Annotated in this window: 29 protein-coding genes and 2 pseudogenes; 16 read left to right on the top strand and 15 right to left on the bottom strand. The window is 54.6% G+C overall.

Annotated features, from left to right (window positions below; genetic code table 11):
• The first annotated feature begins 117 nt into the window (after positions 1 to 117).
• From IQK56_RS13990 to IQK56_RS13975, 4 genes are all read left to right on the top strand, one after another.
• Positions 118 to 417, top strand: a complete 300-nt coding sequence (locus IQK56_RS13990; RefSeq protein ID WP_193901736.1) for a chorismate mutase — start codon at positions 118 to 120, stop codon at positions 415 to 417.
• A gap of 214 nt (positions 418 to 631) precedes the next feature.
• Complete coding sequence (locus IQK56_RS13985; protein ID WP_150675927.1) at positions 632 to 1717, top strand: type I restriction endonuclease; 1086 nt, start codon at positions 632 to 634, stop codon at positions 1715 to 1717.
• A gap of 267 nt (positions 1718 to 1984) precedes the next feature.
• Positions 1985 to 2341: a hypothetical protein gene (locus IQK56_RS13980; RefSeq protein ID WP_122307480.1), complete on the top strand. Its 357-nt coding sequence runs from the start codon at positions 1985 to 1987 to the stop codon at positions 2339 to 2341.
• Positions 2342 to 2412: 71 nt separating this feature from the next.
• Complete coding sequence (locus tag IQK56_RS13975) at positions 2413 to 2910, top strand: GreA/GreB family elongation factor (RefSeq protein ID WP_193863826.1); 498 nt, start codon at positions 2413 to 2415, stop codon at positions 2908 to 2910.
• Here IQK56_RS13975 and gdhA read toward each other — a convergent pair.
• Together gdhA and ettA are read right to left on the bottom strand one after the other, a co-directional pair.
• A complete protein-coding gene (gene gdhA, locus IQK56_RS13970; protein ID WP_122307482.1) occupies positions 2907 to 4244 on the bottom strand; it encodes an NADP-specific glutamate dehydrogenase in 1338 nt (445 codons plus the stop codon). The genes IQK56_RS13975 and gdhA overlap by 4 nt on opposite strands.
• A 299-nt stretch (positions 4245 to 4543) precedes the next feature.
• The gene (gene ettA / locus IQK56_RS13965; protein WP_193863825.1) at positions 4544 to 6235 is read right to left on the bottom strand and encodes an energy-dependent translational throttle protein EttA; all 1692 of its coding nucleotides are present in this window, start codon (positions 6233 to 6235) and stop codon (positions 4544 to 4546) included.
• A gap of 144 nt (positions 6236 to 6379) precedes the next feature.
• On the opposite strand from ettA, the gene IQK56_RS13960 reads away from it, so the two are divergent.
• The 4 genes from IQK56_RS13960 to IQK56_RS13945 are packed head-to-tail and all read left to right on the top strand — an operon-like array spanning position 6380 to position 11830.
• Positions 6380 to 7645 carry a tyrosine-type recombinase/integrase gene (locus IQK56_RS13960; RefSeq protein ID WP_193863824.1) on the top strand — a complete coding sequence of 422 codons (1266 nt, stop codon included), beginning with the start codon at positions 6380 to 6382 and terminating at the stop codon, positions 7643 to 7645.
• Positions 7642 to 9228 (top strand): site-specific integrase, encoded by a 1587-nt coding sequence (locus IQK56_RS13955; RefSeq protein ID WP_193863823.1) that lies wholly within the window; start codon positions 7642 to 7644, stop codon positions 9226 to 9228. The genes IQK56_RS13960 and IQK56_RS13955 overlap by 4 nt, the downstream gene beginning before the upstream one ends.
• Positions 9225 to 11435: a hypothetical protein gene (locus IQK56_RS13950; protein WP_193863822.1), complete on the top strand. Its 2211-nt coding sequence runs from the start codon at positions 9225 to 9227 to the stop codon at positions 11433 to 11435. Before IQK56_RS13955 ends, IQK56_RS13950 begins: the two co-directional genes overlap by 4 nt.
• Before the next feature lie 2 nt (positions 11436 to 11437).
• Complete coding sequence (locus IQK56_RS13945) at positions 11438 to 11830, top strand: hypothetical protein (RefSeq protein ID WP_193863821.1); 393 nt, start codon at positions 11438 to 11440, stop codon at positions 11828 to 11830.
• Positions 11831 to 12456: 626 nt separating this feature from the next.
• On the opposite strand, the gene IQK56_RS13940 is transcribed toward IQK56_RS13945, so the two are convergent.
• The 10 genes from IQK56_RS13940 to IQK56_RS13895 form a co-directional block, all read right to left on the bottom strand.
• Positions 12457 to 14217: an acyl-CoA dehydrogenase C-terminal domain-containing protein gene (locus IQK56_RS13940; protein ID WP_193863820.1), complete on the bottom strand. Its 1761-nt coding sequence runs from the start codon at positions 14215 to 14217 to the stop codon at positions 12457 to 12459.
• A gap of 71 nt (positions 14218 to 14288) precedes the next feature.
• Positions 14289 to 16715 (bottom strand): efflux RND transporter permease subunit, encoded by a 2427-nt coding sequence (locus tag IQK56_RS13935; protein ID WP_193901735.1) that lies wholly within the window; start codon positions 16713 to 16715, stop codon positions 14289 to 14291.
• Between the two features lie 36 nt (positions 16716 to 16751).
• The gene (locus IQK56_RS13930) at positions 16752 to 17828 is read right to left on the bottom strand and encodes a WD40/YVTN/BNR-like repeat-containing protein (protein ID WP_193862482.1); all 1077 of its coding nucleotides are present in this window, start codon (positions 17826 to 17828) and stop codon (positions 16752 to 16754) included.
• A 69-nt stretch (positions 17829 to 17897) separates the two neighbouring features.
• The gene (locus IQK56_RS13925) at positions 17898 to 19262 is read right to left on the bottom strand and encodes a DUF1329 domain-containing protein (protein WP_193862481.1); all 1365 of its coding nucleotides are present in this window, start codon (positions 19260 to 19262) and stop codon (positions 17898 to 17900) included.
• 32 nt (positions 19263 to 19294) lie between these two features.
• Positions 19295 to 21121, bottom strand: a complete 1827-nt coding sequence (locus IQK56_RS13920) for a DUF1302 domain-containing protein (protein ID WP_193862480.1) — start codon at positions 21119 to 21121, stop codon at positions 19295 to 19297.
• Positions 21122 to 21294: 173 nt separating this feature from the next.
• On the bottom strand, positions 21295 to 22050 hold the full coding sequence (locus IQK56_RS13915) for a hydroxypyruvate isomerase family protein (RefSeq protein ID WP_193862479.1): 756 nt from the start codon (positions 22048 to 22050) through the stop codon (positions 21295 to 21297).
• A gap of 5 nt (positions 22051 to 22055) precedes the next feature.
• Positions 22056 to 23207 carry a CaiB/BaiF CoA transferase family protein gene (locus IQK56_RS13910; protein WP_193862478.1) on the bottom strand — a complete coding sequence of 384 codons (1152 nt, stop codon included), beginning with the start codon at positions 23205 to 23207 and terminating at the stop codon, positions 22056 to 22058.
• 59 nt (positions 23208 to 23266) lie between these two features.
• Positions 23267 to 24877 carry a bifunctional 3-(3-hydroxy-phenyl)propionate/3-hydroxycinnamic acid hydroxylase gene (locus tag IQK56_RS13905; RefSeq protein ID WP_193862477.1) on the bottom strand — a complete coding sequence of 537 codons (1611 nt, stop codon included), beginning with the start codon at positions 24875 to 24877 and terminating at the stop codon, positions 23267 to 23269.
• Between the two features lie 53 nt (positions 24878 to 24930).
• Positions 24931 to 25737, bottom strand: coding sequence for a citryl-CoA lyase (locus tag IQK56_RS13900; protein ID WP_193862476.1), 807 nt, complete (start codon positions 25735 to 25737; stop codon positions 24931 to 24933).
• 27 nt (positions 25738 to 25764) lie between these two features.
• On the bottom strand, positions 25765 to 26625 hold the full coding sequence (locus tag IQK56_RS13895) for a dioxygenase family protein (protein WP_193862475.1): 861 nt from the start codon (positions 26623 to 26625) through the stop codon (positions 25765 to 25767).
• A 132-nt stretch (positions 26626 to 26757) separates the two neighbouring features.
• On the opposite strand from IQK56_RS13895, the gene IQK56_RS13890 reads away from it, so the two are divergent.
• Positions 26758 to 27663: a LysR substrate-binding domain-containing protein gene (locus IQK56_RS13890; RefSeq protein WP_193901734.1), complete on the top strand. Its 906-nt coding sequence runs from the start codon at positions 26758 to 26760 to the stop codon at positions 27661 to 27663.
• A 115-nt stretch (positions 27664 to 27778) separates the two neighbouring features.
• On the opposite strand, the gene IQK56_RS13885 is transcribed toward IQK56_RS13890, so the two are convergent.
• Complete coding sequence (locus tag IQK56_RS13885; RefSeq protein WP_206691834.1) at positions 27779 to 28900, bottom strand: amidohydrolase family protein; 1122 nt, start codon at positions 28898 to 28900, stop codon at positions 27779 to 27781.
• A 540-nt stretch (positions 28901 to 29440) separates the two neighbouring features.
• Between IQK56_RS13885 and IQK56_RS13880 the strand changes: the two genes are divergently transcribed.
• The 5 genes and pseudogenes from IQK56_RS13880 to IQK56_RS13865 form a co-directional block, all read left to right on the top strand.
• On the top strand, positions 29441 to 32071 hold the full coding sequence (locus IQK56_RS13880) for a flavin-containing monooxygenase (RefSeq protein ID WP_193862474.1): 2631 nt from the start codon (positions 29441 to 29443) through the stop codon (positions 32069 to 32071).
• A 187-nt stretch (positions 32072 to 32258) separates the two neighbouring features.
• Positions 32259 to 33349 (top strand): annotated as a pseudogene (locus IQK56_RS30880) (AMP-binding protein); the annotation flags it as partial.
• Positions 33350 to 33394: 45 nt separating this feature from the next.
• Entirely contained in the window at positions 33395 to 33838 is a 444-nt protein-coding gene (locus tag IQK56_RS31780) for an AMP-binding enzyme (RefSeq protein WP_425274556.1), read from the top strand.
• A 216-nt stretch (positions 33839 to 34054) separates the two neighbouring features.
• On the top strand, positions 34055 to 34762 hold the full coding sequence (locus IQK56_RS13870) for a TetR/AcrR family transcriptional regulator (RefSeq protein WP_193862473.1): 708 nt from the start codon (positions 34055 to 34057) through the stop codon (positions 34760 to 34762).
• 364 nt (positions 34763 to 35126) lie between these two features.
• A pseudogene (locus tag IQK56_RS13865) lies at positions 35127 to 35670 on the top strand (transposase); the annotation flags it as partial.
• A 225-nt stretch (positions 35671 to 35895) separates the two neighbouring features.
• Here the strand turns inward: IQK56_RS13865 and IQK56_RS31775 are convergent.
• A complete protein-coding gene (locus tag IQK56_RS31775; protein WP_425274555.1) occupies positions 35896 to 36036 on the bottom strand; it encodes a hypothetical protein in 141 nt (46 codons plus the stop codon).
• Between the two features lie 560 nt (positions 36037 to 36596).
• Here IQK56_RS31775 and IQK56_RS13860 point away from each other — a divergent pair.
• On the top strand, positions 36597 to 40448 hold the full coding sequence (locus IQK56_RS13860) for a sensor domain-containing protein (protein WP_193862472.1): 3852 nt from the start codon (positions 36597 to 36599) through the stop codon (positions 40446 to 40448).
• A gap of 229 nt (positions 40449 to 40677) precedes the next feature.
• Positions 40678 to 41931, top strand: coding sequence for a serine hydroxymethyltransferase (gene glyA, locus IQK56_RS13855; protein ID WP_053137906.1), 1254 nt, complete (start codon positions 40678 to 40680; stop codon positions 41929 to 41931).
• Between the two features lie 67 nt (positions 41932 to 41998).
• On the opposite strand, the gene yjiA is transcribed toward glyA, so the two are convergent.
• The gene (yjiA, locus tag IQK56_RS13850; protein ID WP_150675931.1) at positions 41999 to 42958 is read right to left on the bottom strand and encodes a GTPase; all 960 of its coding nucleotides are present in this window, start codon (positions 42956 to 42958) and stop codon (positions 41999 to 42001) included.
• Between the last annotated feature and the right edge of the window lie 98 nt (positions 42959 to 43056).

Here is a 43056-nt window from a genome sequence, read left to right as displayed (position 1 = left end):
CCCCGATGGCGGTGCATCAGCCAAATATTCAGTGACTGACACACCGCTATCGGGGGCAAGCCCCTCCCACATTTGCCCGTATTTATTCAGTTTCCATCTCAGGGAGTTCCAATCAACATGGCAGTTAACTGCAACACTCTCGAAGAAGTCCGTGACAACATCGACCGCCTCGACCAACAAATCGTCAGCCTGCTGGCTGAACGTGGCGGCTACGTATCCCAGGCAGCCCGCTTTAAAAAGGATGCAGATGCGGTCAAGGCACCACAACGGGTTGAACAGGTGATCGCCAAGGTGCGGGACTTGTCGCACACGTTGGGCGCCAATCCAGAAGTCACCGAGCAGGTCTATCGCGCATTGATTTCGGCGTTTATTCAGCAAGAGTTGGCTGAGCATGCGGCACGCGGTCGAGTGGGGTAAAAATTGGCAAATTTATTCGCTGATATAGAAATCCTTTAGGCATCTTCAAGCCACTGATTAATAAGGAGGAAACCTCAGCCTATTTTTTAGCTTTTTCTAATTGATACCAACTTGCTTTTACTGCCCTCGCTTTATGAGGATTTGTGGCTAGTCTCGGATAGCAATCAAATTGCCACCAAGTCTATCCACGGATCTGAATAGGTAGAGGCTGACTATGGATTTTTTTGAAAAGCTTACCAGTCTGGCAGCAAAAGTTCGGTTACAGGGCCCTGCCATTCAAACGGAAGAAGCTACAAAAAATGCTTTCGTAATGCCTTTCATAAACACTGTGCTGGGTTATGACGTGTTTGATCCCCAGGAAGTGACGCCTGAGTTCGTCTGCGATGTGGGAACTAAAAAAGGCGAAAAGATCGACTACGCAATCATGAAAAACGGTGAGGTTCAAATACTCATCGAATGCAAAAAAATCGGCGAGTCACTGAGCATTAATCACGCCTCTCAGCTTTTTCGATACTTTCATGTGACAAGCGCAAGAATCTCCATTCTCACAAACGGCCAGGTATACAGATTTTTTACCGACTTGGACGCCCCCAACAAAATGGACGAAAAGCCATTTTTGGAACTCGACTTGCTGGACATTGACGAATATTCCGTGCCGGAACTGATCAAGCTTACTAAGTCGGCTTTCGATGTAGACTCGATCATCAATGCTGCAGGAGAGCTGAAGTACGTCAGCCAACTCAAGAAAATTATCGGCGCTCAGGTCAGTAAACCAGAAGACGAGTTCGTGAAATTCTTCGCATCCCGCGTTTATGACGGCGTCATCACGCAGAAAGTGCGTGAACAGTTTTTTGAACTGACTCGAAAAGCGCTAGCGCAATTTCTGAATGATCAAATCAATGATCGACTCAAGTCAGCCATGAGCGGCGTAATTCAACCGACTATCGCCTCGATGCCAGTGGCAAACAGCGCGATTTCTGATACGCAGGACCGCGATGAATCAGAAGACAAGATCCTGACGACACTTGAAGAGTTAGAGGGTTATCACATCGTCAGGGCAGTTGTGAGATCGGTGGTAGATGCCAAGCGAATTGTTCAGCGAGATACTCAAAGCTATTTTGGAATTTTGCTGGACGACAACAATCGCAAGCCGATTTGTCGCCTTCACTTCAACCGCAGTCAGAAGTACCTCGGGATATTCGACGAGGAAAAAAATGAAACCCGCCATGCGATTTCGTCCATTGATGAGATTTACGAGTATGCGGATCAATTGAAAAAGACAGTGGGTTATTACGACTAGGGGCGGACAATACCCCCTGTGGCGAGGGAGCTTGCTCCCGTTGGGCTGCGCAGCAGCCCTGAAACCAGGTACAGCGCTCTTTCTGGATAATCTCCATTGGCTGTATTGGGGCTGCTGCGCAGCCAACGCGGGCAAGCACGCTCGCCACAAACGCCCACCTGCACAGTCCATAGCGGTCTACAGATTTCTCACACGCGTTTCACATCTCCCCGACGAATCCCCTTCTAGACTTCCCTTATCAGCCGTGAAACGGCCAGGGAGTACGCCATGTGGCGGTATGCGGTAATGCTGTGTGCGGTGGTGTGGCTGGCGGGTTGTCAATCGACTCACCAGGAGTTGTTGGCCAAAGGCTATCCACCGGCTTTTGCCGATGGTTTTGATGACGGCTGCAGCAGCGGTCGCCAGGCGGCTGGGGTGATTACCGGGACGTTTCGCAAGAACGTGCCGCGCTACCTGAAAGACCGGGAGTACGCCGAAGGCTGGGAAGACGGTTTTCGCCAGTGCAAGGCCATGCGTGAAAACGAAGAGCTACGCGACTACAAGGACAATCACTGGGACGACCGTGAACGTGCCTGGCAGCAAGAGAAGGACCGCGATGCCGCCCGGGCCTATCGCTCGCAATAGGTCGCTTTCAGACATCCATCGAAACTAAAGCGCGGCGACCATGGCCCAAGCTCCATTAGAGGGAGAACACCATGAGCCGAGCTTTTGTGAATGAAGACAACGCCGCTGCCCAGGCCGATCAGCCGGTGGAGCGGCAGGTCAGCGAGCAGCCCAATCGCGTAACCGCGCAAGGGTTGGCGCAGTTGCAGGCCAAGGTTGCGCAACTACAGGCCGAATACAGCGCCGAGTCCGCCAAGGGCGAACAGGCCGATAAGCAGCGCCAGGCCGATCTCGAGCGGGATTTGCGCTATTTCAACCAGCGGGTGCACAGCGCCCAAGTGGTGACGTCAGCCACTTCCACCGACAAGGTACAGATCGGCAGCTGGGTCACTTTCGCCAATGAACAGGACGAGCAGCAGCGCATCCAGTTGGTCGGTGAAGACCAGGCCGACGCGACTGCAGGCCTGATCAACTGGGCTTCACCCCTGGGTCGCGCTTTGCTGGGCGCCCAGATCGGCGACGAGGTGCTGTGGCAGCGCCCCGTCGGCGATCAGTTGATCGAGGTGCTGCTTATCGAAGCCGAGACTTAGACGATGCCTTGGGCCAGCATCGCGTCGGCGACTTTCACGAAGCCGGCGATGTTCGCGCCCTTCACGTAGTTGATCCGGCCGTTTTCTTCGCCGTAGTGCACGCACGCGTGGTGGATCGACTGCATGATGTTGTGCAGCTTGCTGTCCACCTCACCGGCGGTCCACAGCAGGCGCATGGCGTTCTGCGACATCTCCAGGCCACTCACCGCCACGCCACCGGCATTCGACGCTTTGCCCGGCGCGAAGAGAATACCCGCCTCGATAAAGATATCCACAGCCTCAAGCGTGGTCGGCATGTTGGCGCCTTCGGCCACGCAGATGCAGCCGTTGCGCAGCAAGGTGCGGGCGGCGGCGGCGTCCAGTTCGTTCTGGGTGGCGCATGGCAGGGCGATATCGCAGGCCAGCTCCCAAGGCGCTTGGTCCTTGCGGAACTCCAGGCCGAAACGCTCGGCCAATTCGCTGATGCGACCGCGCTGAACGTTTTTCAGCTCCAACAGGGCTGACCATTGCTCTTCGGTCAAACCGCTTTCGGCGTACAGGGTGCCCTCGGAGTCGGACAGGGAAATTACCTTGCCGCCCAGGTCCATGACTTTGCGTGCCGCGTATTGCGCCACGTTGCCGGAGCCGGACACCGCCACACGCTTGCCCTCAACCCGCTGGCCGTCGCGCTTGAGCATTTCTTCAGCGAAGTACACACAGCCAAAACCAGTGGCTTCCGGGCGGATCAGGCTGCCACCGTAAGTCATGCCTTTGCCGGTCAACACCGAGGTGAACTGGTTGCTCAGGCGCTTGTACTGGCCAAACAGGAAACCGATTTCGCGGGCGCCTACGCCGATATCGCCAGCCGGCACATCCACATCCGCGCCGATATGGCGGTACAGCTCGCTCATGAACGCCTGGCAGAAGCGCATGACTTCTGCGTCGCTCTTACCTTTTGGATCAAAGTCCGAGCCGCCCTTGCCGCCGCCCATGGGCAACGAGGTAAGGGAATTCTTGAAGGTTTGTTCGAAGGCGAGGAATTTCAGCACACCCAGGTTGACCGACGGGTGGAAGCGCAGGCCGCCTTTGTACGGGCCGATGGCGCTGTTCATCTGGATACGGAAACCGCGATTGACCTGGACCTTGCCGTGATCATCGACCCATGACACCCGGAAGGTAATCGCACGCTCCGGCTCGCAGATGCGTTCCAGGATGCCCGAGTTCAGGTAGTGAGGATTGGCTTCAAGAAACGGCCACAGACTGCGTAGGACTTCTTCTACAGCCTGGTGAAATTCTGGCTGGTCTGGGTCGCGTTTTTTCAGGCGGGCAAGGAAGGATTCGACGGATTCGATCATGAAAAGTCTCGGCAAATTGATTGTTTTTAAGGGAGATTGGGCCGGACTTTATCAATTCATGTCGCACTGCGACAGGGCAAAATGTCGCCTTTGTGAATTTAAATGGTGCATTGGATATAACTGTATCCAGTTTTACCGTGTTTTATGCACTTAAAAGGGGATTTCAAATCACCACATGCACCAACAGATAAATTGCTGTCGAGGGCAAGCCCCCTCCCACATTTGATCGGTGTGAGTCAGGAAAAATGCGCAAAAAAAAACGGAGCCCGAGGGCTCCGCATTTTTTCAAACCCGCCGGATCAGGCGAGTTTTTTGTGGCGCACACGGTGTGGCTGGGCAGCAGCGTCGCCCAAGCGCTTTTTACGGTCCGCTTCGTACTCGGTGTAGTTACCTTCGAAGAACACGGCTTGCGAGTCGTCTTCGTACGCCAGGATGTGGGTCGCGACGCGGTCAAGGAACCACCGATCGTGAGAGATCACAATGGCGGCGCCCGGGAAGTCCAGCAGGGCTTCTTCCAGGGAACGCAGGGTTTCTACGTCGAGGTCGTTGGACGGTTCGTCGAGCAGCAACACGTTGCCGCCCTCTTTCAGGGTCAGGGCCAGGTGCAAGCGGCCACGCTCACCACCGGACAGGTCCTTGACGAACTTCTGCTGGTCGCCGCCCTTGAAGTTGAAACGACCGACATAGGTGCGCGACGGGATTTCATAGTTGCCGATGCGGATCTGGTCGGAGCCGTCGGAGATTTGCTGGAACACCGTCTTGCTGCCATCCAGGTCATCGCGGCTCTGGTCCACACAGGCCAGTTGCACGGTTTCGCCGACTTCAATGGTGCCCGAATCCGGAGTTTCCTTGCCCATCAGCATGCGGAACAGCGTGGATTTACCCGCACCGTTACCACCAATAACGCCGACGATCGCGCCTTTTGGCATGGAGAACGACAGATTGTCGATCAGCACGCGGTCGCCATAGCCTTTGGAAACGTTCTTGAACTCGATAACCTTGTCACCCAGGCGCGGACCGGCGGGGATGTAGATCTCGTTGGTTTCGCTGCGCTTCTGGAATTCCTGCGACTGCATTTCTTCAAAGCGTTGCAGACGAGCCTTGGATTTGGACTGGCGGGCCTTGGCGCCTTTGCGCACCCACTCCAGTTCTTCCTTCATGGCTTTTTCATGGGCCGATTGCTGCTTGGATTCGGCGGCCAGACGGTCGGATTTGGCTTCCAGCCAACCGGAGTAGTTGCCCTCGTAAGGGATACCCGCGCCACGGTCGAGCTCAAGGATCCAGCCGGCTACGTTGTCCAGGAAGTACCGGTCGTGCGTGATCGCAACCACGGTGCCCGGGAAATCGTGAAGGAAGTGTTCCAACCAGGCGACGGAATCGGCGTCCAAGTGGTTGGTGGGTTCGTCGAGCAGCAGCATATCGGGGGCCGACAGTAGCAGGCGGCACAGGGCCACACGACGTTTTTCACCACCTGACAGGAATTCGACCTTGGCGTCCCACGCCGGCAGGCGCAGCGCGTCGGCGGCGACTTCCAGCTGGCGCTCCAGGTTGTGACCGTCGCCGGCCTGCAGGATGGCTTCGAGCTTGGCCTGTTCGGCGGCGAGTTTGTCGAAGTCGGCATCTTCTTCAGCGTAAGCCGCGTAGACCTCGTCCAGGCGCGCCTGGGCGTTCTTGATCACGGCAACGGCTTCTTCGACCACTTCGCGCACGGTTTTGGTCGGGTCGAGGATTGGTTCTTGCGGCAGGTAACCGATGTTCAGTTCCGGCATCGGGCGGGCTTCGCCTTCGAACTCGGTGTCGACGCCAGCCATGATTTTCAGCAACGTGGACTTACCCGAACCGTTGAGGCCGAGCACGCCGATCTTGGCGCCGGGGAAGAAGGACAGCGAAATGTTTTTCAGGATTTCCCGCTTCGGCGGAACAACTTTTCCCAGCCGATGCATGGTGAAGACGTAAGAACCTGTTTGTCCGTGCTTGTCACCTTTTGCCATTTTTATTACACCTATGATTCAGATATGGTGGGGCTTTGCTGTATTTTTTCAGCACGCGATACGGAATAAAAAAAGTCATGTTTCTAATGGAGCCTGATTTTATTCGTTACTATACTTGAAAAAGTTAAGTTTTGGAGGCGAATCGTGAGTCATCAGATTGTAGCGATAAGGATCAATGGTGTTAGAGGAAAGGTGCTGGTGCAAGAGCACATGCCTGCTTACTACCCGAACCTTTATGTGACTTTAGAGCAGTCGGGCCGGGCGTTAAACACGCAGCACAAATATTTGGAGCACATCGGGGTCGTTGAGGACTTTCTGAAGCATGAGTCGATTGACCTGATCGCTCGCCTAGAGGAGCGGCCGACGTCGCGCTACCTGACTGATAGTGAGATCTCACGATTTGTCGCCGACGCGGCATTATACAAGTCCACTTTGGACACAAAGTATACAGGTATACGTTTGGCGCCTGCGGCCTACAAGACAGTGGGTAGAGTCCATGCGCAGCAGCGACTTGAAGCCGTGCGCGACTACCTCAAATTTCTGTACGAAAAGCTGGGTGACGAGACGACGCGAGATGCAGCCCTTGATGAGGTCGAGCGGCGCATCAATCGCAAGATAAAGGCAGCCAAGCCTGCCTGGAAGAAAGTCAGAAATGATGATATGAAAGGTCTGACCAGCCAGGAGCGAGAGCGTCTTCTAGAGATCATGCGTCCTGAGAGTGCTGAGAACCCCTTCGCAAATGAAGCTCTGAAGCTGCGTAATTACATTATTTTGCTCTTGGGCCTTGATCTGGGGCTACGCCGGTCCGAAATGCTTCTGATTAAGCTCGGCGATATTCGGTGGCATAGCCGGGAACTCTCGGTCGTCAATCTTGAGAGTGAGGCAATCGACCCACGCATGCTGGCTCCGCAATTCAAAACCCACGAACGAATGCTGGAAATGGGTGACGACCTTATCTTCGCACTCAAGAAATATATCGACACCTACCGTGTCTTTACGAGGGGGCCGTCGGATGCCAAAAAACACCCTTTTCTGCTGGTGTCTCATCGACGCAATGATGGTAGGCCGCTGAGCGTTAAAGCCCTTGATGGCATCCTACCCCGGGTTGGCAAAGTAGCGCCCGAACTGGCGCATATTCACCCTCATGTGTTGCGTCACGATGCAGTCTACACGCTGCTAGAGAGCATGCGAGAGGAGTTGGAAACACACACCCCAGAAGATCGCACAACAAAAGCTCAAAAAATCCTAACCTATGCTTTTGGATGGAGTCCCCAATCCAATATGCCGAACCTCTATGGGGCGAAATTTTGGAAGGAAGAAGCAAATAAGGCGATGAAAAAACGCTCGGATAAATTCAAGGCTATCAGAGAGAGTGTCGAGGCTGAAGTTCGCAGGAGACACGCAGAGTGAATGTCGCAATTTCAGCACTTGAAGTTCCCACGCAGAACTCTTTTGATGCATGGCTGATTACACCTCGCCTTGCCAAATGCGGCCTGCTGTTCACCCCATCTGAACCGATGTGGTGGCCTGATAGGTCATCCCGTAATGCGATCAATTGGCAAGCTGCAATCCGCTGCGTTCCATTCGATTGGCAACGCTGGTTACACGCCGCTTTGGCCTATCGCATGGCAGAGGTTTCACAGGGAACTATTGGCCTAGCTGCCTCAATTCTGTCGCGCGCTGCGCAGGTGGGACTAGATCCCCTCAATGAGAATCACCTGATTGATTTGCGCGAGCGTTTTAATATGGGGGAGTTTTCCGCGCTGGTCGGCTTCATGGGATTTTGGCAAGCATGCGAATCGCTTGAACAGCGACCTTCGAAAGCCTTGATTGAAGCTTATAACGCGATCCCCAAAAAGAAGCGGCCGCGAAATGATGTCATCTTGCGCCTAGATCCTGAACAGGGGCCGTTCACGCAGATGGAGCAGGACGCCCTGCACCAGTGGACGCATGAACAGTTCTGTCACGGTAATTTAGATCCTGAGCGCTATCTCTATTTGCGCCTGGCGATGATCTACGGACAGCGTGGCTCACAACTACGCATGATGGTCTTTGATGACTTTATCAAAACCGAACAGGGCTATCTTATTCGAATATTTTGGGCGAAGCAGAAAGGCGATGATTCGGGATGGCGAGAAAAATCCGAGACCTTCAACTTAGATGAAGATCTTTACAATACCGTGCAGGCATATAAGGCTCTTATTCAAGCCCAACTTGAGCGGGAGTATCCTGATCGAGCCAATTGGTGTAAGGCGATTGGAAACGTACCACTCTTTCGTCGCAAACGAGACAATGAAAGAAGGGAGATTAAGTCAATTCCCGTGTTAGTTGATCTTCCTGATCAAAAAGTGTTGGAGCAGGGCCCACAGGCGAAGTTTCATATCACCGGTGGAATGATAAGACTTTGGTTGTGGCAAATGGAGAGTATGCTTGGCTTTCCTATCTCGCCGCGTACACATCAGCCTCTGAAAATTTCTAAAGGCCATCGCTTCAGGCATACGCTCGGTACCGATCTCTCGAACGCGGGGTTGGATGAGTGGTCCATCGCTAGTGCACTAATGCATTCCGGCACACGCACCGTCCGTAAATACAGAGCGGTATCAGCTGAGTTAATGAGCCTGATTGACGAAAAGATGAGTGATCATCTGGCACTAGTCGTGGGAGCGTTTACGGGCTTTATTGTGACGGATCGTTCTTCTGCCAAAAATGGAGATCGTGTGGACCGCCTAATCGAGGACCTTGCTGTCTGCGGCGCCGATCAAACCTGCTTTTTGGATGCACCATTTACATGTTATGGCTGCATTAAATTTCAGCCACTCGTTGACGCGGATCATGGCGCCGCACTTGCTCGGCTTGAACGCCGCCGTGCGCAAACTATTACCAACGATAAAACAACGGGAGTGCTATGGGACCGTGCAATTCTAGCATGTCGCAAGGTGATTCTTGATTGCAACGCGCTGCGAAAATCACGCATGGATGGACGTGCAATATGAGCAATATCATCGATTTTAAACCCCTTAGTCACCTTAAAGCCGCCGCACAGCTTGATGCTTTTATCACTTGGGCGCAAGCCACTTTGCCCAAGGGCGTTGCTAATCAACGGGTCCATGCTGGGATTCGATGGGATATGGACTCATGGCATAATTCTGGAATTAGCAGCTGCGCCTTCACTGCACATGGATCACCGAGAAATTCGAATGCGAAAGACAAAAAATATATGCAACCGCCATTCATGGATTTCACCAAAGCGGTAATTGTGTATCACTGCGTATTTCGAAGAAAGAAATCGGCTAAGGACATACTTTCCGGTGCGAGAATTCTTGAGGTTGCGCTGTTCGAGATGACTGGAACAAATGACGTGACGAGAGTTTCGGCTGTTATCTGCAACAGAGCTTGTGAACAACTAGAGACTGAGTATCCTGATGGAAATAGTGCGTACAATAGGAGCAAATTTCTCGAACAGATTATCGTGTTAATGAAGGATAAAGGATTACTCGCAAAGCCATTTCGATGGACGTCGCCGCTGCGATACAAGGACTCGGGTACACTGAAGGAGCAGCAGAAAAATAACGAAAAAAAACTGCCGAGCCGTGAATCGATTCGAGCCTTGGGCGAGCTATTTAATAATGATCTGACCAGTTCGCTAGACATTATAACAGTCTCAGCATGTGCCCTTTTGCTCAGTCAGCCTAGTCGCGTAGGAGAATTAGCCGATGTCGAACGTGACTGCGTTGTATTCAAAGATGATGCCGAGGGTGGTCATCGAATGTTCCTGCGATGGTACGCCGAGAAGGGCTGTGGAGCGACAACGAAGCCCGTTGTGACAGGCATGGGATCTTCAGTGGAACGCTTGATTAAGCTGCTAACACCTATCACCGATGAGGCCCGCACATATGCAGCGTGGCTCGAAGATCACCCCGACGAATTTCCCCCGCATGAGGGTGTACCCACGAAAGGTCAAGATGATCCTCTCTCGTATGATGAGGCATGCGCGGCGCTCAAAACTAAAGTTTATGGAGATGAACTAGCGCGAAAAGTTTTTGAAATTAAATGGCTCGCCCCCCTAGCAAAACGCACAGCATTAACACCCCATACACGGACGATACTGGATGAAATACGGCAAGGATGGGACACCGGCAAGGGAAAGCGTGTTTATGTGAACGGTAGACTTAATCACTATCAGTATAACGATAAAGCGGTCATTACATTACGAAAGCTCAATATCCTTGTGCGCGAAAAATACCTGCCTAGAGACTTCCCGTACACCACACCTGTGGAAGACGGGAAAAAGCGCGTGAAGTATCGGGATGCATTATTTACGGTGCGAACTGGAAGCCTACCCGATGAGACAAAAAACAATTTCGCAATGCAACGTGATTTTGGAGTAGAAATTGCCGTCGGCCATACGCGAATGACAGCGCAATTAGGAGGGGCTTCGCAATCACAAAGTATCTTCCAGCGACACGGGTACGGGGATCTAAAGGTGAACACGCACGCTTTTCGTCACGAACTGAATACGGAAATGCATCGGGCAGGCCTTTCGCAACTGCTGATTGATGCGTTTTCTGGACGCACTACCCAAGGGTCGGTCTATAATCATATAACTGTTGAAGAACAGCGCCAAGCGGTTGCCGCAGTGCACCCTAAGACCAAGCAGACTAATGCAGCAAAGTGCTTAGATAAAATTCATACGAATGAACCTTTGAATCTCAGTGATTTGATTGCTATTAGTGAGGGTAACCAAGATCGAGTCATTCATAAAACTCACCTCGGTCTTTGTATACATTCGTTTGAGAGTGAACCCTGCCCTAAAATGGGGGCGTGTTTGACTTGTGGAAACTTGGCTTGTGTGAAGGGTGATGATGTAAAGCTAGCCAATCTTAAGGAAGAGAGGGCTTACCTAAAGCAGCGCTATGAAAAAGCGGCGACTGCCGAAGCTCAAGCAGACTTCGGCGCCTCTGATTGGCGTAAAAAAACAGGGCTAGACCTATTCAAATGCGATACGTTGATCAAAGTCTTAGAGAGTCCTGAGCTCAAGAACGGGGACATTGTGTGGAATGTTGATAATGGTTGGAACTTGACCAAAAATGCTGCCGCAATGGCGGGACTTATCAACGCAAAAACAATTGAAGTACCAAAACAAGAGGCGCTGTCTTCTTTAGACAAGCTGGCGGACATGCTAGACAGTATTGAGGTATAGATGTGGGGCATTTGACGAAGAAAGACGAAGCGCGCATCGTCAAGTTGATTCAAGATTGGTCTGAACCTAAGCTGACTTGGCCTCTTCTAGTCGAGGCCTGCAAAACCAAGCTGAGCATCAATAGGGCTCGCCAGTCCTTGATGAAACTGTCAGCGGTAGACATGGCAATGAAGGATCGCAAGGCTGCGCTCAAAGCGCCAACTGAAAAGCCAGGGTGGGTTAAAGACATCCAGCTAGCAAATGAGCGCATTGAAAAGTTGACTGAAGCAAATCAGCTGCTTAAGGCTGTTAATCAACAACTTCTTGCGCGCTTCCTCACTTGGCAGGCCAATGCGGATATGCATGGCGTATCTCAAGCGATGCTGGATCGACCGTTGGTTCATTTCAGGAAGTAATCTAAGAGATCCCAGGAATGTATGTACATCGATTATGTTTAATTGCATTGGCTTGACCAACCATTTGCATTGCCGCAGCGACATCAACAACAGGGTAACGGCCTATTGGCCTTTCTTACGCCTCTCGGTGCTTGCGCACCGGGCGCCGCTGAGATTTCCAGTTCCTGTGCAAAAGACAGCCTGACGTGCACTGGTCTCAGACCGGACGGCATCACTGGGTAATTGCACTGACTTGACCACCTATTTGCATTCGACCTACCAGCTGTTTGCATTGGATTTGACCAGGTGCTTCGTCGCCATGATCGGCAGCCCCCAAAAGCTGCCCTTCAGCATCGGAACCACCGGCCAAAAGTGTTCTTTCCAACAGATAACGACGATTCGACTCACCTACGCCAAATTCGCGGATCACAGGTCTGAACTATAAGATTGTTGGTTGATTGCTTGTCGAAATGCTTCCCATGTAGTGATCAACCGGCCCCCATTTTTCTGATGCATATGCCACCGAGAACTCGGTTGACACTCGAAGGCAATTCCAAAATGGTGGCACACCAAGGTAAGCCCATTGGCATTCCCTGGTGTTGATAGTCAACGGGTACCCGCGGGTTTCGGCAAAATGAAACCGGCCTTCAGAAATTCTCGGCGTCCAAACGGAACAGGTCTGTGCTGCCAGCGCGAATCGAAGTGTCCAGGCTCTCGATACGCGGCAACAAACGGCTGAAGAAGAACGCCGCCGTCGCCTGTTTCGCTTGGTGGAACGGGCTGTTGTCAGTCGCCACCCCCGCCATTCGTGCCCACATGTAGGCGTAGGCCACGTAACCGAACAGCTGCAAATACTCCACGCAGGAACTGCCGACCAGGTTGGCGTCCGATTTGGCGTGTTGCATCAGCCAGTCGCTGAGGACTTCCAGGCGTTCGACAGCGCCAGCCAGTTCGACGGCGTGGGGCGCGTTCGGCAGCTGGACGAATTGTTCGATTTCCTTGGTGAATACCCGCAGCGCAGCGCCGCCATTGCCCAGCACTTTTCGTCCCAGCAGATCCAGCGCTTGGATGCCATTTGTGCCTTCGTAGATCTGCGCGATGCGCACGTCGCGAACCAATTGCTCCTGGCCCCATTCGCGAATGTAGCCGTGGCCGCCAAACACTTGCTGGCCGAGTACGCAGCTATCGAGCCCGGTGTCGGTGAAGAACGCTTTGGCCACTGGTGTCAGCAGTGCCACGAGTTGTGCGGCACGCTGCTGTTCGCCGGTGTCATCGGAAAACTTCGCCAGGTCCAGTTGTTGCCCGACATAGCAGGCGAACGCGCGGCCACCTTCGGTCATGGCTTTCATGCTCAACAGCATGCGGCGCACGTCGGGGTGGACGATGATCGGGTCGGCGATCTTGTCGGCTGCTACCGGCCCACCCGGTGCGCGGCTTTGCAGGCGATCAAGGGCATAGGTGCGTGCATTCTGGTACGACGCTTCAGCGCAGCCCAGGCCCTGAATGCCGATGGACAGGCGCTCGTAATTCATCATGGTGAACATGGCGGCCAGGCCTTTGTTTTCCTCGCCGATCAACCAGCCTTGCGCGTCATCGAAGTTCATCATACAGGTGGCCGAGGCCTTGATGCCCATCTTGTGCTCGATGGAGCCGCAGCTGACAGCGTTGGTGTCGCCCAGCGAACCGTCATCGTTGACCAGGCGCTTGGGCACCAGGAACAGCGAAATGCCTTTGGGCCCGGCTGGTGCGTCCGGCAGTTTGGCCAACACCAGGTGGATGATATTTTCTGTCAGGTCTTGCTCGCCACCGGTGATGAAAATCTTGCTGCCGCTGATGCGGTAGCTGCCATCCGCCTGGACCTGCGCCCGGGTGCGAATCAGGCCCAGGTCGGTGCCAGCGTGGGCTTCGGTCAGGCACATGGACCCGGCCCAGCGGCCTTCGTACAGGGGCGGCAAATAGCAATTCTTCAGCTTCGCACTGGCGTGCGCATCGATGGCCAGGCACGCCCCGGAGCTCAAGGCCGAGTACAGCGCAAAGCTGCAGTTGGCGGCGTAGAGCATCTCTTCGAAGCACACCGCGAGCATCTTCGGCATACCCATGCCTCCGAACACCGGGTTGCCGCTCAGGCCGACCCAACCGCCTTCGGCATAGGTCGCATAAGCCTCTTTGAAGCCGGCGGGCGTGCGCACATGCCCTTGATGCCATTGCGCGCCTTCTTCGTCGCCGCTGCGGTTGAGCGGGGCGAGCAGGGCGCCCGTGATCTTTCCGGCTTCGTCGAGAATCGCCTCGGCGGTTTGCCAATCGAGGATGTCTGCCAGTGCCGGCAGGCGCGCCCAGAGCGCGGGTGCGGCAAAAACCTCGTTCAGCACAAAGCGCATGTCGGTTAACGGAGCATTGAATTCAGGCATTGCAGAACCTCAAAAAAAATATCTAAGCCCAGGCGTGCGGGACTTCCGGGTTCACGACGAACTGTCATTGGTCAATATGCACGCCGCAGCAAAAAATGCGACAGCGCAGGAATCAGCACCAGCGCCCCGACCATGTTCCAGATGAACATGAACGTCAGCAGAATGCCCATGTCCGCCTGGAACTTGATCGGTGACCAGGCCCAGGTGACCACGCCCGCCGCCAGCGTGATGCCGACCAGCGCCACCACCTTGCCGGTAAAGCGCACCGAGTTGCGGTAGGCCTCAGTCAATGAAAGACCGGCGCGTTGTTGAGCCAATTGCACGCTGAGCAGGTACAGCGCGTAATCCACGCCAATGCCGACACCCAACGCAATCACCGGCAACGTCGCGACCTTCACGCCCATACCCAGCCAGACCATCAGCGCCTCGCACAGAATCGAAGTCAGCACCAGCGGCACCACCGCCACCACCACCGCGCGCCAACTGCGGAAAGTGATGAAGCACAACACGATCACCGCGGCATACACGTAGAGCAGCATGGTGTGGTTGGCATCGCGCACGACAATGTTGGTCGCCGCCTCGATTCCGGCGCTGCCCGCCGCCAGCATGAACTGACGATCAGGCGTGCTGTGTTCGTTGGCGAAGGCTTGTGACACCTGCACCACCCTGTCGAGGGTTTCGGCCTTGTGGTCAGACAGGTAGGCGATGATCGGCATCATTGAGCAGTCGCTATTGAACAGTTCCGGGTTGTTGACCGAGGCCTGTTGCGCCGCGTAGTTCAGGACGTTTTGATTGCGTGCAAGGGTCAGCCATTTCGGGTTGCCCTCGAACGACCCCGCCGTGATCTGCCGCACCGCGTTGACCAGCGAAACCGTGGTCTGTACCCCCGGTTGCTGCTGCAACAACCAGCCCAGCCGATCCGCCTCCACCAGTGTTTCATACTTCAGGCAGCCCTCCTTCGGGGTCTTGAGCATGATTGCGAACTGGTCACTGGACAGCGAATAGTTGGCGGTGATGTAGGCGTTATCGCGGTTGTAGCGCGAGTCTGAACGCAGCTCCGGCGCCCCGGGATCGAGGTCACCGATTTTCAGGTGCGAGCTGACAATCAGTCCGACGATCGCTAGTAAACCGGCGACGGCGATTGCCCCGCTGGCCCAGCGTCGTTCGGTGAAACGCTCGAGAAAAGTCCAGAATCCCTTGCCTGGCCCGGGTTGATTTTCGGCACGCAGGCTGCGCTCTGCCGCCTTGCGACTGACACCGAAATACGAGAGCAACACCGGCAGCAACACCAAATTGGTGAAGATCAACACCGCGACGCCAATGCTCGCCGTGATCGCCAGGTCCTGGATCACTGGAATGTCCACCAGCATCAGCACCGCGAAGCCCACCGCATCGGCGAGCAACGCCGTCAGCCCGGCGAGAAACAGGCGTCGGAAGGTGTAACGCGCGGCGATCAGTTGGTGGGTGCCGCGCCCCACGTCCTGCATGATGCCGTTCATCTTTTGCGCGCCGTGGGACACGCCGATGGCAAACACCAGAAACGGCACCAGGATCGAGAACGGATCCAGCTCGAAACCGAGCAGCGCCACCAGCCCGAGTTGCCAGACCACGGCAACCACCGAGCAACTGATCACCAACGCGGTGCTGCGGGCGCAGCGGGTGAAGTAATAGATGATCGCGGTGGCGATCAACGCGGCGACGCCGAAGTACAGCATCACCAGCATCAGGCCATCGATCAGGTCACCCACCAGTTTGGCAAAACCGATGACGCGGATCTTGATCGGGCCCTTACCCTCCTCGCCCGAGCCGCGTGAAGCGCCTTGACCGGAATACTCATAGCGATTACGCAGCTTCTCCTCCAGCTGGCGCGAGAAGGCGTGGTAATCAATGGACTTGCCAGTGACCGGGTCTTTCTCCAATAAGGGCACGAAAATCATGCTGGACTTGAAGTTGTTGCCAATCAGGCTGCCGACGATGCCGGACCGAGCGATGTTCATCCGCAGCTGTTGCACCGACTGTTGCGAGCCGTCATAGGAGTCGGGCATCACCGGGCCGCCCTGAAACCCTTCCTCGGTGACCTCGGTCCAGCGCACGGACGGGGTCCAGAGCGATTTCATCCAGGCGCGGTCGACACCGGGCATCAGGAACAGCTCGTCGCTGATCTCCTTCAACGCGTCCAGATAATGCTGGTCAAAGATGTCGCCATCACTGCTTTCAACCACCACCCGCACCGCATTGCCGAGCCCCCGCAGGGCCTGGCGATTGTCCAGGTAGTTTTTGATGAACGGCTGATTATGCGGGATCATCTTCTCGAAACTGGCATTGAGCGTCAGCCGCGATGCGGCGAAAAAGCTCAAGGCAACCGTCACCAGCAGACAGGCCAAAACCACCCACAGGCGGTTGTTGAAAATCAGGCGTTCCAAGCGATTGCCGGAGCGTGCATCGAAGCCCTTGAGCTCGCGAATCACCGGCATCGTATCGAGTTCGTATTTACCCATGAGGCAACGGCTCTCTTTGTTTTAGTGGGAGTGGGCTCATTGGAAGGGCAACTGACGCAAGCCGCGCGCGCCTGCAACTACCAGGGTGCCGGCGCTGGACACCAGGGCGGCGGATACCGGGGCCAGCTGGTTTTCCGGCTCAAGCGTGAAGCTGGCGCCATTGTCGGCGCTGAGCAGCACGTGCCCGGCCTGGCTGAGCAACAGGACGCGTCCATCGGCGGTGACGGTGCCGGCCGTGATGGTCAGCGGCAGACCCAGTTCGACTTTGCTCCAGCTCATGCCTTCATCGACGCTGCGATACACGTTGCCGCGCAAGCCATACACCAGGACGGCGCCCGGTTTGCCGGTGATGCCGAAAAACGAGCCGTTGTAAGGCATCGGCGTAGCCTTGAAACGCCCGGCTAACGGGTCCAGTTTCAAGACCAGGCCTTGTTCGCCCACGATGAACAGCTGATCACCCATCGGGCGCAGCGCATAGAGGTTCAAGGCGCCAGGGTTTTCGGTGCGGTCCAGCCAGGGCGTCCAATGGCGGCCACCGTCTTCGGTGCGAAAAATCAGGTTGAATGCACCGACCACATAGCCGACCTGATCGTCCTGAAACCAGACGTCGAGAAAGGATTGATCAGCGCCTTCGTCGTTGATTCGCTGGGCCTCGGCGACTCGCGCCTGCAACGCTTCATCGTCTGGGCTGGCGATCAGTTGCTGGCGGTAATGACCGAGCAACAACGCACCGATTTGCCGTGCATCCAGTTGGCGTTCCCAGCTCGCGCCGGCATCCGAGCTGTGCAGGATCACACCATCGTGGCCCACTGCCCAGCCTTGGTTCGGTGTCGGAAAATGCACGGCCACCAGGTCCGAACTGACCGGTACTTGCGCTTGCTGCCAATGCCGGCCCGCGTCATCGGAATACAGAATGTGGCCACGCTGACCGACAGCGACCAGACGCTCACCGGCGTGGGCCAGACCGGTGAGCATACCTTTGGCCGCCAGTTCGCTGTGCAGGGACGGAGTGTCCAGTACATCCACGAACCCGGCAGCGGCCGCGGGACCAAAAAACGGTAATGCCAACCCGCCGAGCAATCCGGCGAGGGCTACACACTTAAAGTTATTCATGGTCGTTCTCGAGGGGAAAACCACTGGCGGGATGCGGCCCGCCAGTGGCAGTTACCACTGGGATTGGTGTTAGCGAATGCCGGTGCCGGCCAGCGATTCGGGAACCCACTGCGCCTTGGAAAGCGGCTCGATGTACTTCATGCCGCCATAAGGACCATAGAAACCATTAAGGTTGTACGCCCCGGACACAAAGTCATAAATCGTGTGGTTCAGCGTGTCCGGTGCTTGTACGTCGTAGCTGTAGGTCAGGTGGGTAAAGCCGCCACGGAACAACTGGCCCCTGGCGTCATACTCGTCGGAAGCCAATGCAGCCCAACTGTCCTCATCGAGGTAGAAGGTGCGCTTGCTGTAGATGTGCCGTTTGCCCGGTTTCAGTGTGGCTTCAACCACCCACACGCGGTGCAGTTCCCAACGCATTAGATCCGGGTTAATAAAGTTCGGGGTCGTTACGTCGGTAGCTGCGAGGTGGTAATTCAGCTTGTAGGTGTTGTACGGAACAAGCATTTCCTTTTTACCCGTCAGTTTAAAATCGTAACGGTCCATCGCACCATTGAACAGAAAGGCATCGTCGTAGGTAGAATTGCCGGAGGTGGTCGCGTTAGGCGTGTCGTACGCTAGATCCGGCGCCAATTTCACTCGACGTTGCCCTGGCAAGTATTGCCAGGCTCGACGCGGCTGCGTCAGCGGATTGACTGCGTCCATCAGTAGCACCGCTTCACCGGCACGTCGCGCCGGTCCAGTGTTCTGCAGCTTAATTTTGTAGAACACCTCGTTAGCAGCCATCGGGCCCATCGGGCGACTCGGTGCATACAATGGGTACTCAATGTTGAACACACCGGTGGAGCTCAAAGAGGCGGCGCCTGAAGAATCAACGATCCACGAGTCGTACTTGTTGGTCATGCTAACGCCAAGATAGCGCAGCAGGTGGTTCCACATTGCTTCATTGCCGCTGGTCGGAATCGGGAATGGCACCCCTGGTAACGCGTTATCCAGTGCCAGTCCATCTTCTGCGGTCTTGGCGCCGACGGCATTCACCTTTGAGTTTGCCAACACTTGCTGCGGCAAGCCTACCGTGCGATGGGTTGGGTATACGTCGACCCGGAAATTCGGGTAACGCTTGAGCAGTTCCTGGGTGGAGGCGGTAAGTTTGCCGGTGTATTCGGCGGCGTTTTTACCGGTGATGACAACGCGAGGTTTTTCTCCGTCAAACGGATCCGGACGCATCGAGCTACCTGGCTGGTAGGTGGCCGGAGGCGCCGTCAACCCTCCGGTAAACGCCGGAATTGTGCCCTCGGCGTTGCCGGCCTTTTCGGCGCCGACCCCGGTCAGGGTGGCTCCAAGTTGCGCGGCTTGTTCAGGGGTTACCGCAGCGTTAGCGATGGCGGCGATGGACAGCAGCAATGTGGTGACCAGAAAGGGTTTAACGAAATTCATGAGATATCTCCGGTAAACAGAAAGGCTTCTTTTTAGAAAGTCGTTTTGAAAGTAAGGGTGACCATGCCTCGATCAGTGAGCTGCGCGAGGGGGCCGGCAAAAGCGGTCGGCTGCCCTGGTGTGCAGTTGTACTGACCGTTGGCACCGGGGGTAGCGCCGTCGCCTTGTGCGGTCGCGGAGCCTGGCGACTTGCAGATGTCGTTGGAACCGAAGTTGTCCACGTATTTCAGGTCGAAACGGTACTGATTTCGAACATCTATCCCGACACCCACTGAATAGCTACCGGCGCCTTCGTTGCCCCCTTGTTGAACTGCGGACTCTCCTTTAAGGCCTACGCTGACAGCGAGTGGCAACGACAGATCGACCCCCGGCAATACTTGGTACCAGACCGGGGTGAAGTTGGTGGCAAGGGCGTAGTTGTCCTTGGTGACCTTGTCTACGCCACGGTACCAATCGTCACCTTTGAATAGTTGCTCGTTGTCCGTCACGCTCAACCAGCGACTATAGGAAAGCTCCATCAGCAAGCTCGAAGAGTCCCACATCGGTGCGGCAATGGTGGTGAGGCCGTTGAGCACCGCGTGCACGGTATTGCCCCTAGCCATGCCGTTATCGCCATTAAAACTCGAGATAAACCCAGGTAAACCTGCGGCACCTGCAGCCGGATTGACCGTAGCCCCCACGCTCAACAGCGGCATATTATGGCGGTAGTTGACGTCAAGCCCGACACTGACCCCTTCGATGTCCTTGGACAAACTGATTCCATAGAGATCGATGTCATCGGCGTATACCATGTTGTAGCTACCGATAATTCCCGATGCCAATTGCGCTGGGCCCACAGCCACTGGCTGAAGTACTACGTTTGGCAGGGTGTCAGAGATATTGCGGTAGTAGAAACCAAGGGTGCCGTCCAGCCATTCCGGCCTCCACTTCGCCATCAGGCCATAGTCGCCGGTCTTGCTAGGGGTAAACGTATGGCCGTTGGACAGTCGTAAAAACTGGTTCACTCCCAATGGCCCGGGTGTGCCAAAGAGCGGATTGGGGGCGCCAATCGCCGTCAGGTTGTGGCCGCCGTTCTGGATGGAGTCGTTGAAACCTAAGTATGTGCCGGCCTCGGGCAATCGAGTGGTGTCCCAGTCTAAAAAGTACTGGGCGGCTAAAGTCAGCTCCGGGTTCACCGTCAGACTCGTAGACAGCTGCGAACGCGGGATAAACAATTCCTTCGCTTCGGTGCCTGGACCTGCGAGCGCTTTATAAAGGTCAAGGCCAGACTGGCCGAAACTGTTACCGTGGGCGAGCGAGAGAACACTTTCGCCCCAGTACAGGGTGTGTTTACCCAGCTTGGCGCTCAGTAAGGACTCCTCGCCGATTTCGGTGCTTCCGAACACAAACGCGTCCAGCAGTTCGGCCGACGGACCTTTGTAGTAACGATCAGCGTATCCGCTCAGATGGTCGGAGTCTGGCTTGCCGTCATTTAACTGGTTAGTCGAGCTATTGTTACTGTCAATGTCGCTATACGCGTGGTTGTACCAAGCGTTGGAACTCAGACGAAAGCCGACTTTTTGTTTGTAGACTACGTCCAGCTCGGATAACACATCGACGCGCTCAGACACAGCACTGCCGGCATCGAAGTTGCGGTCGCCATCGTTGTTGTTCCACGATTTTGATATATTAGGGTCCGCACTTTCCACGCGTTGGGCATAATTCAGTTTTACCGTATTGTCGAAGCGTACGGCTAGATCTGGATTACCGGTATCAATTTCGAAAGCCTGTACAGGCGTGATTCCCATCCCCACTAAGATAGCTGAGGCGACCAACCTTTGATTCAGATGTTGATGGCAGATCTTTTTATTGTTTTTCATCTGACTGCGTGCCTATTTTATGGTTTACGAAAAGTCATAAGTTGTATCCATCGCAAAAATAATTTCTCCTCCAGCACACTGAGAAAAAGGGTTTGACACCGCTCGATTTGTTGAATTATTGGCGGGAGACATTCCCGCCATATAGTTCTAGATCTATTTCCGCGAAGGACTAGTCATAATTGGAGCATCCAACCTAGGCCTTCAATCGTCCCATGCGCAGGTATATATTCGCAGCCAACCCAACCTGAATAGTTGTGGTGACTCAATGTGCCAACTATGTCCGACAGTGGGAGCTGCCCTATGTTTGGCTCATTTCTTCCTGGATACCCTGCCAGTTGAACGTGGGCAGCTTGAAGTGCGTATGAGTCAAGGGTTACCAGTGGGTCGTTCCCGTCCATCGACGCATGATAAAGATCTAGTATGAAACCAAGTCCGGGGCACCGTTTTCCCCATTCCATCGCGTCACTCAATGAACGCACGAAGTAATTATTAACTGATACTTGGTTTATGGCTTCAATGACCACAGTGACTCCAACTTCTGTCGCTATCTCGACAGCCCAGAGGGCATTCTCTTTAAAGACTTCGCAGGCGAATTCATAATCGTGATCTTCAACGACTCCGGCGGTCATATGTATCAGCGGAGCCTTGCAAGTAGTTGCAAAGTGCATACCGCGCAGAAAGTCTCTTTTAAACTCAAACTGTGCCCCCTCAATGGCGGCCAAGCCTTTGCTATCACGTCGAAGTGGCATATTCGCGAGTACTTGCCCTAGCTTGTTGTCACTTAGAAGAAGTGCTATTTGATCGGCACTGAAACCTTCAGTAAACAAGAACTCCACTGCTTCAAATCCAGCGTCACCTGCAGCTTTAAAGCGATCAGCAAACGACCACTCCGTAAACATTAAGCTGATATTCGCTGAGAACGGAAGCATATTCGTCATGCCTTTTTGCGATCAGATACGCGGTACTTCTCGCGTATGCCGGAATTGTATTCCCCCAATAACGGTGGGGCTGTCACTTCAAGAGATCTCTCACCGTCAAATGAGACAGGGGAACGCACCGTGCGCCATTGCCCTTTCATAGGGTGTGGTGCACTGATTTCTAATTGCAGATGCTTTGCTTGCGGGTCTTCTAATGCTTCACTCGTGTCGTACATCGGAGAGTGCGGCACGTCCTCCAATTCCAACCGACTGCACCATTCGGCGCGATCGAATCGTATGAATGCTGAACCGAGAAGATCAATCAGCAATTCTTGGTTTTTTATTCGCATTTCCCGATTGCAATAGAGTTGATCTTTAAATAGATTTGGCCGCTCAATCGCATTAGCCAGGCCTTGCCAGAATTTTTCGGGTGACGACATATGCAACGCAATCCATTTGTCGTCGGCACATTTAAGAACATATGATTGCGATACGGCTGGACGGCTGTAGGGGCCCATGACCTCATCTGCTGAAAAGTAGTGCGTAAAAGCATCAAGGTTGAAGTGACACATCGACTCCAACATTGATACTTCAACCGCCCGACCGACACCGGTAATGTTACGTTCATAGAGCGCACCCAAGATGCCATAGGCTGCGTAGAACCCAGTCAGAGAATCAGCCATTGCCGGACCGACTACTCGGGGATTGGCCGGGTTAATGAGAAGGTTAAGAAAGCCGCTCGCCGCTTGCGCTACCGTGTCGTAGGCGGGGCGTTTTGATGCCGGCCCATCTTGGCCAAAACCACTGATCGCACAGTAAATCAATCTAGGGTTGATTTCGCGTAGGCGCTTCTCACCTGCGCTTAAGCGCTCTGCGGTACCTGGTCGAAAATTCTGAATATAGATATCCGCATCGCGGATCATCTGGTCGAAAATCTCCAGATCCTCGTCCCGTTTGGTGTTCAGTGTCACGCTACGTTTGTTGCGATTGTACGTTTGGAAGTGAGGGCTATACAGTCCCCCCTGAAACGCCCGAAACGGGTCACCGCTGCCGGGCTGTTCGATCTTGATGACTTCTGCGCCCAAGTCAGCCAATAGCATGCCAGCGTTTGGCCCGGTGATGAATGTCCCTTGCTCGATGACGCGGATACCCGAGAGAACTTTAGCCATTTTTTAAACTCCTGGTGCTAGCCCAAAAAGGAAGCGGTAATTCACGAATGAATGACGGTTCAAGTCGCGGCGCGAGTGCGGCACTGGAGATTGATGTCTAGGGGCGAGGGGGCACGAACCTTCAGAGCACAATGTAATTGGCTGAGCAATGTAGAAAGCTCAAGTGCGTCCTTAGCTGCACCAAATACATAAAAGTCCGGTCGTACCAATAGGCTCGAGAAGCCTGTGTCAGCAAAAAAGCGTGAGATCTTGCCGGTAAAGTCATGGATGGCGCTGAACGATGAGTCGTGTAAGTCGCTGAGATAAACGCACCGAGCATCGACTAACTTCAACAACGCCAATTCCGCATCAGATAGTCCGGCATACGCATCTACATTCTTAAGCAGCAGGGTAAATCCGGTGCCCAGCAATGTGTCCATACGTCCCCTTTTTCCCCGATTGAGGATCTCGGCATGAGGGGCTAATCGACCCACCCAGTCGCTCTCCACCGAGCCCAATGTGCCTTGCTTGATGTGGGGGAATGCAGCCATTGGTGGGAAGGTACCGTTGAAGAACGCTTGATCACGTTTGGCTGCCAGTTGTGCGTCAGCAACGCAGACGATCTCGCCCAAGTACACTGAGGTATCGATGACTTCAGTTATGTGCGGTTTACGCTCCACCTCGTAATCATTAAGCAGCGCAGTATCGCAAAGCCCTTTTAGCACCAGGTCCAGGCGCCAGCCGAGGTTGAGTACATCACGCATTCCCGAACACATTCCTTGGCCCATGAAAGGAGGCATGGTGTGAGCGGCGTCACCAACCAGATATACACGGCCCTGACTCCAGCTTTCAGCAACCAGAGAGCTGAAGGTATAAACAGCGTGGCGAACTAATTGTGCCTGGTCACGCTTCACCCAGCGCTCCAGCAAGCACCACACATACTCCGTGTTTTCCAGACATTCTCGAGACTCTTGCGGCAGCCGCATGATTTCCCAGCGACGCAGCGGCCGACCATCTTTGATACCGCCTGGCACAAAGGTAGTAGGCCGCTCCGGGTTGCAGTATTGGCCTGCCGATGGGATATCAAGTACAACGCCTTCGTTGAGCAAAACGTCCACCACCAACCAATCAGCTTGAAAGCCGCGATCATTCCAGGCAATCCCGAGCGAGTTGCGCACGATACTATTGGCCCCGTCAGCACCGATCAGGTATTTGCCATGTAACTCAACGATGCAGCCTGTTTCGATGTTGATCGCTTCGACGACGACACCGTTTTCACTGTGTGTAAACGATTTGGCTTCGTGTTGAAGTAGAACATTGACACTACTGAATGCGCGTACTTTTTGGTCCAGCGCTGCCTCAAGTGAGGGCTGGTAGAAGAAGTAGGCTTCCGGACCGCCGGAGATGGAGTCAATAGTCCAGTCAATGTCCAGTAGCGTCTTCCACTCGTAGTTCATCCATTGATAACGTGGTGATGGGGCGCCGAATGTAGCAAAGGAATCTCCACATTCGTGAGCTTGAAGTGCACGGTAAATTTCGTGATCCATACACACTGCCCGAGGCAATGGGTAAGCGCCTGGATGACGTTCAATAACAGTGACGCTATGGCCTTGCTTTCCCAGAATTACTGACAACATCCTACTAACCGGGCCATAGCCGACGATCACCACATCAGATTCAATCTGTTGCATAGCAAGCCTCGTTTTTGTATTTGTAGGCGTTTTTCTGGCGTCTCAATTACTACTTAGTCGAAGTGCATAAACCCGGCAGGTAGCTCTCCAGTGTATTCAAAAGCGAGAGTCGCTTGATAAGAGAGCGCAAATCCGATGGGGGAGCTTTGCTCTTCATAAAGGTGGGCAACTAAACCAGCACTTCGCGCCAGAATGGGCACACCCCGCAGAGCTTTGAGTGGGAATCCTGCACCCAGTAGTACTGATGGAATGGCTGCCGAGACATTAAGTTTTAGCTCACGGCCATAGATTTCCGGAATGACGCTTTCGATAGCTTCTGCGATCTTCACGAAAGTTAGGTCTGATCCAGCCTTTTCTGCGGTGCTGAATAATGCCGCGACCCGTGGATCACGTGCTTTGTGCAACGGATGCCCATAGCCCGGCAAAGGGCGCTTGGCCTCGCGATACTCGGATACAGTCGCATGAGCGGCAGCGGTGATTTCGGAGCCTTTGTCAATACGCTGCTTAACCTCGTCGAGTAAAACTCCCGCGTCCGCTGACGCACCAAGGATTACTGAACCACACCCCAAAAGACCTGCTGCTACTGCACCTTGCATTGCTTCAGGAGATGCAGCGTAAGTCATTCGCGCCGCCTGAACGCTGGGTACGAGGCCGTGCTCTGTAATGGCGACGAGCGTGGCATCCAAAACTATCAAGGTGGAAGCGCTTGGTTTTTCACCAGTGAGCAATGTATAAAAATATTCGCTGAACGAAAATTTACCTATTACTTCATCACAAAGATTCAGACCGCGAACAACGATAGTGTCTTCATTTGCTGTGCTAATAGCGCTGCGCGGTACTGATTCTTTACCAATTTTCATGCGTACATTCCTGAGTGTTTTTTTGGCTTAGGCAGCGGTCAAACGAAAATCAAAAGGCACGCTGTAGTACGGTGTGCTCAAGTGCTTTCCGTCAGGCGCTATACCCGCTGGATGTTTCACATAATCGATGATCAAACTGGGTTTAACGCCGTATACACAATCAGAATTCAGAAAGGGTCCATTGGCGATAAAAAGCTGAGTGTTAACAGAGCGAAAACCCTCGGCACTAAGTTTGAAGTGGATGTGCCCCGGGCGATTTGGATGACGACCAAGTCTGCTCTGCATCAGTCCAGCTGGTCCATCCTGAGGAATAGGGTAGTAGCTAGGTTTGATCGACCAAAAAGAATAACGACCAAAAGCATCAGTTAGGAATTTACCGCGAGCGAACATTTCAGTTTGTCCAGGCAATTGCATATCGTAATTGCCATCTCCGTCACCCGACCAAACATCCAAAAGCGCATTCGCCACCGGACGACCATCGGCGTCGAGTACCTTCCCGTAGTAATAGGCTTTCTCGCCGGTTACGCCGTTCGAGATATCCGCACCCAGCGGTAGTTCGGGTGCTCCTTCCCAGTAGTATGGGCCTTCTACGGTTTCTTCCAGGCAATCGTCCCCTCGGTGTTGATTGATTCCAATGGTTAGGGTCGACATACCCAAAAGGTCAGAAAGCAGAATGAATTCTTGTCGCTTATCTGTACAGATAGCTCCGGTTGCGGTCAGGAATTTTATTGCACTAATCCACTCTTCTGGAGACAGCTTCACCTCTGCAACGAATGTATGCAGGTGCCGGACAATACTTGTCATGATTTCTTTGAAACGGGCATCCTTACAATTATTGAAGCTATCGAGAACTTCTTGAAGGTGCATTGCGGTATCGAATTCGGCCATGGGTATTCCCTTTTGTTATTGGTTTGGCACGTTCTATTTTTGCGTGACTTAGAGGTTAGTGGCTATCAATTAAGTAGAAAAGTGATTAATTTATATCAAATCTATCGATGGCATCACTGATTGAGGGCGCCAATGGAACTCCGACATTTACGATATTTTTCCGCCTTGGCCGAAACCTTGAGCTTTACCCGCGCGGCGGATCGGACCCACGTCAGCCAATCGACTCTTTCTCATCAAATCAAGCAGTTAGAAGGTGAGTTGGGCGTCCGGCTGTTTGATCGAGTCGGTAAACGTGTGATTATCACTGAAGCCGGAGACAACCTTCTGAGTCAGATATCTCCGGCGCTCCGCCAGATTGACGTTGCGGTCAACTCTCTCAGTACCCCCGCTGGATCGATGATGGGTAACATACGGATTGGGGCGACCTACAGCTTCAATACGCGCTTGGTTCCTCAATGCATTGCTAGTTTCCTGGCGCCGAACCCAGCTATAAGGGTCGTTGCGGAGGAGCTCTCCCAAGCAAAAATTGTTGAGCGGTTGGAGTCGGAAGACCTGGATCTGGGTATCGCGTACAGGCCGCAAGGAACACATGATCTTTGGTTTGAACCGCTGTACAACGAGGAAATGGTACTCGTTGTGCGCGACGATCACCCGCTAGCCAAGCGCAAACGGGTTCGTATGGTGGAGCTGCACAACGTGCGTATGGCCCTGCTACCAAAAATTTTCAGTACTCGGCAACAGCTGGATGAATGTTTTAGGGCCTGCGGTGCGGAACCAATAGTTGTCGCAGAAATGAATACCATTGCGCCAATGATTGAGCTGATCAAACGAACAAATCTGGCAGGAATAGTGGGGGAAATGGCAACAGAGACTGTGGAGGGGGTTAGTATTGTCGCGCTCGAAAACCCCACACCCTTTCGTACACCAGGCCTTCTTTGGAAACGGGGAGGCGCGAAGGACGTTGCCATTAAACAGTTTGCGGCTGTTGTACGACGAGCAGCCGAAGCAGGGGTGGTGCGCGTATTATCAAAGCCTTAATTTTCTCCTTCGGAAAAAAACAAAGATTAACTTTCCGTTATGCATGCCCTGACGGTCGCGCCCACCGCAGAGCCTGGGTCTTCCGGAGAGAATAAGCTTCTCTCCAAATACCTTCTTAAGCTTTCGCCAACCGCGGGAACATAGCCAAGGCATTGTTCCGCATGATCGCATTATGCAAGCTTGTACTGATCAATGGAGTTTCATCTAGCTTGGTAACTAGATTTTTAGCTAATGGCTCTGGAGTGAAAGGCCAGTCACTTCCATAAAGTAGGTGCGTAGGATCTGCTATTTTCAGCAATGCATCTAATGCCACGGATTCTGGAAAACCTGCAAGATCATAATAGAGTCGGCGAAGGCTTTCATGTAATGGTTTTTCAGGCTTGTGTTCAAGAACAAATGCCCCGAATGCGGCAACTCGTTCTGCGAGAATTGGCACGGCCGCTCCGGCGTGTGGCACGATCACCTTTATATCAGGGTATCTATCCAGCGTCCCGGATAGTATTAAGTTGAACACCGCTCGGGTGGTTTCAAACATATACTCCATCATGGGGGAGGGGTAGTTAAGCGGCTTTAGGGCTTTGTTGTCCTGACAACATGGACAATGTGGGTCGGTTGGATGAATAAATAAAGTTGTTTTACGCTGATTGAGCAGTGAGAACAGACGCTCCAGCCTTTCATCCCCCAGGTAGAGCCCATGAAAGTTGGTCTCCAGTACAACCCCATCGGCGTGTAACACATCCAATGCATAGTCCAACTCAATTATTGAGCCTTCTACATCAGGCAAAGGTAATACCGCAAAAAGTCCAAAGCGATCAGGGTGAGCGTGTACTGCCTTGGCACCCTCTTCATTACAGTATCTCGCCAATTTCCGAGCGGCCTGATCATCTCCAAAATGAAGGCCCGGGGCAGAAATAGAAAGCATTGAGGTCTGAATGCCGAGGTTGTCCATCATGCTCAGGTGCTGTTCAACGCTCCACGCAGGAATTCCGGGCATACCAGAAGGCTTGCTATGGCCTGCTGCTTCCAGAGCCTGGCGATAATTATCTGGGATGTAGTGCGCATGTACATCAATGCGGCCACTAAGGTTTTTTGGCTCAATCATGGAACCCCCTGCCCTTTCTGCTGATATAGCTGTTCCACTAGTAGACATAATAGCTGCGGTTGCGGCCAGTGTAGTCAAGCTGGCGATAAAGTCACGGCGATTAATGTCATTATTGTTGCCAGTCGATAGGGGCATTATTGTGTCTCTTCTTGTTTAATATCAATTATTGTATTAGTCATGACGAGAGTGGATGACTTTATCAGCAGGGGCGGTAAAAACTAAACTTTTTTCGGTATTGGTGTTGGATTCAGAAATAAAGCCTCGATTTAATTTAAGTCGATATCAATGCGGCGAGCTACCGTAGGGTCAGTGATTTAGTGTGCGAGATGACCATTAGGCTTTGGTGCGATCAATTACTGCATCATAAATAGTATGTGGATCTACGTTTTTTATACAAATTGGCAGTACGAATTGTAGGTCACCAGTCCAACGTAATACGAAAGCACATTAAGTCCTATAAAACTAAATTTACAATGATTATTTTCGATAAAAACGATTGATGATGTCGATGCGCTACTGCTTGCAAACCCGCTCCTGCTGCGCCCTGGCACTCGGTTCACCGGCGCGAGCTGCATTGAGAATCGTTGCAAGACATAAAATGATCGAAAATCATTATTGACACTGAATCAGTATGGATTCAGGATCAGTTCGCGGAAAGGGGCCAAGCGCCATGACTTGAACATCCGCTCACCTACAAAAATAAGGGGTAACCAGATGCCTACGGAATTTGATGTAGTTGTTATTGGTGCCGGTTTTGCCGGTATCTATGCAGTGCACAAGATGCGCGACGACCTTGGTTTGAGCGTGAAGGCCTTCGATGCCGCAGGAGGGCCAGGCGGCGCTTGGTGGTGGAATCGCTACCCTGGCGCTCGGTGTGATATCGAGTCCGTGCACTATTCCTACTCATTTTCCGATGACATTCAGCGTGGATGGGAGTGGACCGAGCGTTTTGCGGCTCAACCCGAGATTCTTGCATATCTGGACTACGCCGCGCGGAAACTCGACGTGCTAAAGGAGTACTCCTTTAGTACTCGCGTAACGTCAACCGTTTGGGACGACGAAAAAAGTCGTTGGACCGTGACAACAAGTGGCGGCGAGACTTGCACTTCGCGGTTCATCATTGCTGCGACAGGCAATCTGTCCCTCCCCAAATCCCCGGAGTTCCCCGGTGTAGAGGATTTCAAGGGGGAGCTCTACATGACCAGCAATTGGCCTCATCACGAACTGGATTTTGCGGGTAAGCGCGTTGGCGTTATCGGCGTTGGGTCCAGCGGTGTACAGGTCATTCAAACAATCGCCTCGCAAGTTGGGCAACTGACGGTATTCCAGCGCACTCCAGGCTTCGCCGTGCCGCTGAACAACCAGCCTGTCGATCAAGAACAGCGGCGCTGGAATGCTGAAAACCACTCATTGGTTCGTGCCGGCTCCCGGCAGCATCCGTTTGGCACGCCTTACGAACTTCCGCGTCCCTCCAGCCATGCCGATAGCGAGCAAGAACGTCTAGCGCGCTACGAGAGAATGTATAACGAAGGTGGTCTGCGCCTGATTTCCAGTGCCTATGCTGACGTTCTCGTCGACGAAAGCGCTAATCACCTGCTTTCGGAATGGGTGCGCAAGCGCATTGGAGAGCGAGTAAAAAACCCTGAAGTTGCAGAAATGCTCAAGCCAACGGATCACCCTTACGGAACGAAGCGTCCACCGTTGGAAATCGAGTACTACGAAGCATTTAACCGCGACAACGTCAAACTGGTGGATGTGAAAAAAAATCCGATCACGCGGATCATTGGGTCCGGAATCGAGACAGCTGAAGGAGTGTTCGAGCTCGATGTAATCATTCTTGCAACGGGATTCGACGCACTGACAGGACCGCTTCTGAAACTTGGGATTATCGGGCGAAATGGTATTTCGCTTTCACAAAAGTGGGCGGACGGGCCACGCAGCTATCTTGGAATCGCGATGCACGGCTTCCCTAACCTGTTCACCATAACCGGGCCTACGAGCGCAGTGGCGCTGTATAACAACCCACTTGCCATTGAGGATCATGTCGAGTTCGCGGCTGATGCTATTAGGTATACCAATAATGCCGGAGCTGACTTCATCGAAGCGACGACTGAGGCACAGGATCATTGGCACGCTATGGTCGACGGCATAATGCAGATGACGCTGTTTCCTAAAGCCAATTCGTGGTACATGGGCGCTAACGTGAAAGGCAAACCCCGCGCAACCTCCATCTTCGTCGCACCAGCACCGCTATATAGAGCATTCACAGGTTCTGCCCAGTTCGGAGAGTTTGGAGGGTTTCAAGTCGGCGGTCACAGGGCCATTCTTCCGCCAATAATGAAGCTGGATCCGATGATGGCGTTGATTGTCGGTGAATCTATCCTTGCAGGAGCCAAGCCTTTTGAAACCTGCTCCATCGATGAAGTGCGAGCTGCGGTCAAAGGGCTTGCGATGCTGCAAGGGTCGATGCGCGACGTGAAGGTTGCAGAGGCAAGCTATCCGGCAGCCGAAGGAAGAAACCTTCCGGTAAGGATTTATAACGCGACCTCAGAAGAGTCGCTGCCTGTGCTTGTCTATTATCACGGCGGAGGTTTTGTGGCCGGCAGTCTGGAGTCAGCCGACAAGATTTGCCGTGCGCTTGCTGAAGATTTCAACATGGTTGTGATCGCACCTGCCTATAGCCTCGCGCCAGAACATCCATTTCCCGCGGCGACCAATGATAGCTACGCGGCGCTTATCTGGGCATCCGAAGTTGCCCACCAGTATGGCGGCGACCCGGACCGATTAATATTGGCTGGCGAAAGCGCGGGTGCCAACCTTGCGGCGGTTGCGACCTTGCGCGCACGAGACGAAGGGGGCCCTAGTGTCCTGGCGCAGATATTGATCACACCAGCAATCGATGCCGAAGCAAACACGGCGTCGCGCCTGGATTTCGCCGATGCCCCCATGATGAGTACTGCAGCGGCAAACTATTTTTGGGCCAATTACCTTGGGGAGATGGCCAACGCAGGCTCATGGCTCGCCTCTCCGAATCGAGCGACAACATTAAAAGGATTACCACCCGCTCTATTGCTAACCGCGGAATGCGATCCTCTACGCGACGAAGCAGAGGATTATGGCCGTGCACTTGTACAAGCAGGGGTTTCGGTGAAGGCACACAGATTGACAGGGCTCATCCACGGCAGCTTCAACATGCTCGGTGTGTTACCGCGCAGCAGTGAATACACAGACGCGATTCGTTCATTCTTAAATCAAGTGTTGACCCGTCAAGCTCCTGCAAAACCGGTCGAGTGCACAGCCATTTAAACGGGAAATCAATCCCCTTGCTGCGGTCGTACTGTCGAACCATCGACAGTAGACCGCAGCAAAAAGAAAAACCCCAGAGCCCCTGCATTGACCGTAACGCACCGCCGGATCGCCGATTGCGGGGCGACTAGTCGACATAAGCAAAATCAGCCCAACCCATATCTGGCAAACGCCGCGGGAAATCGCCATGACGCAGTCTTCTGAAAAAATGTCATTCGAGCCATTAAGCCCTCTATCTTTCCTTGACCGCTCTGCGGCCAGTTTCGGCGCGCGGATAGCAGTAGTCGACGGGAAGCGACGCTGGACCTACACTGAGCTACACAACCGCTGTCAGCGTCTGGCGGGAGCTCTCGCTCCGCTGGCTGAAGGACGGCCAGTCGCTGTGCTCCTTCCCAATAATCATGTGATGCTTGAAGTGCATTTTGGTGTGCCGTGGGCTGGCGTGCCAATAGTCACGATTAACACCCGATTATCGGTGGGGGAAGTGGCCTACATACTCACCCATTGCGAGGCAGCGGTATTAATTTACGATCAGTCGTTTGACGAATTGATCAGTCGCCTCGGACAGGAGATGACCCGGCTTCCGAAACTTGTACGCGCCAGTGAAGAAAAGTGCCAATACGAAGCGATGCTTGACGCAGCAGTGCCTTCAGCCGTCTACCCTTCGGACGAGCGGACGATTATTTCAATCAACTACACCTCCGGCACTACGGGTCGACCTAAAGGCGTGATGTATCACCATCGCGGCGCCTACCTTCAGGCTTTGGCCATGGTTACGCACGCAGGACTGACATCAAGATCGGCCTACTTGTGGACCCTTCCGATGTTTCATTGTAATGGCTGGACATTCCCATGGGCTTGCGTCGCAGCAGCAACCTCGCAAATATGCCTTTCAAAATTCGACGCTGCCCAGGCATGGAGCCTGATTGAGGACGAGTCAGTAACCGCGTTATGTGGCGCGCCGCGGTTCTGTCCATGTTGGTATATTCACCCAGCATTGAACGCCGCAAAGCCTCTTCGCAGACTCTCACCTTCATCACGGGTGGTGCGCCTCCAAGTCCGACCATCTTGGCTGCCGCGGAATCCCGAAACATATCGATAATTCACGCTTATGGTCTGACGGAAACTTACGGGCCCGCACTGCTGTGTGATTGGCATCCGGAATGGGACAATCTCCCCACAGAGCATCGCGCAAGACTCCGAGCGCGCCAAGGTGTATCCAACGTGGTGGGGTTAACGGCACGGGTGGTGGGTACCGACCGGCAAAGCGTCCCGGCAGACGGCGAGTCCATCGGCGAGATCGTACTGCGTGGAAACAATGTGATGCTGGGTTATTTCAAAGACGAAGGAACCACCCTTGAGGCAGCGCCCGGTGGTTGGTTCCACACAGGAGATCTTGGCGTTATTCACCCAGATGGCTATATAGAACTACGTGACCGGAGTAAGGATGTGATCATCTCCGGCGGAGAGAACATCACTTCGATTGAGGTCGAGCTGGCCATAGCGAGCCATCCCGCCGTGCGCGCAGTTGCGGTGGTTGGGTCGCCGGACGATCATTGGGGCGAAGTACCCGTTGCCTTTGTGGCATTGCATGACAGTCGCTGCGCTACAGAGGAGGAAATTATCAGGCACGTCAAGGATAGGTTGGCCAGGTTCAAGGCACCCAAAAGAGTCATTTTTGGCGAGCTTCCTGTTACATCAACCGGCAAGATTCAAAAATTCATACTCAGGGAACGTGAACGCAAATTTCATCCGCAGGGCAATTAGCAACTACGCATCCTGGGGTTCGTGATAGCCACATACATAGAGTCAGGTCTCCTTGGCCTGACTCAATCCCCTGCTTATGGGAGATACTGCAAGGCCCGCGGGCTCATCGAAAAAATAGCGTTTCTTGACCCCTGCAATATTTGATTTATGATCACCGCCCATAACATTATGGGTACATGAAATTCCATTCGATACCATTAAAGGCTAGGTGTTTGCATGGTAGTAAACCAAAATTCGAAGCCCCAAAAGAATCAATCCGAGGGGCGACAGGCAAGAAAACAACAGCAAACTCGTGCGGGTTTGCTGGAAGCGGGCTACTACGTCATGTCCGAAAACGGAATTGATGCAGCAAAAATCAAAGATATAACTAGTCGCGCAGATGTAGGGTTTGGAACCTTTTATAATTACTTTGAAAATAAGGACGAACTTGCCAGTCAAATATTAGATTGCATTATTAATGATTTTGGGAATCGCAGCGTTTTAGCCACGCGTGAACTCGCAGCCATTGACCCGTCCCTTGCAATGCCTGTTTCAATCCGCCTTATCATGCGGGCTGTAATAACCGACCCCCTTTGGCAATGGTGGGCCTTGCGCCCCGAGCTGCTCGCTAACCGAATGAGGGCAGGTTTCGAACCATTTGGGATGCAGGATATCCACAAAGCTATCGCACTTGGTCTTTTTACTCTTGATGAACGAGATATTCCTTCCGCATGGGCGCTGGCGACGTGGATGATGGTTGCTGGAATCCATGATATCGTTATAGGACAGCGTCCCCCAGAAAGTGAAACGTTCATAGTTGACTCCGTCATGAGAGTGTTCGGAGTCGCCCCAGAAGTTGCCAGGCGAATCTCCTCTTCACAACTGCCCGAATACCCGCCGTCAGATATTGATTGGGGGTTTCGCTTAAGCGTTGATTACGTCTGAATTTACGATGGATAATGGCGAGGTATTTAAGCGCCGGCGCATTTCAACCAATTACTATTTGGTATAAATATAATATGTGTTCAATTTCGTAAATAATGCAATGGCGTAAAGATGTCCGCTTCTAAAAGGGAAGTGCGCCGCGGCGTATGCAATGGGCGCCGCTCCAATAGAAAAGTTGATGCCGACTCGATGGGATTTCCGACCAGCTCGGTTTCGCCGGGATGCCGCTGCTGCTTTCGCAAGTAGGTGCTGGTCGAAAAGACGTAGGCTGAGCGTCTGCTAATGGCCGATGATGTTGAAAAAGTAGCCTCCCTGCCTGGCCTGCGGCAAAATCTCTGCATTGGCCAGCAGTGAAGCACGCAGCATGATGGGACAGTTATCGAGTGGACGGGAGCGGCTGTTTTACTCGTTCAACCTTGAAGATCACATTCCAGGCAATCGCCTTCTGCGCAGCATTGATCAGGGTCTCGATCTGAGCGACCTGCGCCATTACCTCGCCGACTTCTACAGCCCGACTGGGCGTCCTTCGATTGATCCTGAGCTGATGATCCGCATGCTGATCGTCTGCTATTGTTATGACATTCGCTCCGAGCGGCGGTTGTGCGAAGAGGCTCATTTGAACCTGGCGTATCGCTGGTTCTGCCGGTTGTGCCTTGAAGATGAAGTCCCCAACCACTCGACCTTTTCCAAAAATCGACACGGCCGTTTTAGGGGCAGTGACCTGTTTCGCTGGTTGTTCAATGAAGTGCTGCGTCACTGCATGGACGCATGTCTGTCAAGGGCGAAGGCTTTGCCGTGGACGCCAGCATCATCAAAGTGGATGCGAGTCGGCAGCACGGCGTACCTGGTGATGAACAGATCAACTGGAGCGACCATCGCTCAGTACGCGTGCCGTAAATGAGTACCTCTAAGCACTCGATGAAGAGGCGCTGTAGACGCTGAAACAGAATTGACCCACGTTCCGACGCTAGACTGCCCCGCCCCAAGTCGGCACAAATCCCGCACAGACAATGGTTCGCGAGGAGTCAGATTGGATCAGTGACATTTCGGCGACTGGTTCAATTCGGCGTCGGCGCCAACACATGTAGGACACCTGTTCCTCCTGCTTGCCTCGTGCCCCGTCGATCTAGATATCACCCGAGGACAATGCACCTTTCAGGTGGTCTCTTCAACACGATCTTGTTCAGTGTGTCGCGGGTCCGCGTCACCTTCGCTTCGGCATCTTTGGCTTCAACGCGTTCGGTATTGTTAAGCACGCCATTCTCCATCTCCACCGAGTATTTCTACTTAAGGTCGGTGAAGTCGAAATTGAGCGACAGGCTGTGAGCGACGCCTGACAAGTTATCACCGGAGTTCATGCAAAAAAGTTAAGTTTTGTACCTAAATTTGATTCGAGGTGGGGAAAAATTAACTAAAAATCCTGCTCTGACAAAGGATCGTAAGAAAAGTGATGCCGGAGAGGCTGGAAAGCCAATGATTAGCTGGCCTCGCCAGCTTGCGCTTAAACGTGACTAAAAACTAATAGCGCAGATAGGTGTATTGAGCCATGGTGAACCTAGCGTCAGTGACTGATGAATTAAGCGGGCGAAGCCCGTGCCAGGCCATGCGCCGCGCGGGCCGTTGACTATCATCAATGCCAGCGAGCGGAAAAAAGCCTGAGTCTCTGGGGCTGGAACGCCCCCGCGTAACCGGCAAAGCTACCTGAATGCGCTTGGTCAGTCCAGCCAAGCAGGGCTGGCACTTTGCCACAAGTCAAGGCATGCTAGCCGCCCTCCGGGCGTCCGGCTTATAGTGCACGTCGCGCGCCAGTCCAGCCAAACCGCAGGATCACAGCTTGTCCAAAGTCACGCCGCCAACGCCTTTACGCGCCGCTCACATAGCGCCGGGAGCACCCCTGCATGGCACCCTTAAAGGCGCATTGGCGACGCTCGTCCTCATGCTGCTCGCGTTATTGTTCTGGCAACTGCTGGATCAACTGCAGCAAAACCAGAAAAACCAGCAGCAATACACCATCGACTACAGCGCCGACCTGGCTGAAGAGTTCAGCCTGAACATGGCCCTGAGCGCAAAAATTGCCCTCAACCTGCTACCGATCGTCGAACCGCCCCGTGACAGCGAACAGCAACAGGCCCTGATGCGCACCTTGCAGCGTTCCCGGCCGGAGCTGCGCAGTTTCGCCCTGCTGGCCCCCAGCGGCGCGATGATCAGCGACAGCGCCAATGACAGCCAGGACAGCGCCTGGCTGGAAGAGTTGGTGCAACGCAGTCACGGCCAGTCCTATTACCTGAGCAACAACAACGACGGCACCATCATCTATCTGCTGCTGCACCAGCCCAGCGGCGGCTCAAGGATGTACTGGGCGCTGCGCCTGGCGCCCGGTTACCTGGCCAACCTCACCCGCCAGGACAGCCAGGGCACGCGCCCGATGTGGGCTATCGAAAACCGCCTGAACCACCGCGTGGTCAGCCGTGACAATGGCTCGCCGGCGCAATGGTCCGGCGCCCTGACCCCGGATGACTTGAATAAAAGCGTACTGGTCACCCCCCTGAGCAAAAGCGACTGGCAGTTGCGTGGCATGTTCGACCGCGCCGCTGTGCTGGAACAACTGCTGCCGGCGTTTATCGGCAAATGCCTGCTGGGCCTGGCGTTCTCGTTGATCCCAGTGATCGTGCTGTTGAATATGCGTCGCCGTCAGCGCCAGGTGCATGAAGGCCGACGGCGTTATCAAGATATTTTCGAAGGCACCGGCGTGGCCTTGTGCGTGCTTGACCTGTCAGGCCTGAATGCGTTTTTTGCCAGGACGCAGGTGCAGACGCGCGAGCAACTGCACGCCTGGCTGCAACACAAACCTGAAGAAAGCAGGCAACTGCTCGCCGAGCTGCGCATCACCGAGATCAACCAGGTAGCGGTGCGCCTGCTGAACGTGGACTCGTGCGAGGAGGCGTGGGAACGGCTGATCGATGATTGCCCGCGCAACACCACGTCCATTGGCCATCAGATACTCGAAGCCGTCCTGACCCAGCAGAGCCAGCTTGAACTGGAAATCCAGCTCAAGGATGTGGCCGGTAACGAGCAATACCTGTGGCTGGTGATGCGCCTGCCGGAGCAGAAGGACGATTTCAAGGCGGTGATCCTCAGCATCAGCGACATCACCAGCCGCAAGCTGATCGAGCTGTCGCTGGTGGAGCGTGAGAGTTTCTGGTCGGACGTGGTGCGCACGGTGCCTGATCACCTGTATGTGCAGGACGTGATCAGCCAGCGCATGATCTTCAGCAACCACCACCTGGGGCAAACCCTCGGCTACACAAAGGCCGAACTGCAACAAATGGGCGAGTACTTCTGGGAAATCCTGCTGCACCCCGACGACGCCGAGCATTACCACGATTTGCGTCTGCAGCAACGCCAGGCCGGCTACTCAACGCAGTTGCATTGCCAATTGCGCTTCCGCCATCGCAATAACCAATGGCGGCGCTTTGACATTCGTGAACAGGCCCTGGCCCGCGATAAAACGAGCCAGGTCACCCGCATCATTGGCGTGGCCAAGGACATTACCGATCAGATCGAAGCCAGCGAATCCCTGCGCGACAGCGAACAGCGCTACCGCATGCTGGCCGAAAGCATCAGCGACGTGATCTGCTCCACCGACAGCAAACTGGCCCTCAATTACATCAGTCCATCCGTCAGCGCCGTGCTGGGGTATGACGTGGACTGGGTGTTCAAGAACGGTTGGCAGTCGATCATCGCCAATCCGGCGCAATTGGCCGGCATTTATAGCCTGATGGAACAGGTCAGCCGCGCACTGGGCGACGCCGAGGCGCTGAATAAGCTGCGCGACGAAGTGCAGACGCAGTTGTTCCTGTTCGACTGCCTTCGCGCCGACGGGCGCAAAGTGCCGATCGAGCTGCGCCTGGTGCTGGTGTGGGACGAGCACGGCGCCTTCGAGGGCGTCCTCGGCGTAGGCCGCGATATCAGCCAGCAACGCCGCGCCGAGAAAGACCTGCGCATGGCGGCCACGGTATTCGAACACTCCACCTCGGCGATCCTGATCACTGACCCGGCGGGCTATATCGTGCAGGCCAACGAGGCGTTCAGCCGGGTCAGCGGGTATGCCGTCGCGGATGTACTCGACCAGTTGCCGAACATGCTCACCGTCGACGAACAGCAGGAAGCCCACCTGCGCTACGTGCTCAAGCAACTGCACCAGCACAGCACCTGGGAAGGCGAAGTGTGGCTCAAGCGCCGCAACGGCGAGCATTACCCGGCGTGGGTCGGCATTACCGCCGTGTTCGACGACGAAGGCGACCTGGCCAGTTACGTGTGCTTCTTCAGTGATATCAGCGAGCGCAAGGCCAGCGAACAGCGCATCCACCGCCTGGCCTATTACGACGCCCTGACCCACCTGCCCAACCGCACGCTGTTCCAGGACCGCCTGCACACCGCGTTGCAGTCGGCCGAGCGGCAGAAGTCGTGGGTGGTGCTGATGTTCCTCGATTTGGACCGCTTCAAGCCGATCAACGACTCCCTCGGCCACGCCGCTGGCGACCGCATGCTCAAGGAAATGGCCACCCGCCTGCTCGGCTGCGTGGCCGAAGACGACACCGTGGCGCGCATGGGCGGTGATGAGTTCACTTTGCTGCTGCAACCACGGGTCAGCCGTGAGATGGCGCTGAACCGTGCGATCCACGTGGCCGAGCAGATCCTTGCCAGCCTGGTGAAACCCTTTGTGCTGGAGGGTCGCGAGTTCTTTGTGACCGCCAGTATCGGCATCGCCCTCAGCCCGCAGGACGGTAACGAGCTGAGCCAACTGATGAAAAACGCCGACACGGCGATGTATCACGCCAAGGAACGCGGCAAGAACAACTTCCAGTTCTACCAGGCCGACATGAACGCCAGCGCCCTGGAACGCCTGGAGCTGGAAAGCGACCTGCGCCACGCCCTGGAGCAGAACGAATTCGTGCTGTATTACCAGCCGCAGTTCAGCGGCGACGGCAAACGCCTGACCGGCGCCGAAGCCCTGCTGCGCTGGCGCCATCCGCGTCGCGGGCTGGTGCCGCCAGGGGACTTCATTCCGGTGCTGGAAGAGTTGGGCCTGGTCGTGGACGTGGGTGATTGGGTGATCAGCGAAGCCTGTCGCCAGCTCAAGACCTGGCACCTGAACAAGGTGCGCGTGCCGAAAGTTTCGGTGAACATCTCGGCGCGGCAGTTCTCCGACGGCCAACTGGGCACCCGCATTGCCACCATCCTCAAGGACACCGGCCTGCCGCCGGCGTGCCTGGAGCTGGAACTGACCGAAAGCATCCTGATGCGCGAAGTCAACGAGGCCATGCATATCCTCGACAGCCTGAAAAACCTGGGCCTGAGCATTGCGGTGGACGATTTCGGCACGGGTTATTCCTCGCTCAACTACCTCAAGCAATTCCCTATCGATGTGTTGAAGATCGACCGCACTTTTGTCGATGGCCTGCCGTCCGGCGAACAGGACGCGCAGATCGCCCGGGCGATTATTGCCATGGCCCACAGCCTCAACCTGGCGGTAATCGCCGAGGGCGTGGAAACCCATGAGCAGCTGGACTTCCTGCGTGAGCATGGTTGCGATGAGGTGCAGGGTTATCTGTTCGGACGGCCGATGCCGGCGAATCGGTTTGAGGTGCAGTTCAGTAATGATGCCCTCTTCATGTTCGACTGAGATTGTGTGGTGAGGCTACCGGCCCCATCGGGGGCAAGCCCCCTCCCACATTTGAATGTATTCGCAAGTCAAAGGTGGGAGGGGGCTTGCCCCCGATGCGGCCCGCACAGCCACCGCTCATGCCCAAGTGAATCCCGCTTGTCCGCGACATGATGTCCTTTCATATGCCATCTAAAACCCATTGGGTTAGAATGCCCTCCTTTTCTGCCCCCGATCCTTGAGGACCGCCATGTTCAGCCGTGATTTGACCATTGCCAAGTACGACGCCGATCTCTTCGCCGCCATGGAGCAAGAAGCCGTGCGCCAGGAAGAGCACATTGAGCTGATCGCTTCGGAAAACTACACCAGCCCCGCGGTCATGGAGGCTCAAGGTTCGGTTCTGACCAACAAATACGCCGAAGGCTACCCAGGCAAGCGCTACTACGGCGGTTGCGAGTACGTCGACGTGGTTGAGCAGTTGGCCATCGACCGTGCAAAAGAGCTGTTCGGCGCCGATTACGCCAACGTCCAGCCGCACGCCGGTTCCCAAGCCAACAGCGCCGTGTACCTGGCCCTGCTGCAAGGCGGCGACACCATCCTGGGCATGAGCCTGGCCCACGGCGGTCACTTGACCCACGGCGCCAGCGTTTCTTCCTCCGGCAAGCTGTACAACGCCGTTCAATACGGTATCGATGCCAACGGCCTGATCGACTACGACGAAGTCGAGCGCCTGGCGGTTGAACACAAGCCAAAAATGATCGTGGCCGGTTTCTCTGCCTACTCGCAGATCCTGGACTTCCCACGTTTCCGCGCCATCGCCGACAAAGTGGGCGCCTACCTGTTCGTGGACATGGCTCACGTGGCTGGCCTGGTCGCCGCTGGCGTCTACCCGAACCCGGTTCCCTTCGCTGACGTGGTCACCACCACCACCCACAAGACCCTGCGCGGTCCACGTGGCGGCCTGATCCTGGCTCGCGCCAACGCCGAGATCGAGAAGAAGCTGAACTCCGCCGTATTCCCAGGCGCCCAGGGTGGCCCGCTGGAGCACGTGATCGCCGCCAAGGCGATCTGCTTCAAGGAAGCCTTGCAGCCTGAGTTCAAGACCTACCAGCAACAAGTGGTCAAGAACGCCCAGACCATGGCCAGCGTGTTTATCGAGCGCGGCTTTGATGTAGTCTCCGGCGGTACTGAAAACCACCTGTTCCTGCTGTCGCTGATCAAGCAGGACATTTCCGGTAAAGATGCTGACGCCGCCTTGGGCAAAGCCTTCATCACCGTGAACAAAAACTCCGTACCGAACGACCCACGTTCGCCGTTCGTCACCTCGGGCCTGCGCTTCGGCACCCCGGCAGTGACCACTCGTGGCTTTAAAGAAGCAGAGTGCAAGGAACTGGCTGGCTGGATCTGCGACATCCTGGCCGACCTGAACAACGAAGCCGTGATCGACGCGGTCCGTGAGAAGGTCAAGGCCATCTGCAAGAAGCTGCCGGTATACGGCGCTTGATTGCAGTTGCTTGAATAAGAAGCCCGGCTCTTGAGCCGGGCTTTTTTATGCCTGATCTCATTTCAGGTCACAGATGGTAGACCCGAGCAAAGCCTTCGCGGATCTTGTCTTCCGGCAGCTCATCGGCAATAAACACAATCACACTTTCCCGCGCCTCGCCTTCAGCCCACTCGGTGTCCCAATCGAAGCCGTAGAGCTTCAGCACACCCTGAAACACCATGCGCCGGTCTTCACCGGCAATGTTCAGCACGCCCTTGTAGCGCAGCAGTTGCTTGCCATGGTCTTCCAACAGCTCGTTCATAAACTCGCTGAGGCGGTCGATGTCCAGTGGCTGGTCGGTGCGCAGCACCAGGCTGGAGATGCGGTCGACGGACGGCGCCTTGCTCACCGGGCGCAGGCTCATGCCGGCGTTGAGGTTGAAGCCGCGCACGTCGAGCAATTCGGCCAGGTCAATCTTGCCGTGTTCCACCACGCGAATCGGCGCTCGGCGGTTGATGCGGGTGAGGCGTTCGCTGAGGGCATCAAAGGTGGCGTCGTCCACCAGATCACGTTTGCTCACCAGCAGGCGGTCGGCAAAACCGATCTGGGCCTGGGCGATGGTCTGGGTCAGGTGATGCTCGGCGTGGGCCGCGTCCACAAGGGTGATGATGCCGTCGAGGATGTAGCGCTCGCGCAGTTCTTCATCAATGAAGAAGGTCTGGGCCACCGGCGCCGGGTCAGCCAGGCCGGTGCACTCGATCACCAGGCGGTCGAAGGCGATCTCGCCGCTGTCCAGGCGCTCCAGCAGCAGGTAGAGGGCTTTGGTCAGGTCGGTGTGGATGGTGCAGCACACGCAGCCGTTGGACAGGGTCATGACTTGCACCGGCTCTTCGCCCAAAAGCTGGGTGTCGATACCGGCGTCACTGAATTCGTTTTCGATCACGGCGATTTTCAGGCCGTGTTCGGCTTTGAGCAGGTGGCGCAGCAAGGTGGTCTTGCCGGCGCCGAGGAAGCCGCTGAGGACCGTTACGGGGATGGGAGAGGACAAAATATTCTCCTTGAAGGAACACAAAACAAATGTGGGAGGGGGCTTGCCCCCGATAGCAGAGTGTCAGGCACTGATGTGTCACTGATACACCGCTATCG

The sequence above is a fragment of the Pseudomonas cyclaminis genome (assembly GCF_015163715.1).
Lineage (GTDB): Bacteria > Pseudomonadota > Gammaproteobacteria > Pseudomonadales > Pseudomonadaceae > Aquipseudomonas > Aquipseudomonas cyclaminis.
This window is presented reverse-complemented; position numbering and strand designations above follow the sequence as displayed.

Bases quoted from the DNA above. Each gene is read 5' to 3' on its own strand.
- IQK56_RS13990 (WP_193901736.1), top strand. From the start codon at position 118: ATGGCAGTTAACTGCAACACTCTCGAAGAAGTCCGTGACAACATCGAC.
- IQK56_RS13985 (WP_150675927.1), top strand. From the start codon at position 632: ATGGATTTTTTTGAAAAGCTTACCAGTCTGGCAGCAAAAGTTCGGTTA.
- IQK56_RS13980 (WP_122307480.1), top strand. From the start codon at position 1,985: ATGTGGCGGTATGCGGTAATGCTGTGTGCGGTGGTGTGGCTGGCGGGT.
- IQK56_RS13975 (WP_193863826.1), top strand. From the start codon at position 2,413: ATGAGCCGAGCTTTTGTGAATGAAGACAACGCCGCTGCCCAGGCCGAT.
- gdhA (WP_122307482.1), bottom strand. From the start codon at position 4,244: ATGATCGAATCCGTCGAATCCTTCCTTGCCCGCCTGAAAAAACGCGAC.
- ettA (WP_193863825.1), bottom strand. From the start codon at position 6,235: ATGGCAAAAGGTGACAAGCACGGACAAACAGGTTCTTACGTCTTCACC.
- IQK56_RS13950 (WP_193863822.1), top strand. From the start codon at position 9,225: ATGAGCAATATCATCGATTTTAAACCCCTTAGTCACCTTAAAGCCGCC.
- IQK56_RS13940 (WP_193863820.1), bottom strand. From the start codon at position 14,217: ATGCCTGAATTCAATGCTCCGTTAACCGACATGCGCTTTGTGCTGAAC.
- IQK56_RS13935 (WP_193901735.1), bottom strand. From the start codon at position 16,715: ATGGGTAAATACGAACTCGATACGATGCCGGTGATTCGCGAGCTCAAG.
- IQK56_RS13930 (WP_193862482.1), bottom strand. From the start codon at position 17,828: ATGAATAACTTTAAGTGTGTAGCCCTCGCCGGATTGCTCGGCGGGTTG.
- IQK56_RS13925 (WP_193862481.1), bottom strand. From the start codon at position 19,262: ATGAATTTCGTTAAACCCTTTCTGGTCACCACATTGCTGCTGTCCATC.
- IQK56_RS13920 (WP_193862480.1), bottom strand. From the start codon at position 21,121: ATGAAAAACAATAAAAAGATCTGCCATCAACATCTGAATCAAAGGTTG.
- IQK56_RS13915 (WP_193862479.1), bottom strand. From the start codon at position 22,050: ATGCTTCCGTTCTCAGCGAATATCAGCTTAATGTTTACGGAGTGGTCG.
- IQK56_RS13910 (WP_193862478.1), bottom strand. From the start codon at position 23,207: ATGGCTAAAGTTCTCTCGGGTATCCGCGTCATCGAGCAAGGGACATTC.
- IQK56_RS13905 (WP_193862477.1), bottom strand. From the start codon at position 24,877: ATGCAACAGATTGAATCTGATGTGGTGATCGTCGGCTATGGCCCGGTT.
- IQK56_RS13900 (WP_193862476.1), bottom strand. From the start codon at position 25,737: ATGAAAATTGGTAAAGAATCAGTACCGCGCAGCGCTATTAGCACAGCA.
- IQK56_RS13895 (WP_193862475.1), bottom strand. From the start codon at position 26,625: ATGGCCGAATTCGATACCGCAATGCACCTTCAAGAAGTTCTCGATAGC.
- IQK56_RS13890 (WP_193901734.1), top strand. From the start codon at position 26,758: ATGGAACTCCGACATTTACGATATTTTTCCGCCTTGGCCGAAACCTTG.
- IQK56_RS13885 (WP_206691834.1), bottom strand. From the start codon at position 28,900: ATGCCCCTATCGACTGGCAACAATAATGACATTAATCGCCGTGACTTT.
- IQK56_RS31780 (WP_425274556.1), top strand. From the start codon at position 33,395: ATGCTGGGTTATTTCAAAGACGAAGGAACCACCCTTGAGGCAGCGCCC.
- IQK56_RS13870 (WP_193862473.1), top strand. From the start codon at position 34,055: ATGGTAGTAAACCAAAATTCGAAGCCCCAAAAGAATCAATCCGAGGGG.
- glyA (WP_053137906.1), top strand. From the start codon at position 40,678: ATGTTCAGCCGTGATTTGACCATTGCCAAGTACGACGCCGATCTCTTC.